Below are 54,491 nucleotides of genomic sequence, written 5' to 3' on the forward strand. Positions count from 1 at the left end.
TCGTCTTCGACGTCCCCCTCGCCGCCCGCTCGCCGCGATGCAGCTGTTCCGCTCCGGCGCCGTCGTGTCGCACGGGAGCCGAGAAAGTTCAGCTCTCGCAGTCGGTGCAGTACAGCAGCCCGTCGTGCTGGCGGGCGAGCTGGGAGCGGTGGTGGACCAGGAAGCAGGAGGCGCAGGTGAACTCGTCGGCCTGCTGCGGCACCACGGCCACGGTGAGCTCCTCGTGGGAGAGGTCAGCACCGGGCAGGTCGATGCCCTCGGCGGTGTCGGCGTCCTCGAGGTCGATCGAGGGGACCTGGGTCGTCGTACTGGTACGGGCCCGGATCGCCTCCAGGGACTCGTTGGCCGGCTCGTCCTCGGGGCGGGTGCGCGGGGTGTCGTAATCGGTGGCCATGCGCGGAAGCATGCTCCTTCACAAGGAATCAGCGGGGAGTGGACACCGACCAGAACTCCTCGAGCGCCGCCGGTATTCCAGAGGGTCATTGTCGGCGTTCGTCCTGCTGACAGTGCGCCAACCGACTCGACGTCCCCTGGCAGACCCGAGAACGAGTCCCGGTGCGGGCGGACTGAGGGCGGTCGAGGTGGTGAGGGCGTCGCGGTGCTGTCAGTCGGTGGCCTCGAGCTGGAGGCCACCCCAGGGGACGGCGACGAGCCGCCCCGAGGCGCCGTAGGGATGAGAGCTGACGGTGGCAGCACCCTCGTTGGCCGAAGTGGTCGTCGAGACGGACCAGTCGTTACGGATGCCCGTCAGAAGGCGGTGTACGAAGCTCATGATGGATCTCCTGGTGTTGTGATCTTTGGTGTCGTGCGGACAAGGACCGACGCCGCCCTGGTGCTGCCGAAGGTCCGCGCACCCGGAACCGAGTGGTACGCGAGGAGCGGTCGGCCATCAGCCGTGGACCGACTTCACTTGGAAACAGAAGGGCGGGAACAAGGGATCTGCGAATAATGCAACGTTACGCGTAATGCGCAACTCGAGTGCATGGGAAAAGTGTCCGCAGGAGCCCTGCCCCCTGTCAAGGGATTTCCGAGAGAGTTACGAGATCCAGGTCACATCCCCCCGGGATGACGCCCGGCGGCGTCCGGGCCACCGAGCACGCCATCACTGCTGAAGCTGCTTCGGCGCGGTGAGGATCTGGGGTCCGTCGTCGGTGATGGCGATCGTGTGCTCACTGTGCGCTGCCCGGCAGCCTGTCGCGCTGCGCAGCGTCCACCCGTCGGCATCGGTGATGAGCTCCGCGGTGTCGGCCATGACCCACGGTTCCAGTGCCAGCAGCAGTCCCGGGCGCAACATGTAGCCGCGGCCGGGGCGCCCGGTGTTCGCCACGTGCGGGTCCTGGTGCATCGTCGAGCCGATGCCGTGGCCTCCGAACTCGGTGTTGATCGGGTATCCCGCCGCTCCGAGGACGGAGCCGATGGCGTAGGAGATGTCGCCGATGCGGGCGCCGGGGACGGCCGCGGCGATTCCTGCGCTCAGCGCGCGTTCGGTCGTCTCGATCAGCGCGAGGCTCTCCGAGGGGCGTGAGTCGCCCACGAGGAAGCTGATGGCCGAGTCCGCGGCCACTCCGCTGTGGATGACTGCAAGATCCAGGGTCAGCAGGTCCCCGTCGGCCAGTGAGTAGTCGTGGGGGCGCCCGTGGAGCACCGCGTCGTTGACGCCTGTGCAGATGTGGTGGCCGAAGGGTCCGCGCCCGAAGGACGGTGCGTAGTCGACATAGCAGGACCGCGCTCCGGCTTCCCGGATCAGGGTCTTCGCCCACCGATCGATGTCGAGGAGGTTCGTCCCGACCGTGCTGCGGCTCTTGAGGGTCTCCAGGATGTCGGCGACCAGGGCGCCGGTGTCCCTCGCGCGGGCCACTTCGGTGGGGTGCAGGATCTCGATCATGGGGCGCCCTTCTCGTCCGACCAATAACTATCCCGGCCATATTATCCCGGTCATAGAATTGGGGGCATGGTCAGACTGCCGCTCACTCCCGCTGAGGTCGAACGCGGGCAACGCCTCGGTGCCCTGCTGCGTCGGGGCAGGGGGGAGCGGTCGATGCTCGAGACGGCGCTCGATGCTGGTGTCTCACCGGAGACCTTGCGGAAGATCGAGTCCGGTCGCGTCGCCACTCCTGCCTTTCCGACCATCGCCGCGATCGCCGGGGTCCTCGGTCTTTCTCTGGATGAGGTGTGGGTCGAGATCAACCGCCCCGCCGTCGAGGGCGGACCCGCCGGAACAGGTCGCACCACAGGGGCGCGACTGGCCTCGTGAGTCCCGGAGTCGCGGCTCCGTCGTCAGGTTCGACGGCAGGCGGCCCATCGGTGCGATGTCCGACCAAGCTCTCCATCAGTCGCCGGGATCGTCGCGGTGAACGCTCCTGCTCCTAGGGGACCTCTGCTTGGCGCGGTACGGGGGGTGCCAGCTGGGGGGGGGTCCACCGATCGACCGCCGACCAGTGGCAGGGGGCCACGCCGACGGCGATCGAGTTCGCCGGCCGCTGGCGGGAGATGCGGAAGGTGTCGTTCTCCACGGCGACCAGTGCGGCCGACGGGACCGCCCGTCCGGCCGCCGGCGACGCGGTCACCGCGATCGCGAGATGCACGGCCGAGGCCGGCGACTTCTCGCATATTGGTAACCGAGTGGTTACCATAAGTGTCGTGGACGTCTTCACGGCTCTGGGGGACCCGGTACGACGGGCCCTGCTGCGACGGCTGGCCGAAGGGCCGGCCCGGGTGGTGGACCTGGCGGCCGATCACGACATCAGCCGCCCGGCAGTCAGCAGGCACCTGAAGGTGCTCGGTGAGGCGGGCCTGGTCGCCGGGACCGATCAGGGTCGTGAACGCCACTACACCCTGGTCCCGTCCGCGCTGGAACCGGTCGCCGTCCTGCTCGCCGAGCTCAGCGGCCGGACGCCGCGGATCCCGGAGCACGTCCTGGATGCACTCGAGCTCGAGGTCCGCCGCACCCGCCGCGACCGGTCCGCCGACCGGCATGCCCGCACCGAGAGGAAGGACGCAGGATGACAACACCACAGGCCACCGGCCGGCCCGAGACCCGCCAGGACGGTGAGTGGATCGTGCTCACCCGCCACTTCGACGCCCCCATCGACGACGTGTGGGCCGCCGTCACGGACCCCGAACGCCTCGGCCGCTGGATCGGCACCTGGACCGGGAATCCGTCCTCCGGCAGCGTCGTCTTCCGGATGACCGCCGAGGACGGCATGCCGGAGGAGGTGCACCACATCGAGGTCTGCGAGCCTCCGCGGCTGCTGCGCACCCGCGCACGCAGTGAGGGCCTGGACGGGCAGGAGCACGATTGGCGCGTGGAGATCCGGCTCACCGAAGACGGTGGCGGCACCACGCTGCATTTCGGCCAGCTTCTGCCCGAACCGGAGTGGGCGCACAGCATCGGCCCCGGCTGGGACTACTACCTGGACCGGCTCACAGCGGCCGAGACGGGCCAGGATGTCGCCGCCATCGATTTCGAGCGCGACTACTACCCCGCCTTGGTCCCGGTCTACCAGCAACGTTTCCCGGTCACGCCCCAGCGGCCGTAATCGGCCCACCGTGCTCACGGGCCCAGTCATGGGTCAAGGAGGGGCCGGTGGAGCAGCGGATCCGTGAGCACCTCGTAGTGCGCCACTGTGCATGGGGCTGTCGCAAGAAGGGTGCAAGAGGCGGCGAGCGCACCTGTGCCGCTTTGTGCAAGATCCGTCAACGGCGAACGGTGCTGCGGTGGAGGCTCCTAATCGGTCGGTGTGGTGGTGAGGATCTGCAGGGCTGCCCGCAGCTGATCGGCCAGCGCACGCGCCTGCTCGTCACCGAGGCGATCGGCCACGAAGGCCTGGCCGTCCACCCCGGCGGCCACGGCCTGGTCGATGGTCTCGAGCCCTGCGTCGGTGAGCTCGGCGTAGAGACAGCGCTTGTCGCTGGGGTGGGGCACCCGGTGGATCAGCCCCGCGTCGGTGAGCCGGGTGAGCCGGCCGGTCATGCCCCCGGTGGTGATCATCAACGACCGCGCCAGGTCCTTGGGCGCCAGCCGGTACGGTGCCCCGGCCCGGCGCAGGGCCGCCAGCACGTCGAACTCCCCGCGGCTGATCCCGAACGGGGCGTAGACGGCTTCCATCCGCTCACCCATCAGCGCGGACAGTCGGTAGATCCGTCCGAAGATCTCCATCGCCCGGGTGTCCAGCTCCGGTCGCTGCTGGGCCCACTGAGCCACGATCGCATCGACGTCGTCGCGCTCGGGCGGTCTTGTGCTGGTCATGGAACCACTATACCTTTCAACTAACTTACTACTAAGCAATTGAGGGTTTGGGATGCCGTACGCGATGACCGACCGCGCCCGGGCCACCCTGCTCGGGGCGATCGCCCCCGTGGTGTGGGGCACGACCTACGCGGTCACCACCGAGCTGCTCCCGCCGGACCGGCCGATGACGGCGGCCCTGCTGCGGGCGGCACCGGCCGGGGTGCTCCTGCTGCTGCTGACCCGGCAGATCCCGCCCGCCGGGTGGTGGGGGAGGCTGGTGGTGCTGGCGGTGCTCAACATCGGGGCGTTCTTCCCGCTGCTGTTCCTCGGCGCCTACCGCCTTCCCGGCGGGCTGGCGGCGGTGGTGGGCTCGGCCCAGCCGCTGATCGTCGCGGCGGTGCTGCTGCTGGCCTTCCGGCAGTCCACCCCGGCCCGGCAGCTGCTCTGGGCGGTCCTGGCCGTGACCGGGGTGGGGTTGGCGGTGTTCGCCGGGCCGGTCACCGTGGACGCCCTCGGGATCACCGCCGCTCTTGCCGGCACGGCCTCCATGGCCACCGGGGTGGTGCTGACCCGCCGATGGGGCCTGCCCCCGCGGATGAGCGGGCTGGCGGTGACCGGTTGGCAGCTGGTGCTCGGGGCCGTGGTGATCGCCCCGCTGGTGCCCGTGCTGGACACCGGGCCCTTCGTGCTGGACGGCCCGGCGATCGCCGGCTACACCTGGCTGGCCGTGCCCGGGACCACGATCGCCTACGCGGTGTGGTTCTCCGCCGGGCGCCGTCTGCCGGCCACCAGCACGGCGATGCTGGGGGCGCTCAGCCCCGTGGTGGCCGCCCTCGTCGGTTGGGTCTGGTTGGGACAGGCCCTGTCCGGGGTGCAGAGCGCCGGCTTCGCCCTGGCCCTGGTGGCCGCCCTGCTCGGGCAGACCGCCGCGCACCGGCCCGCCGGCACGCCGCGGCGACCCGGCGGCGAGCCGGCTGGATGCCCCGGGCGCGTGCCTGCTGCACCGTAGCGGTGGGAGTGCGTCGTGGGCGTGCCGGGCCGCGGCGACGCAGAGGTCCCCGCCCGAGCGGTCAGGAGGCGTAGATCCGCGACAGGAAGTCCGACAGCTCGGCCGTGGCGGTCAACGGCAGCACGTGGGCCACGTACTGGTCGGGCCGGACGAGCACCACGACGCCGTCGCGGCTCAGGCCGCGGGCCTCGAAGATGTCGTTGCCGGGGTCCACGCCCCACACCTTGTTGAGGTTGGAGATCCGGAACGGGCCGACCTGCGGGCGGAAGATCGACGGCGTCTGCATCAGCTCGACCTCCTCGTGCGGCTGCTGGTAGACGACGTGGAGGTCGAACAGCGCGTCCAGGTCCTGGCCCTCGGGGGTGAACCGGCGCACGGGCGACCCGGCGGAGTCCATCTGCTCCGCCCACGCCCGCAGCGCCGAGTCCGGTGCGGAGGACACGGCGGAGTCGGCGAAGGCGTAGATCCGCCAGCGGCCGTCGGCGACGTGCTGGTGGCCCAGGTACTTCGGGTTGGTGTCGCAGACCCGCTTGACCGGGTGGGCCTTGAAGCGCTTGCCCAGCGGGAAGCCGGTGGCCAGGTCCTGGTGCACGGCCTCGCCCCGGAGCAGGCTCACCGGGTACTCGGTCATGAAGCCGGCCGGGAACTCGGCGGTCTTCACGTAGAAGTCCTCCAGCGCGGTCTCGCTCTCGAGCTCCTCCGGCTTGGCGGCCATCATGGAGGACCACTCGCGGTCGAAGTCGATGAGGTCCTGGGCGATCTGCTGGCGCTCGGCGGTGTAGGTGGCCAGGAGCTTCTCCGGGGCCACCCCGCTCAGCACCTGACCCAGCTTCCAGCCGAGGTTGAAGGCGTCCTGGATGGAGACGTTCATGCCCTGGCCCGCCTTGGCGGAGTGCGTGTGGCACGCGTCGCCGGCGATGAACACGCGCGGGCTGCGCTGTCCGGCCTCCTCGACGGGGACGTCGTCGAAGCGGTCGGTCACCCGGTGGCCGACCTCGTAGACGCTCCACCAGGCGACGTCCTTCACGTCGATGCTGTAGGGCGAGACGATCTCGTTGGCCTGGCGGATGATCTCCGTCAGCGGGGTCCTGCGGACGGCGCCGGCGTCGCTCTGGTCCACCTCCCCGAGGTCCACGTACATGCGGAACAGGAAGCCGCCCTCGCGCGGGATGAGCAGGATCGAGCCGTGCTTGGACTGGATGGCGCACTTGGTGCGGATGTCCGGGAAGTCGGTCTCGGCCAGGACGTCCATGACGCCCCAGGCGTGGTAGGACACGGCGCCGACGTGCTGCGCGCCGATGTCCCGCCGGACCCTGGAGTGGGCGCCGTCGGCGCCCAGCACGTACTTGGCGCGCACGACGCGCTCCTCGCCGGGGCCCACCCCCGCCTCGGCGCTCTCGCCGGTGCGCTTCAGGGTGACGGCGACGGGATGCTCCCCCTCGCCGACCTCCAGCCTCACGAACTCCCAGCCCCAGTACGGCTCGGTCCGGGACGGTGCGTTCTTCGCGAAGCGGGCGAAGTAGTCCAGCACGCGCGCCTGGTTCACGATCAGGTGCGGGAACTCGCTGACGCCGGCCGGGTCGTCGACGGTCCGGGCGGTGCGGACGATGTGCTCCGGGTTCTGCGGGTCCGGCTTCCAGAAGTTCATCTCGGTGAGGTCGTAGGCCTCGGCGGTGATCTCCTCGGCGAAGCCGAACGCCTGGAAGGTCTCGACGCTGCGCGCCTGGATGCCGTCGGCCTGGCCGATCTCGAGGCGCTGCGGGCGGCGGTCGACCAGACAGGTCATGACGTCCGGGAAGCTCGCCAGCTGGGCGGTGGCGGTCATGCCGGCGGGGCCGGAGCCGACCACCAGCACGTCCATGACCTCCGGCAGGTCGGGGGAGCGGTCGACGCCCACACCGGCGGCGGGCTGGATCCGGGGGTCCGTGGACACGTAGCCGTGGTGGTGGAACAGCATGGGGCCTCCTGGCCGGTGAGAGGAAGAAACTCACGGTGTGTTCTATAATGGAACACGTCGTTCTTTTATCGAACTCTTGCCGGTGATCATATATGGTCCGTGATCGCCCTCACAAGACCCTGCGACCCCGCTCACGCTCCGGTGCAGTGGGAGCATGGTCATCCCGGGGACGAGACCCGCCGGGCCTCTCGGGCCGGCTCCGCGGTCCCGACATGGCACTCCGGCAGACCGCCCACGGAAAGGGGCCACGGTGAACACTTCGGGACGTCCTCCCGCCCAGGTGCCGGCGAGCAGGGCACCGGCCGCGCAGGCGACCGGGAGCACGCAGGGCCGGGCGGCCTCGTCGGCACCGCTCTCCCAGACCCTCTCCCGGGGGCTGCGCATGCTGGAGCTGGTGGTCGCGGCGGACGAGGCACCGACGATCGCCGACGTGGCCGCGCAGCTCGGCGTCCACCGGTCGATCGCCTACCGGATCCTGCGCACCCTGGAGAGCCACGGCCTGCTGACCCGGGACTCCACGGGCCGCCTGATCGGCGCCCCCGGGCTGGCGGTGCTCGCGCTGGGGGTGCAGCAGGACCTCCGGACCGTTGCCCTGCCGGAGCTGACCGCGCTGGCCAACGAACTGCAGATGAGCGCGTTCGTGGCGGTCTGGGGCCAGGAGGAGTGCGTCACGCTGGTGACGGTGGAGCCCTCGCGCGGCCACGCGGTCACCCAGCGCCCGGGCACCCGCCACCCGCTGGACCGCGGCGCCCCCGGGCTCGCCGTGCAGGCGGGCATGGACCCGGACGAGCTCAGCGAGCTGACGGGCGGGGTCCGCCCCCGCGCGGAGGTGGAGCAGGCCCGGGAGCGCGGATTCGCCGTCAGCAGCAACGAGGTGCTGGACGGCGTCTCCTCCGTGGCCGTTCCCCTCCGCGTGCCCGGCCACCTGCCGGCGTCACTGGCCGTCGTCTACGCCACCCGCCGGCTCGACGTCGAGGCCCTGGGCCGGCGGCTGGCGCACAGCGCCGAGCTGGTCGCCACCCGCCTCGGGCAGCGACCGGCCCCGTCGGATCAGTAGGATCCGCGCGGCGCCGTACCCGGCCCCTGCTCCTCGCCCGCAGGAGCGCACCAGGCGTCCGCGAGCGCCTCGGTCCCGCGGGCCAGCAGCGCGACGTCGGCGCCCACGTTGACGAAGTCGGCCCCGGCGTCGAGGTAGTCCTGGGCCTGGGACTGCGCGAAGGCGTTGACCCCCACGAACTTCCCCGACTGCCGCACGGCGGCGACGACGTCCTTGACGGCGGCCACCACGTCCGGGTGGGTCTGCTGGCCGATCAGGCCCATGGAGGCGGCGAGGTCCGAGGGACCGACGAAGACGCCGTCCACCCCGTCCACCGCGGCGATCTGCGCGGCGGATCCGACCGCGGCCGCGCTCTCGACCTGCACCACCAGGGTGACCAGCTCGGCGGCGCGGGAGAGGTAGTCGGGGACCCTGTTCCACCGGGCCGAGCGGGCGAGCGCCGAGCCCACCCCGCGCACCCCGCGCGGCGGGTAGTGCACGGCGCGGACGGCGGCCTCGGCGTCGGCCGCGCTGTTCACCATGGGCACCACCAGGGACTGCGCGCCCAGGTCCAGGTACTGCTTGACCAGGACCTCGTCCAGACCGGGGAGGCGGACCACCGGGATCGAGCCGTAGCAGGCCATGGCCCGCAGCTGGGCCAGGATGGTCTCCAGACCCAGCGGCGAGTGCTCGGCGTCGATCAGCAGATAGTCCAGGCCCGCAGAGGCGCAGATCTCGGTCACCGTGGGATCTCCCGAGCTGACGAACATGCCGGCCGCCGGCCGCCCACCGCGCTCGGCGCGGGCGGCCTCGGTGAACAGGTCCTTGAGGCTCGGCTGGACCGCTAGACGAATCGGCATGTGATGGTCCCCAGTTCTCCGTAGTCGGCGTAGACGGTGTCCCCGGCGTGGACCCACATGGGCCGGGTGAACGAGCCGGCGAGGATGATCTCCCCGGCCTCCAGGCGATCCCCGTGTCCGGCGATGCGGTTGGCCAGCCAGTGCACCCCGTTGGCCGGGTGGTTCAGCACGCCGCAGGCCACCCCGGTCTCGATGACCTCCTCGTTGCGGAAGAGCGCACCGGCCACCCAGCGCAGGTCCACGGCGTCCGGGGCCACCGGGCGGCCGCCGATCACCATGGAGCCCAGGGCGGCGTTGTCCGAGATGGTGTCCGTGATGGTCCGGCCCTGCATCTCGATGCGGGAGTCGAGCACCTCCAGGGCCGGCACCACGTACTCGGTGGCGCGCAGCACGTCGAAGAGGCCCACCCCCGGTCCGGACAGGTCCTCCTTGAGCACGAAGGCCAGCTCCATCTCGATGCGCGGATGGGTGTACTTCGCCCACTCGTAGACGTGGCCGGACTCGACCACCTGGTCGTCGAAGACGATCCCGTAGTCGGGCTCGTCGATGCCGGTGGCGTCCTGCATGGCCTTGGAGGTCAGGCCGATCTTGTGGCCGACCTTGCGCCGGCCGGCCTCCTCCTGGCGCTGCGCCCAGATCCGCTGCACCGCGTAGGAGTCCTCGATCTCCATCTGCGGGTAGCGCTGGGTCAGCAGCGGCACCGGGGTGCGGTCCAGCCCGGCTTGGTGCAGCTCGTCGGCGATCGCCACGTGTGTGTCGTGGTCCAGCATGTGCTCTCCTGTCCTGTCCTGTCCTGTGCTCTGCGGGTGCTCCGCCCGGGGATCGACGACGGCCGGCGGGCTCCACCCAGGAGCCGACCGGCCGCCGTCGGCCCGGGGAGGCTCAGAGCTGGTTGCCGATCTTGAAGCCCTTGGCGGCCTCGCCCTTGTAGCTGCCCGAGTCGTCACCGGGGCGGGTGTAGGAGAAGCCGTCGGCGCCGATGGTGACCTCCATCTCGGAGTCGTCGGTGCGGGCGACGACATCCTTCGGGTTGCCGTCCAGGTCCAGCACCAGGGAGGCCTCGGTGTACCAGGACGGCACGACCGGGTTGCCCCACCAGTCGCGGCGCTGGTTGTCGTGCACGTCCCAGGTGATCACCGGGTTGTCCGGGTCGCCCGTGTAGTAGTCCTGGGTGTAGATCTCGATCCGGTGGCCGTCCGGGTCGAGGATGTACAGGTAGAACGCGTTGGAGACGCCGTGGCGGCCGGGCCCGCGCTCGATCAGGTCGGACATGCGCAGCGCGCCGAGCTTGTCGCAGATCGCCAGGATGTTGTGCTTCGCGTGCGTGGCGAAGGCGACGTGGTGCATGCGCGGCCCGTCGCCGCCGGTCATGGCGGTGTCGTGCACGGTCGGCTTGCGGCGCATCCAGGCCGCGTACACGGTGCCCTGCTCGTCCTGTATGTCCTCGGTGACGCGGAAGCCCAGGTCCTGCATGAACTTCGTGGCGCGCGGCACGTCCGGGGTGACCTGGTTGAAGTGGTCCAGCCGGACCAGGGCGCCCGGGGTGTAGAGGTCGTAGCGCCAGGCCAGGCGCTCGACGTGCTCGACGTCGTGGAAGAACTCGTACGGGAAGCCCAGCGGATCCTCCACGCGCACCGAGTCGCCGATGCCCTTGGTGAAGCCCTCCGGGCGCCGCTCCACGCGGCAGCCCAGCTCCTCGTAGAAGGCCACCGCCCGGTCCAGGTCCTCCGGGGTGCGCACGCGGTAGGAGAAGGCGGCGACGGCGGCCACCGGGCCCTGCCGCAGCACCAGGTTGTGGTGGATGAACTCCTCCAGGGACCGCAGGTAGACGGCGTTCTCGTCCTCCTCGGTCACGGTCAGCCCGAGCACGTCCACGTAGAAGTCCCGCGAGCGCTTCAGGTCGGTGACCACGAGCTCCATGTAGGCGCAGCGCAGGATGTCCGGCGCCGGGGCGGAGGGTGTCGGGATGGGGTTGTCGGCGGCGATCGGGGCCTCCTGCGAGACGTAGAAGCCCGAGGACGTCATCGTCCGGTCGTCGAGGTGGGTCATGGTGGTGTCCTTGCTGTGAGAGGGGTCGGTGTCGGAGAGCGCGGGAGTTCAGGCCTGCAGGTTCTCGGCGGCCTGCTCCTGGCGGCCGAAGACCGGGTTGTGGACCTCGCCCAGGTTGATGTGCACGGCCTGCTGATCGGTGTAGAAGTCGATCGAGCGGTAGCCGCCCTCGTGGCCCAGGCCCGATGCCTTGACGCCGCCGAACGGGGTGCGCAGGTCGCGGACGTTGTTGGAGTTCAGCCAGACCATGCCGGCCTCGACGTTCTGGGCGAAGTTGTGGGCCCGCTTGAGGTCGTTGGTCCAGATGTAGGCCGCCAGGCCGTACCTGGTGTTGTTTGCCAGCGCCAGCGCCTCCTCGTCCGTGTCGAACGGGGTGATGGCCACGACCGGGCCGAAGATCTCCTCCTGGAAGATCCGGGCGTCCGGGGCCACGTCGGCGAAGACGGTCGGCCGGATGAAGTTGCCCTCCGGGTACTCCTCGGGACGGCCGCCGCCGGCGGTCAGGCGGGCCTCCTGCTTGCCGATCTCCACGTAGGACATGACCTTCTCGAAGTGCTCCGGGTGCACCAGGGCGCCCACCTCGGTGCTCTCGTCGTGCGGCAGGCCGACCCGCACGCGCTGGGCCTGGGCGGAGTAGCGCTCCACGAACTCGTCGTAGATGCCGCGCTGGACCAGGATGCGCGAGCCGGCGGTGCAGCGCTCGCCGTTGAGGGAGAAGACGCCGAAGATCGTCGCGTCGATGGCGGCGTCCAGGTCGGCGTCCTCGAAGACGACGGCCGGGGACTTGCCGCCCAGCTCCATGGACAGGCCCTTCAGGAACGGCGCGGCGTTGCCGAAGATGATCTGGCCGGTGCGGGACTCGCCGGTGAAGGAGATCAGCGGGACGTCCGGGTGCTTGACCAGGGAGTCGCCGGCGAAGCCCTCCTCGCCGTAGCCGTGCACGATGTTGAACACACCGGCCGGCAGGCCGGCCTCCTCGAAGATGCCCGGCCACAGGGACGCGGACAGCGGGGTGAACTCGGCCGGCTTGAGCACCACGGTGTTGCCGGTGGCCAGCGCCGGGCCCAGCTTCCAGGACTCCAGCATGAACGGCGTGTTCCACGGGGTGATGAGCCCGGCCACGCCGATCGGCTTGCGGTTGACGTAGTTCACCTGGCGGCCGGGCACCTTGTACGTGTCGTCGGCCTGGGCGACGATCAGGTCCGCGAAGAAGCGGAAGTTCTCGGCGGCGCGGCGGGCCTGGCCGAGGGCCTGCTTGATCGGCAGGCCGGTGTCGAAGCACTCCAGCTCGGCGAGATCCTGACCGCGGGACTCCACGATGTCGGCGATCCTGTGCAGCACCCGGGAGCGCTCGCGCGGGAGCATGCCCGGCCACGGGCCGTTCTCGAAGGCGTCCTTGGCGGCGGCGACGGCGGCGTCGACGTCGGCGACCTTGCCGGAGGCGGCCTGGATGTAGGTCTGGTTGGTGACCGGGTCCAGCACGTCGAAGGTGTCGCCGTCGATCGAGTCGACGTGCTCACCGTTGATGTAGTGCTGGATCTTCTCCGGCAGGTGGGCCGGAACCCAGCGCTGTGCGGTGTCGGTGGTGGTCTCGGGGCTCATGGTGTGTCCTTTCGGCGTGCAGTGTCCTGGGGCGTGGTGCGTGAGGCCAGGTAGGCGTCGAGCGTGTTGAGGCGGTGTGTCCGGGCGGCGGCCTCGATGGTCTCGAAGGGGGCGCCTTCGGCGATGAGGTCCAGCAGGTGGTCGTGCTCGTCCACGGAGGCACGGGCCCGGCCGGGGACGTACGCGAAGGTGGACGAGCGCAGGGCGGCCAGCCGGTTCCACCCCCGGTGCACCAGGTCGAGGATGTGGGCGTTCTGGTGGTGCTCGTAGAGCGTGGAGTGGAACTGCTTGTTCAGCGTGGTGAACTGCACCGGGTCGAACTCGTCCAGGACCCGGCGCATCTGCTCGTTGATCCCCCGGGCCCGTTCCAGCTCGGCGTCGGTGATCAGCGGCGCGCACTGGGCGGTGGAGAATCCCTCGACCAGGGCGAGGGTCTCCATGGTGTTCCGGTACTCCACGGGGTCGATGCCCACCACGGTGGCGCCGACGTTGCGCTGATAGGCCACCAGGCCGTCCTGCTGGAGCATGCGCACGGCCTCGCGGACCGGCACCACGGACATCCCGAGCTCGGCGGCCAGCTGCGCCAGCACGAGGCGGCTGCCCGGTGCGAAGCGGGCCTGCTGGATCCCCTCGAGGATGGCCTGGTAGGCCAGCTCCGACTTGGAGTGGAGGGCCTCGGTGCTCACGGGGCGTCCTGGCCGGCGCGCGACTGCCGGTGCTCCTGGTACCTGCGCTTCCACTCGGCGTTGGGCGGGAACAGCCCGTCCACCGGGTGGCCCTCGGCCACGCGGTCGTACACCCAGGCGTCCTGCTGCTCCTGCTCCCAGGCGTCGGCGATCACCTCGGTCAGCAGCTGCGGGGGGACGACCACGACGCCGTCGTCGTCGCCGATGACGATGTCGCCCGGCTGGACGGTGGTCCCGCCGCAGGCCACCGTCCCGCCGACCTCCCAGGGGATGTGGCGGCGGCCGAGCACGGCCGGGTGGACGCCGCTGGAGTAGACCTGGATGCCGACCTCGGCGACCGCGGCGGAGTCGCGGACGCCGCCGTCGGTGATCACGGCACTGGCGCCGCGCACCTGGGCGCGCAGGGCGAGGACGTCGCCGAGGGTGCCGGTGCCCTTCTCGCCGCGCGCCTCCATGACCACCACGTCGTCCGGCTGCACCGTGTCCATGGCGCGCTTCTGGGCGTTGAACCCGCCGCCGAAGGCCGTGAAGAGATCCTCCCGGTTGGGCACGTAGCGCAGCGTCTTGGCGTAGCCGAGGATGCGCCGGCCGGGGTGGGTGGGCCGCACGCCATCGATCGTGGCGTTGTCGATGCCCCTCTTCCGCAGCTGTGCGGTGATGGTGGCCACCGCCGTCGCATTGATCGTGGCCTTCAGCTCATCGGTGAGCAGGGCGCGGTCCGGCCGCGGCTGGGACGGCACGTAGTGGTCGGACTCCTCCGCGCCGCCCCGATCGTCCCGGGCCTCCTGCGCCTCGGCCGGCGGCAGCCCGGCGGCCTCGCGCGAGCCCCACGCCTCCTCCCGCTGGGTGTCGTCCACCTGCGGCTGCGCCCCGTACGGGGCCATGGCGTGCTCGCCGGCCACCACGTGCGTGACCAGGCGGCCGCTGGAGGGCTGGCCGGGTGCCGCGGGCGCGTCCACCTCGACCTCGACGACGTCGCCCGGCTGGGCCACGGAGGAGCCGGCCGGGGTGCCGGTCAGGATGACGTCGCCCTCCTCCAGCGTCATCAGCTGGGACAGGTCCGCCACGAGCTGACCGAAGGAGAAGGCCAGCGCCTCGGTGGTGTCGTCCTGGACCAGCTCCCCGTTGACCCAGGTGCGGAGGCGGAGCGCGGCCGGGTCGAGCCCATCGGCCGGGATGACGTCCGGGCCCAGCGGGGTGTAGCCGTCCCCGGACTTGTTCTTGACGTTGGAGCCCTTGTCGGCATGACGCAGGTCGTACAGGCCCCAGTCGTTGGCGGCGGTGATGCCGGAGACCTTGGACCAGCCCTCCTCCGGGCGCACGCGGCGGCACGCCTGCCCGATGATCAGGGCGATCTCGCCCTCGTAGGCCAGCAGCTCGGTGCCGGCCGGGCGCTCGATCGTGTCGCCGGTCCGGGCGATGGAGGTGCCGGCCTTGAGGAAGTAGCCGGGGAACTTCGGGGAGCGGCCCCGCTGGGCGATGCGGGAGGGGTAGTTCAGGTGCAGGGCGATGACCTTCCCGGGGCGGTGCGCCCTGTCGGTGAAGTCAACGGGCCCGGTGGCCCCGCGAGGAGCCGGTGTCGTCTCTGCCATGCCGTCCTGCCTTCGTGGTCTTCGGAGTCGGTCCGGGTCCAGCACGTCCAGCGGTGTGTCCCAGGTCTCGTGACTCTGATCGTATATGATACGAAGTGTCAGGCGCTAGCCCCTCCGTGGAATTCCCCCGGGCTGCGTCGGCAAGCTTCTCCAGGGTCCGGGCCGTCGGCCGGCTGCAGCCTCGCCGGCGCGTCCAGGGAGGCGTCGAGGTCATCCAGCAGGAGGTCGGCGTGCTCGCGGGTGAAGAGCGGCGCCATCGGCTGAGGGCGGAGTGCCGGGTTGCGGCGCCGGCATCCGGTCGACGATGTCGGACGGTCACGCACCGCTCGGTCCGCCGCATCCGGTGACCCTGGGCCGCCCGGCCGCACCTGCCCGGCGCTCAGGGGCGTTGCCCGTGGGCCGGCCCGTGCAGGGTCCTCGCCAGGTCCACCATCGCCTCGGCCCGCCGCGACGGGCGGACGTTGGAGTCCCACGCGAGGCAGACCCCCACCGGATGCGGACGTGGTTCCAGGGGGCGGGTCGTGAGGGGCCGGCCTCCCCAGGTGAGGCTGCTCGAGGGATGCTGGACGAGGATCGAGTACCCCAGGCCCCTGCCGACCAGGGACCGGGTGAGTTCGTAGTCGGTGGTGCGGAAGCGCACCTGTGGCGTGATGCCGGCGTGGTCGAAGAGCGTCATGGTGTTCTCCCGGCTCGGAGGCAGGTCCAGGAGGATGAAGGGCTCGGAGGCCAGGAGGTCCAAGGGCAGGGGCTGGTCCTCGTCCTGGGCCAGGCGGTGGTCGGCGGGGAGCACGACCTGCGGGGCGGCCTGGTACAGGCGGTGCACCTGGATGGTCGGTGGCAGGGCCACGTCGTAGACCACGGCCAGGTCGAGCTCGCCGCCGGCGAGCCGGTCCACGAGGTCGGCCTGGCTGCCGCTGACGAAGTCCAGGTCCACGCCGGGGTGCCGCTCGGTGTAGGCGGCCAGCAGCTCGGCCAGCACGGTGGGCGCCAAGGTGTGGTAGCTGCCCACCATGAGGGGGCCACGCAGGTCGTCTCCGGTGTCCCGCGCGCGCGACTCCAGGTCCTCGGCCTCGTCCAGGAGGCTCCGGGCCCGGCGCAGCACGTCGTGCCCGCTGGTGGTGAGGGTGACGCCGTGCGCCCGCCGCCGGACCGTGAGCTGGGTGCGCAGCACGCGCTCCAGCTCGTCCACGGCGCCCGAGACCGCTGAGGGGGAGACGCGCAGCTGCTCTGCCGCAGCGGTGATGCTGCCGTGCTCGGCCACGGCGACGAAGCAGAGCAGCTGGCGCAAGGTGTAACCGACGAGCCGCACCCTCATCCCTTCCACGGTTTTTCTGAGGAATATAGACCGATCTTTGTCCTTTTCCCATGTTGTGCGCCGAGTCACACTGGGACAAGTCCAGGTCCGGCCCGTTGTCGGTCCCAGCCTTCCGCGAAGGAGACCATCACGATGACGAGCACCGCCCCTGAAGCCGTTGACTGTCCCTCGGCGGACTGGGTCACCATCCCCGACCTCTACCGTGATCCGTTCCCGATCTACCGGCGGATGCGCGCGGAGGCTCCGGTGCACTGGGTGCCGGCGGTCAACCGGTACATGGTGACCGACTACGCCGCCTGCCACACGATCGAGCAGGACGCCGAACGCTTCAGCGCCGACGAGACCGATTCGCTGATGAAGCGCTCGATGGGGCACTCGATGCTGCGCAAGGACGACCCCGAGCACAAGGTGGACCGGGACTCCTACGGCGCCACCCTGCGGCCGAAGACCATCAAGCAGCACTGGAACGCGATCTTCGCCACCAACAACCGCACCTACCTGGACGAGCTGAAGGCCAAGGGCCCCGGGGCGGACTTCGTGTGGGACTACGCCGCCCCCTACGCGGCGGAGAACCTGCGGCTGATCTGCGGGTTCCACAACGCCACGCAGCAGGACCTGCAGCGCTGGAGCCAGACCATGATCGACGGCACCGGCAACTACGCCGACGACCCGGAGGTCTGGGCCAGGAGCGAGACGTCCTCCGCGGAGGTCGACGCGGCCATCGACGAGATGCTGCCCCACCTGGCGCAGAACCCCGATCACAGCCTGCTCTCCGGGCTGTCCTCGATGCCGATCCCGCTGGAGGCGATCCGCGCCAACCTGAAGATGACCATCGGCGGGGGCCTCAACGAACCGCGCGACGTGCTCTCGACCACCGTCTGGGCGCTGCTGACCCACCCCGAGCAGCTGCACAAGGTCCGGCAGGATCCTGCCCTGCACCTGGCCGCGTTCGAGGAGTCCGTGCGCTGGGTCGCCCCGATCGGCATGTACCCCCGCCAGGTCGTGGCCGACACCGTCCTGGAAGGGGTCCGGCTGCCCGCCGGGGCCCGTCTGGGCGTGGTCATCGGGGCGGCCAACCGCGACCCGAGGATCTGGGACGATCCCGAGGCCTTCGACGTCTTCCGCCCCAAGCGCCCGCACCTGGCCTTCGGCGGCGGCGCCCACTTCTGCGCCGGCACCTGGGTCGCCCGGGCCTCCGTCGCCCAGATCGCCATGCCCGCCGTGCTCGCCGAGCTGCCCGGCCTGCGCCTGGACCCCCAGGACCCGCCGGTGGACGCCGGCTGGGTCTTCCGCGGCATGGTCCACATGCCCGTCCACTGGGACTGAGCCCACCCCCGCGCTGCCGCGCACACCCCCCTGATCCGCTCACCTTGTGATCCGTTCACCGATCGATCCGCACCAGGAGTTCCCATGCCCACGATCACCTATCACCAGCCCAGCGGGGCGGCCCGCACCCTCACCGTCGAGGAGGGCACCTCGGTCATGCGCGCCGCAGTCGTCGCGGGCGTGCCCGGCATCGTCGGGGAGTGCGGCGGCCAGGCCATGTGCGCCACCTGCCACGTCTACCTCCGCCCCGGCGCCGAGGAGCTTCCGCCGATCGGTGAGGACGAGGACGAGATGCTCGACTGCACGGTGGCCGAGCGCACCGACCGGTCCCGGCTGGGCTGCCAGGTCACGGTCACCGGAGACCTGCAGGACCTCGAGGTCGACGTTCCCGCCGAGCAGGTGTGACCATGAACGCCGAGCACAGCCGGCCCGGGGTCGTCGTCGTCGGCGGCGGCCACGCCGGCCTGCAGGCCGCCGAGTCCCTGCGTACCGAGGGCTACGAGGGCCCCGTCACGGTGGTCGTCGACGATCCCCACCCGCCCTATCAGCGGCCGCCTCTGTCCAAGGACTACCTCGGCGGCCAGGACGCGGCACCCCTGCCCCTGCGCGGCCCCCGCTTCGCCGAGGAGCACCGAATCTGCCTGCGCACCGGCGTGAGCGCCACCGGGATCGACCGGCAGCGGCGCACCGTCCACCTCGACACCGGCGAGGAGGTGCCCTACACGCACCTGGTCCTGGCCACCGGTGCCGCCAACCGGCGGCTCACCTGCCCGGGTGCGGAGCTGGACGGTGTCCACGGCCTGCGCACCCTGGCCGACGCCCAGCGGCTGAACGCCGAGCTGGCCGCAGCCCGCCGGGTCGTGGTCGTCGGGGCCGGGTTCATCGGCCTCGAGTTCGCCGCCGGCGCCCGGGCCCGCGGACTGACGGTCACCGTCCTGGAGTTCGCGCCACGGCCGATGGGCCGGGCCGTCAGCCCCGTCACCGGGGACTGGTTCGCCCAGGCCCACATGGCCTCGGGCGTCGACCTGCGCCTGGGCGAGGGCATCGACCGGTGCGAGGGCACCGGCCGCGTCGAAGCCGTCGTGTCGAGCACCGGGGACCGGTATCCCGCCGACCTGGTGGTGGTCGGCATCGGCGTGGTGCCCAACACCGCACTGGCCGACGACGCGGGGCTGGAGGTCGACAACGGCGTCGTCGTCGACGCGTCGCTGCGCACCTCCGACCCGGCGGTGCTCGCCGTCGGGGACTGCGCCAGCTTCCCCAGCGTGCACGCCGGCATCCGCAGCCGGCTGGAGTCGGTGCAGAACGCCACCGATCAAGCCCGCCACGCCGCCCGCACCATCCTGGGCCGCAGCGCCGACTACACCGACCTGCCGTGGTTCTGGAGCCAGCAGGGACCGTGGAAGCTGCAGATCGCCGGGCTGTACCGGGCCGGTGACCACACCGTGGTGCGCGGAGACCCCACCGCCGGGAAGTTCTCCGTCTACTGCTTCCGCGACCGCGCCCTGGTCGCCGTGGAGTCGATCAACCGCCCCGCCGACCACATGGCGGCGCGCAAGCTCATCAATGGGCAGGTGCCGCTGACGCCCGCACAGGCCGCCGATCCCGCCCTTGATCTCAAAGCCGTCGCCCACGCCGCCACGATCGCGGCCTAGAACCGGCCCGGCCAGCCCAGAAACGAGACCCGCACCATGCCCGAGAACCCCAGCCGTGACCCCGGCGCCAACCAGCGGCGCGTCGTCGCCGCCACCATCGTGGGCACCACGATCGAGTGGTACGACTTCTTCATCTACGCCACGGCCGCCGGACTGGTCTTCGCCCAGCTGTTCTTCGAACCGGCCGGGGCCCAGATCGCGCTGCTCCTGGCCTTCGCCTCCGTCGGCATCTCCTTCCTCTTCCGCCCCCTCGGGGCCTTCCTGGCCGGCCATTTCGGCGACAGGATCGGCCGCCGGGCCATCCTGGTCATCACCCTGCTCCTGATGGGCGGGGCCACCTCGGCCATCGGGCTCCTGCCCACCTACGAGACCGCCGGTGTGGCCGCCCCGATCATCCTGCTGCTGCTGCGGATCCTCCAGGGTGTGTCGGCCGGCGGCGAATGGGGAAGCGCCGTGCTGATGGCCGTCGAGCACGCCCCGGCCCGCCGGCGCGGACTCATGGGGGCCTGTCCCCAGATCGGCGTGCCGCTGGGGATGCTGCTCGCCTCCGGCGTCATGGCCCTGATGACGGGGTGGATCGCACCGGGCGAAGCATTCCTCGCCTGGGGCTGGCGGGTGCCGTTCCTGCTGAGCATCGTGATGATCGCCGTCGGCTACTTCGTCCGCCGCTCCGTGGACGAGTCCCCCGTCTTCGAGCAGATCGCCGCCCGCAAGCAGCAGACCAGAGTGCCGATCGCCGAGCTGTTCCGCAAGCACTGGATCCTGGTCCTCCTCGCCGCCCTGGTCTTCGCCGGCAACAACGCCGCCGGCTACATGACCACCGGCGGGTTCATCACCAGCTACGCCACCGACCCGAGCGGACCGGTGGGGCTGGATCGCACCCCGGTGCTGCTGGCGGTGACCGCCAGCGCGGCGCTGTGGCTGGTCTTCACCCTGCTCGGAGGGTGGCTGTCCGACCGGATCGGACGCCGCAGCACCTACTTCGTCGGCTACGGATGCCTGATCCTGGCGACGTTCCCGCTGTTCGCCCTGGTCGACACGGGCCGGATCGAGACGCTCTTCCTCGGGCTGGCGCTCTTCACCGTCGGGCTGGGCCTGACCTACGGCCCCCAGGCCGCGTGGTACTCGGAGATCTTCCCCGCCCCGGTCCGCTTCTCCGGGGTGTCGATCTCCTACGCCCTGGGCGCGATCCTCGGTGGGGCCTTCTCTTCGCTCATCGCCCAGGCGCTGGTCCAGGCCACCGGCGGGACCACCGCGGTCGCCGTCTACCTCGTCGGCATGGCCGCCCTCGGCATCCTGGCCACCAGCCTGCTCCGCGATCGCAAGGGCATCGACCTGGGCATCGACAACCAGGCAGCCCAGGAGCAGGGAGCCACGATCCTGGAGCGTGCGCGACCCTCCGCGGACCGGGCGGACGTGCCGGCCGTCCCGTGAGGCCGCGGGCCACGGTGGGGCGGTTCGGGGCACCCGGTGCGTCCCGCCGCCGTCGGCCGCCGTCGACGCCACGGACCGAGGGCCCCGCCATTCCGCGGTGCAGGAACATCCCGGGTGCCGCATCCGGGAGGCCGCCCGGGGTCAGGCTGTGCCGGTGCTGTCCCGCCGCCGGTGGCGCAGGTCGACGACGCCCACGGCGAGAGCGCAGAGGATGATGAGCCCGATCAGCCCGAAACCGGCGGTGATGGCCTGGGCCCAGTCCGAGCGGGGCAGCACGGTGAAGGACACCGCGGTGATGACGGCGATGCCGATGGAGGTGCCGATGCGCTGACCCGTCTGCATGATGCCGCCGGAGCTGCCGGCGTACTCCAGGGGGACCTCGGCCAGGGTGAGGGTCTGGTTGGGGCTCACCACCGCGCCCTGTCCCAGCCCGACGAAGGCAAGGGTGGCCAGCAGCCACCACTCACTGCCGATCCCGTGGTCCTGCAGCTCGATGACGAGCACGCTCAGCGCGAGGCCGAGCAGCACGCTGAGCATCCCGCCCACCACGACCTTCCGGCCGAGCCGGAGCACGTGACGGCCGGCCCAGTTCGCCGCCAGGGCGCTGGCGAGGGCGTTGGGCAGCCCGATCAGCCCGCTCTCCAGCGCGGTGTGCCCCAGCCCCTGCTGCATGTACAGGGCCAGGAGCACCCACACACTGGTGACGCCGAGGAAGTAGAGGCCGATCAGGGTCGAGCCGGAGGAGAAGCTGCGGACCCGGAAGATCGCCAGATCGACCATCGGACTGTGCCCGCCGGCCTTGTACCGGCGCTCCCAGCGCACCCACACCAGCAGGAGCGCGGCACCGACCGGCAGCAGCGCCCACCACCAGGCCGAGACCGCGGCCCTCGCCTCGATGAACGGCAGCAGCAGGGCCAGGACCGCCAGCCCCAGCAGGAGGGCCCCCACGGGGTCCAGCTCGGACAGCGCCTTTCCCGCCGTGCGTCCGCGGGGAGGCTTCAGCAGCGGCCGCGGGAACCACGCCAACGCCAGGGCCAGGGCGAGCAGGCCCACCGGCACGTTGACGAAGAACATCCAGCGCCATCCGTCGGCAGTCCCGCCCAGGTGGATGAGCAGGCCGCCGAGCAGCGGCCCGACTCCCACGGAGATGCCCACCATGCTGCCGAACATGCCGAAGGCCCTGCCCCGCTCCGGCCCGCGGAAGTACTGCTGGATCATCCCCACACCCTGCGGATTGAGCAACCCCGAGCCGAGGCCCTGGACGAACCGGGCGACGGTGAGCACCACCGGGTCGCCGGCGAACCCGGCCGCCAGCGAGGCGAGGGTGAAGATGACGACACCGAGGATGAACAGGAATCCGCGGCCGAAGATGTCCCCGGCTCGACCTGCTGCCACCAGCACCACCCCGAAGGTGAGCGCGTACCCGGAGAGCACCCACTGGATCTGGGCCTGACTGGCTCCCAGACCCTGTTGGATCGACGGCAGGCCGACATTGACGATGCTCACCCCCACCAATGACATGAAGACGGCCACGAGCAGCACCGCCAGGACGCGCCACCGATCCGGACCGGGCTCGGCCGCGCCCCGCGCCTCGTGCCCTGAGCGCATGCGCTGGGTCGACGTTCCCTGGGCCGATGTTTTCTGGGCCGATGTTCCCTGGGTGGCAGTCCCTGCCGGCCTGTCGGCAGGACACCCGATCGCGTCGGCAGCAGCGTCCGCATCGGAGCGCGAGCGAGGGTCCATGCCGCAACCACAGTCCTTCCGGGGGTACTCCACTCAGCAGGGGGTCTGCCCAGCGTAGACCCGCGGCCGGAACCTGCAGGCCGGCGTACCGCGCCACGGCAGCACCCGAGCGACCCGGTGGACCACGCATCGGCGCATTCCCGCGGTCTCGCACCGGACGGTGGATGCCGGAGCGCCGTCCTCGGGGGCGTCGCGCGTTCGCCACCCGGGCGCTGCGGGGCTCGCAGAATCTTAGGGAATCTTGAGGATTGCGCAACGCGAGCGAAAGGTGCAGCAGAGATCCTGAGCGGAGGCAGGACATCGGATGCGGCTCGGGGCGGGGCCCTGGGGCGTACCGGGGAGATCGGGGGAGCCCATGAGTTGGACGGCCAGAGCGGAAGGTTCCGCCCCGGTGGGTGCCGCGGGTGGCGCCCCCCGGCCCCCGGGGTGGGTGGCGGGTCTCGACGCGACCCGCGGGCTGGTGCTCATCGGACTGATCTGCGTCGACGTCCTGCCCCAGGCCGTCCGCGGGGCCCACGGGGCGAGCTGGGTGTCCCTTGTCCTCCCGGGGTCTGCGGCGGCGCTGGTCGCCCTGCTGGCCGGGGTGGGGCTGGCGCTCGGCTGCGGGGGCCGGTTCCCGCACGAGGGCCGGTGGCTGGCCGCCGACCGGTTGGGGACGGCTGTGCGGGCCGTGCTGGTCGGCGGGGTGGGCCTGGGGGCCGGGGCGCTGCTGCCCGAGGACGTCCCGGCGGGCGAGGTCCTGGTCTGCTACGGGCTGCTCTGTCTGCTGGCGATCCCGTTCCTGCACCTGTCGGCGAGGGCCCTGTTCCTCGGCGCGGCGGTCTGCTGGGTCGTGGGTCCGCTGCTGGTGGCGGCCCTGCGGGCGCTGCTGCCCGCAGCCACCTCCTCCACTGCGGTCGCCGGCGTGCTGGAGGAGCCCGCGGGGGCCGTCGCACCGCTGCTGCTGACCGGTACCTCCCCGGCTCTGCCGTATCTGGCCTGTCTGCTGGCCGGGCTGGGCCTGGGGCGGGTGCGCCTGCGCGACAGGGGGATCCAGCTGCGGCTGCTGGCGGTGGGCGCGGGACTGGTCGTCACCGCCCCGCACGTCGGCCGCCCGCTGGGGACGGTCGCTGCCGGTCTGGGGGCGGGTCTGCTGGTGCTGGGAGGCTGTCTGCTGCTCTCGAGGGTGTCCGGGGCATGGGCGCTGCCGCTGTCGGCGATGGGCGCGATGGGTCTGACCCTGTACACCACCCACCTGGTGATGCTGTCCGTGGGGCTCCGCACCGACCCGTCCTTCCCCTGGTACCTCCTCCACCTGGTGGTCGCAGCGCTGCTCGCCCTGCACTGGCGCCGGGCACTGGGGCGAGGACCGCTGGAGCGGGCGGTCGAGGCGAGCGTGCACGCGACCCGCCGCGCCGTGCTCCGCCGCTCCCACCAAACATAAGCACGGGAGATGAGCACCGGGCAGGAGCACCGGGCAGGAGCACCGGGCAGGAGGGGCCGCCCCCGGCCGTGCTCACCACCGAGGGGCCCACCCTGACGGCTCCGGAGACCACCCCGACATATTTCAAGCGGCGCTTCCGGCCCGGCCTCCCGTTCACTAGGGTCGGCTGCGGGCGAACGCATAGACCCCGCCAGTGCGCCGTCCGCCCCTCCCGAGGTCCTCGCCGTGCAGTAGCACGGCCGGTTCCCCTCGGGTCCCCGTGCTTCCACGGACTCCGTGACGGAGTCGGGAGACCGGGAAACGGAGCACTCCACCGGACCTCTCACGCCTGCGTGGGGGCAACGGCCCAGCACACCACTACAACGACGTAGGGAAGCGCCATGACCACAGCACCCAGCATCCACTCCGGAACGACACCACCGGCACGGCCGGCTCCGCAGGAGATCGACGGCACCAGCCGGGCGACCCGGACCAGGCCCGCCGACCTCGGGGTCGAGAACCTCCGGCGTTCCCCGTACCGGTGGAGCGTCGAGCGGGAACGTCCCGAGGACGACGAGGCGGTCATCACCGCGGTGCTGGCCACCGTCACCCACCGGTCCTTCCGGGAGCGTCCCGAGGACGACGAGGTGATCCTCACCTACACGAGCGAGCCCGCCTGCCGGCACATGAGGTGAGGCCCGCGTGCGCGCTGCTCGGGCCACGCCGTCGCTCGAGCGGCGTGCACCGGCCGGGTGCTCGACCAGCGCGTCGCCGCAGTCCTCGCCCAGCCCGTCGACGAGAGTGAAGAACCCCTAGGACGGGCCCGCACCTGCGACGACGCCCGCCCGCCGGGACCCTGAGATCGGCGTGGGCCCGGCCGGAGCCGTCCGCCGAGCACCCTGCGCGGGGCCGGCGGGCGGCTCCGGCGGTGCCTCAGCACCGTCATGGCTGCGCCAGGTGGGTGTGCATGCGCACGCCTTCACCGTTGAAGATGCTGAGCGCCTGTGCGGGGTGCCTGCCCGCGGCGCTCATCGCATGGGGCACGTGGGTGTCGAACTCGGCGGCTTCGCCGCGGACGAGGACCAGGTCCTGCTCGCCCAGCCGGAGCCGGAGCCTGCCCGTGAGCACGTAGAGCCACTCGTACCCGTCGTGCACCCGCAGCTCCGGCAGCGTGTCGACGGGCCGGTAGGTGATCTTGTAGGTGTGGATGGCGGCCCCTTCGGGGGCGAGGGGGGCAATGGTGAGCCCGTCGCGACGAACGACCGGGCGGCGCACCCTGGGATCGCGGGCCTCGGGCTGCAGGAGGTCGTCGATGCGGATCCCGAGCTGCCGGGTCAGGGGCACCAGCAGCTCCAGCGAGGCCTGGCGCTTCCCCGACTCCAGCCTCGACAGGGTGCTCGTGGACATGCCGGCCTGTGCCGCCAGGTCCTCCAAGGTCAGGCCCCGGGCGCGGCGTGCCGCCCGCAGCCGCGGCCCGACCTGCTCCAGTTCCCCGCTCACCATGTCTCCTCACGTCCTACCGGCTTGCCACCATTTTGCCATTTCTGCAAGAAGCTTTGCCACAGATCGGGCCTGTTGCGCAGACTCGGTCCATGGACGAGATGCAGTGGGATGTCATGGTGATCGGTGGCGGTGCGGCGGGACTGAGCGCCGCCCTGCTCCTGGGGCGGGCGCGCCGGCGCACGCTGGTGGTCGACGCGGGGAGTCCCCGCAATCGGTTCGCCGAGCACATGCACGGGGTGCTCGGCATGGAGGGGGTGTCGCCGGCCGAGCTGCTCGAGCGCGGACGGGCCGAGGCCTCGGCCTACGGAGTGCAGATCGTCCCCGGGGCGGTGCAGCGGGTGGATCCGACCGGGACCGGGGTCGAGGTGACGCTGGACGACGGTGAGTCGGTGCAGGCCCGGATGGTGATCGTGGCGACCGGGATGACCGACGAGCTGCCCGTGATCCCGGGGCTGGCGGAGCGGTGGGGCAGCACCGTGCTGCACTGCCCCTACTGCCACGGCTGGGAGGTCGCCGATCAGCACCTCGGTGTGCTCACGACCTCACCGCTGGGGCTGCACCAGGCCCAGCTCGTGCGGCAGTGGAGCGACACGGTGACCGTGTTCACGGCGGGACTCGGGCCCCTGGACGCGGCCGCCGAGAACCGGCTGCGGTCCCGTGGCATCGGCCTCGTGGCCTCCCCGGTCGTCGAGATCCTCGGTGGCTCCGAGGCCGTCGACGCGGTGCGCACCGCCGACGGCGCGCTGATCGCGGTCGACGCCCTCTTCACGGCCGGCGCCCCGCGGCCGCACACCGCGTTCCTCGACCATCTCGGCCTCGCCACGACGGACACGCCGATGGGCCGGTTCCTGGCCGTGGACGGGACGGGCCGGACCAGCAACGAGCGCATCTGGGCGGTCGGCAACGTCACCGATCCGGTCCTGACCGTCCCCATGTCCATCGGCGCGGGCGCCCGCACCGGCGGAGCTGTGAACGCGGCCCTGGTCACCGAGGACTTCGACCGCTCCGCCGCCCCCGACCGGGCGGCGGAGCCGGCCCCGGGTGAGTACTGGGAGCACCGCTACAGCTCCGCCGAGCGGATGTGGTCGGGGCGCGTCAACCAGGTCCTCGCCGAGATAACCGCGGACCTGGTGCCGGGCCGTGCCCTGGACCTGGGGTGCGGCGAGGGCGCGGACGCGATCTGGCTTGCCCAGCACGGCTGGACGGCCACCGGCATCGACATCTCCGGCACCGCGATCCGGCGGGCCACCGAGGCCGCCCGTGCCGCGGGGGTCCCCGCCGAGCGCATCTCGTTCGTCGCCGCCGATCTCTCGACCCTGGGCGAGGGCGGCAGGTACGACCTGGTCACGGCCAGCTTCCTGCACTCGCCGGTCGCCCTGCCGCGCACCGAGATCCTGCGGGCCGCGGCACGCCACGTCGCACCGGGCGGGCACCTGCTGATCACCGGCCACGCCGCCGCTCCCGCCTGGGCGGACCTGCCTCCGGGGCACGAGCCGCGGTTCCGCACGCCTGCCGAGGAGATCGAGGACCTGGGCCTCGACCCGGAGCGGTGGGCGGTCCGCGTCGCCGAGACCCGCCCTCGGCAGGTCACGGATCCGCAGGGCAGGCCGGCGAGCCTCGACGACGCGGTCGTGCTCCTCCAGCACCACCAGCACCACCCAGCGGGTGTGGCTGCGGGATCCGGTGAGCGGCGCCGCTGACACAGGGCGGAGCTCGAGCGCGTCGTCGTGTCCGGGCCCGCGGACACCGATACCCGCACGCACCGCCGCGCCCCCGGCCACGGGCCGGGGGCGCCGTGACCTGGGCGTTTCTCTGTGTCCGTCGGTGAACACGCTTTTGCATGCACAGTTGAGAACCGCACGCCCGGAGTGCTCAGGTGGGGAGGACAGGGCCGAGATCGGGTGGGGACGCCGGCCGGCGGGGGGCTCTGCAGGCGGAGCGGGTACGCCAAAAGATGTGGGCGGGACGCAGTGCGCCGCCCACGGCGCCTCGTCGGGGGCCGGGAAGCAGTCCCCGGGACCGTGGGACCCGCCCGGGCGGCGAGCGGAGAGGAGCCACAGGGACATGGTCTTCGCCGGGATGCTGCTGCTGCTGACGGCGGCCCTGCTGCTCGTCCTCCTCCTGGCCCGTGCCACCGTGCTCGAGACGGTCCGCTTCCAGCGGCTCACCGCGATGGCGGTGCTGGGTCTGATCGTGGTCGCCGCGGCGATGTTCGCGGCCGGCCTCCTCGTGACCGGTGGTGCGGTCCTCGGGCTGCTCTGAGCGTGTCTCCGACGGCCGCGGTCAGGAGGCGTTCCCGGCAGGCCGGGGCCTTGGCCGGAGCGAACCCGGAGGGCGCCCAGGTGCTCTCCGGGCCGTCGCGGTCTCCCGGCACGGAATCACCTCGATCGGGTGATGCCGGCCGACCGGGGGAGGCGGACAGTGGTGGTGATGGTCAACCCGTCCTGCGGGGAGCCTGCAGGACACCTACCGGAGGGAACAGTCATGGCGACCACCACGTTCGACCGGGACACCGGCCGACAGGACCACAGCCGCGGCGCGGTGGCCGGGACGGCCGCTGCCGGCGTCTTCCTGGCCCTGGTCGGGATCCTGCACGTGCTCCAGGGTCTCGTGGCGCTCTTCAACGACGAGTTCTACGTGTACGGCGAGGAGTACATCTTCACCTTCGACATGACCGGGTGGGGCTGGACCCACCTCATCGCCGGCGTCGTGCTCGCCGTGACCGGCTTCGCCCTGATCCAGGGAGCGCTGTGGGCGCACACGCTCGCGGTCGTCCTCGCGGGTCTGAGCATCGTCGTCAGCTTCCTGTGGATGCCCTTCTACCCGCTGTGGAACATCGTCGTCATCGCCTTCGACGCCTTCGTGATCTGGGCGGTCACCACGCGCAGACGGGAACTCACCCGCTCCTGAGCAGCGTCACGGGCCGGCGGCCTCTCCTGGGCCGCCGTTCCGCGCGGGGGCGGTCAGGGGCTGAGCGAGGTGAGCACTCCGGTGAGCACCAGGACGAACAGCAGCAGGGCTCCTTCGGTGTGCAGCGCCGAGCGCAGGTCGTCCCGGGCCGCCGGATCGGAGCGGGCGCGCACCCGGGGGAGGAGCCTCCAGCGGTTCCAGGCGGCGACACCGACCACGCCGGCGACGACGAGGACCTTGAGCAGCAGCAACCGGCCGTAGCCGGTGGTCACCAGGGCCTCGGCGTCGCCCAGGATCCGCCACCCCAGGATCACACCGGCGACCGTGAGGGCCAGCACCGTCCCGGCGGCCACGGTGGAGAACCGCACCAGGGTGGCCGTGGCCTGGTGGACCGGGAGGTCCCGGGCCTGTCCCAGCACGGCGAGCAGCCCCAGGATCCCACCGATCCAGACGACCCCGGTGGCCACGTGCACCGCGTCGGCGGTGACCACCAGCCAGCTCGGCGCGACGGCGCGGCTGTGGCCCACGACCACCAGCGAGGCGACGGCCAGGGCCACCCCGCCCAGCGCCAGCCGGCCGGCCGGAGCGGCCCGGTCGCCCGCGGCACGGGGGAGGGCGCCCACGGCCACGACCGTGCCGACGCCGGTCATGGCCGCGGCCACCGCGGCGTCGGAGCCGATCGCGGTGCGCCACAGGCCCGGGTCGGCCAGGGCTGTCAGGGTGGCTCCGCTCTGCCACATCACCGTGGCCGGGACGGAGGACACGGCCCCGGCCGCCGCCGCGGCGGCCCCCAGGCCGGCCAGGGCGCGGACCCGCCGGCGGCTGCCCGGCGCCGTGCCGGGCGGGGCGGCCAGCAGCAGGAGGTCGAAGACGACCAGACCGGCCGCGGCGAAGATCCCGAGGTAGACCAGCGTCTGGGCGGCGTGGTGGGCCACCAGCGCGCCGTGCGCGGCCGCCGGGGCGCCGTGCCCGGTGGGCGGCGTCGCCGGGGCGCCGATCGAGAAGGTGAAGGACCCGGAGATCGGGTGCCCGTCGGCCGAGGGCACCCGCCAGGTCACCCGGTGGGTGCCCTCGGCCGCGAGGGGCGCGGCCGGGGTGACGGCCACGGTGGAGTCGAGGGCCTGGACGTCCACCGGGAGGGGCTCGCCGGAGGGGCCCGCCGCCTCGATGCCCTCGGCCGTGGCGCCGACGGGCTCGGTGAAGGACATCGTGACCGTGCGCGGCGGCTTCTCGAGGACCCGGGCGTCGGCCGGATCGGTGTCCGGCTGCTCCGTGTGGGCCGCGGCGGCCGGTGCGGCCAGGAGCGTCAGCAGCATCGCGGTCAGGGCGGTGAGGAGGGCCAGGACCATCCGGGGGGCCCTCCGCTCCTCGCTGCGAGGGCCCGGTGTGGCCCGGCCCGTCCTGGTCGACTGCATGGGTCGAACCCTAGTCGGCCGGACGGGCGCGGGGACGCCGCACCGGTTTTCCGCCGCGGCGTCACCCCCGGTAGGTTTCGGACCAGGGGCTCAGGCGGTGTGCCGGCCCGGGGCAGGGGGCAGCAGTGGAGGACAACCGATGAGCCGGCGCGCGGCAGCGTGCTGGCTCCGGTCGCTGCTGGTCACCGCCGTCGTCGTCTCCCTGGCCGCCGCCGGACACCTGGCTGCCGGCGGCGCTCTTCCCCCCGCCCTGCCGATGCTGGGGCTGGGCGTGGGCCTGCTGGGCCCCGTGGCCTGGGTGGCCAGGCGGACGCTGAGCCTGCCCCGCGTGCTCGTGCTCCTGGGAGTCACTCAGATCGGGCTGCACGAGGTCTTCACCGCCTGGTCGACCCCCGCGGACTGCCCTGCCGGTGGCCACGGCCACCACATGCCCCCCGCACCCGGCCAGTCCTGCCTGCCCGGGGGCGTCCCCGGGATGGGCCACCACGGCCTGGACGAGTTCGGCGCGGCCATGCCGGCCGGTCACCTGGCGGCGGTGGTGCTCACCGCCGTGGCGATCTCGACGGCGGAGAACGCCCTGGAGTGGGCGCTCGCCTGGCTGCGGCCCCTGGTCGCTGTGCCGCACCCACCCCGTCTGCCCCTGGGGTTCCGGCCGGGGGACCTTCCCCCGGCGGAGCGCCCCGTGCTGAGACGGCGAGGGCTGCGGCGGGATCGGGTGCGCGGGCCGCCCGTGCCGCGGGCGCCGGGGGGAACCTGCTGGGGATGACCCCGGCGGGGCGGTCCCGGGCGCCCGCCTGCCGTTGACCCCACGACTCCTCCTGCGCCGCCGTGTCCCGGCGGCGCGCACGAAAGGCCCATCGTCATGACGAACACCACTGCCCCGCGCCTGATCACCAGCACGTCCGTCCTGGCCGTCGCCGCCGGGCTGACGGCCCTGGGACTGTCTCCCGCCGCCGCCCACGTCTCGGCCACCTCCACCTCCACCGCCGCGGAGGGCTACGCCCAGGTCACGTGCTCCGTGCCCAACGAGTCCGACACCGCCTCCACGAACAAGCTGGAGCTCACCCTGCCCGAGGACACCCCGTTCGCCTCGGTGCGGACCAAGCCCGTGGAGGGCTGGAGCGCCGAGGTCACCGAGGAGCAGCTGCCGGAACCGGTGCAGATCGGGGAGGGCGCCATCACCGAGGCGCCCGCCACCATCACCTGGACGGCGGACAAGGAGCACGCGATCGAGCCGGGCCAGTTCCAGACCTTCACCATCTCGGTCGGCCCGCTCCCCGAGGAGGGGACCACCCTGCTGCTGCCGGTGACCCAGTCCTACACCGACGGCCGCTCCGTGGCCTGGGACCAGCCCATGGCCGAGGGGGAGGCCGAGCCCGAGCACCCGGCACCGTCCCTGACCACCACCGCCGCCGAGGCCGACGGCCACGGGCACGGCACCGACGACAACGCCGGGGCTGCCACCGCGGCCGAGGAGGCCTCCACCCAGGGGTCCGTCGGCACGGGGCTGGGCTGGGCCGGACTGGTCGCCGGGCTGCTGGGGCTGCTCGCCGGGGTCGTCGCCCTGGTGCGCACCCGCCGCCGCGGCTGACCCGCGCCCGGCGCGGTCCGGGACGGCACCCCGCGAGGCGCGGAAGCGCCCCGCAGGGGTGCCGTCCCGGTCGGGTCCGCTGCGCCGGCCGGTCCCGGGGCACCGCTCCGGGACCGGGCGGCGCGGCCCCCAGGTGCGCTCAGAGCGTGCCCTGCTCCTCCGACCCGGCCGGCAGCGGTGCCATGGTGGTGACGACGACGGGCTGGGCGGTCAGGCCCTCGATCAGCGTGTTCAGGCGTGCGACCGCCGGCCCGGCGGCGTGGGCCGCGAGGTCGCGCTCGGACGCCCACTTCTCGAGCATCACGATCGATCCGTCCGCGGCGTCGTGGAGCGCGTAGAGCAGGCATCCCGGTTCGTCGTGGACCGCGGGAACGGCCGTCCGCAGGGCCTCGACGAGACGGTCCCGGGAGCCGGGGGCGGGGGTGAAGACTGCGGTGACGACAACGGTCATGATGCTGTCCTTCCGGACGACGGTGGATGGCCGAGCTGGCTGGAGCGCCCACGGTAGCGCATCGGACGGGAAGCCCCGTCCGCCCGCACGCGCCGCCGGGCCCGGACGTGCCGCCGGGCCCCGACGTGCCGTCCTTCCCGGGTGCCCCGTCGACCTGGCGCGGACAGCAGGGCAGACTGCTGTCCGGGAGCACTGCGCTGTTGTGCCACGACCGGGGAGGACACCCATGGACCACCGCCACCTCGTCGTCGGTGCCGGGCCCGTCGGCCGGGCACTGGCGCACCAGCTCGTCGACCGCGGTCACGAGGTGACCGTCGTGACCCGATCGGGCTCGGCCGCCGTGCCCGGCGCCCGGTCGCCGGCGCTCGACGCCTCCGACGAGGACGCCCTGACCCGGGCGGCGGAGGGCGCCGGGGTGCTCTACAACTGCGCCAACCCCGGCGACTACACCCGGTGGGGAAAGGTCTGGCCGCCGCTGGCGTCCGCGCTGCTCGCCGCCGCCGAGCGCACGGGAGCCGTCTACGCGATGACGGGCAACCTGTACCCCTACGGCCCGGTCGACGGGCCGATGCACGAGGGGCTGCCGGACGCCGCGACGGATGCCAAGGGCCGGCTGCGGGCGGCGATGTGGCGCGCCGCCCGCACCGCCCACGACGAGGGGCGGGTACGGGTGGTCGAGGTCCGGGGATCCGACTACATCGGCCCGGGGGTCGGCTCGAACGGGCACATCACGCGCGTGCTGCCCGCGGCGCTGCGGGGCCGGCCGGTCACGGTGCTGTTCGCCAAGGACCAGCCGCACACCTTCACCAGCCCCGCCGACGTGGCGCGGCTGCTCGTCGCGGCGGCCGAGGACGACACCGCGCACGGGCGGGTGTGGCACGTGCCCAGCAATCCTCCCCGCACGCAGGAGCAGGCGCTGACCGATGTCCTGCGCGCTGCGGGCAGGCCGCCGGTCAAGGTGCGGGTGCTGCGCGATCCCGCGCTGGCCGGCATCTCCCTGGTCGTCCCCGTGCTGCGGGAGATGCGCGCCCTGTCCTACCAGTGGGACCGGCCCTACGTGCTCGACGACGCGGCCGCCCGCCGGCACTTCGACCTCGAGCCCACGCCGTGGGACGAGGTGTGCCGCAGCACCGCGCACGGCGTGCCGGACGGGCGCTGAGACCTCCGGACCGCCCCTGGGGCCCGTCACGCAGCCGTGCGGTGCCGTGCCCGCGTCCCGTGGGCGGGGGACCTCGGCCGCTGCTCCGGGGCCGTGGGCGGGGCGGAGCGGACGTGGCGGTGTCCGGCTCCGGGCGCGGGGCGTCGAGGTGCCCGGTGCCGGGCGGCCCCGTTGGGGAGGTCTGCGCCGCGCGAACGCGGCCCCGGCCGCAGCTCGCCGGCGGGAGCGCGCCGGGCGGGCGCGGCGGACCTCCCTTGTGGGGACACTCGCCGGTTTCCCCTCTCCGTGTGCCTTCGCACATGATGAAGTGGGTGTGCGACGCCGTCCCACACCGGTTGCTCCTGATCTTGTCCCCGGGATGGCCACGGGTGGTTGCGCGGACAGGGGAAGGACGCCACGGATGAATCCTGCGGTGCTGCAGACCGAGGACCTGGTGAAGACCTACGGCCACGGCCCCCACGCCTTCACGGCCCTCCGCTCGGTGAGCCTGGCGATCGAGGCGGGGGAGTCGGTGGCGATCGTGGGCAAGTCCGGGTCGGGCAAGTCCACCCTGATGCACCTGCTGGCCCTGCTGGACGCGCCGACCTCCGGGTCGGTGGCGGTGCGGGGCCAGGACGCCGGGTCCCTCTCGGTCCGGGAGCTCAACGCCCTGCGCAACACGATGTTCGGGTTCGTGTTCCAGCAGTTCTTCCTCACCCCGGGGCAGACGGTGCTGGAGAACGCGGTGCTGCCCCTGAAGATCGCCGGGGTGCCCCGGGCGGAGCGGCGCCGCCGCGGACTGGCGGTGCTGGAGCGGCTGGAGATGGCGGAGAAGGCGGCCAGCCGGGCCACCGACCTGTCCGGGGGCCAGAAGCAGCGGGTGGCGATCGCCCGGGCACTGGTCAACGACCCGTCCGTGATCTTCGCCGACGAGCCCACGGGAAACCTCGACTCGGCCACCGGTGCCGTGGTCCAGGACATCCTCTTCGAGCTCTACCGCGAGCGGGGCATCACCGCGGTGATCGTCACCCACGACGCGGAGCTGGCTGCACGCTGCGACCGCCAGGTGCACCTGCGCGACGGGCTGATCGTGGAGGCCCCGGCTTCCGTGCCGGCGGACCCGCTCGAGGCCGTCGTTCCCGCCGACCGGGACGAGGTCGCCCTCGGGGTCTCCGGAGGCGCCCGGTGACGTGGACCGACATGGTCGGCTCGGCCGTGGCCAGCACCTTCCGGGGCCGGACCCGCACGCTGCTGACCGTGGTGGCGGTCTTCATCGGCGCGCTGACCCTGACGCTGACCTCGGGCATGGGCACCGGGGTGAACCGCTACATCGACCAGACCGTGGCCGCCTTCGGCGACACGGACGCGCTGTACGTGCAGAAGTCCCAGCCGCTGCTGGAGCTCTCCACCGGCACCGGCCCACGGGCCTACGACCCGGAGGACACCCAGGTCGCCACGGGCTTCGGGGTCTCCTTCGCAGGGCTCACCGAGGAGGACGTCACCACCGTGGAGGACACCCCCGGTGTCACCGAGGTGCACCCGGTGTACAACGTGGTCCCCACCTATCTGCGCGCCGACGGGGCGAGGTTCCAGCTCGCGCTCGGCATCCCGGTCGACGGCGAGGGCCTGCAGGTGGTCGCCGGAGCCACTGCCGCGGACGGGGCGGACGAGCTCGCGATCCCCGACAGCTGGGTCGCCGACCTGGGGTTCGCCTCGGCGGAGGACGCGGTCGGGGAGGTCCTGGAGGTGGTCATGACGAACATGGCCGGGACGGAGCAGGCCTTCGAGGCCACGGTCTCGGGGGTGACCCAGGCCAACCTGGCCGGGGTCGCGATGAATCCGCTGCCCTCGACCTCCTTCAACGAACGTCTCTACGCCTACCAGATCAGCGGGGGGCCGGAGGAGGTGGCGGCCAGCTACATCATGGCGCGCGCCGTCATGGACGATCCCGCGCAGGCTCCCGCGGTGCAGGAGCGGCTGGAGGAGGCCGGCATGGTCGCCTCCACGGTCGAGGACCAGCTCGGGATGTTCCGCACCGTGATCGACGCCGTGATCTGGATCCTCAACACGTGCGCGGTGATCGCCCTGCTGGCGGCGAGCCTGGGCATCGTCAACACGCTGCTGATGTCCGTGCAGGAGCGCATCCGCGAGATCGGGCTGATGAAGGCCCTGGGCACCAGCGGGGCGAAGGTCTTCGGGCTGTTCTCCCTGGAGGCGGTGTTCATCGGCCTCCTCGGCGCGGTCCTCGGCGTGACCACCGCGGTGGTGGCCGGGTCCTGGGTGGCCCGGTGGCTGGCCGAGGGGTTCCTGGCGGGGCTGCCGGGGCTGTCCCTGTTCGTCTTCCGGGCTCCGGAGATCGCACTGATCGCCGTGGCCGTGCTCACGATCGCCTTCGCGGCCGGCACGATCCCGGCCGTCCGGGCCGCGGGCAAGGACCCCATCACCGCCCTGCGCCACGAGTGACCGCACCCACCGTCCGGCCGGCACCGTCCCGGAACTCCTCGCCGCGGGCCGAGCGTGCGGGTCAGGTGCGGTAGCAGTAGGAGTCGGAGGAGGCGTCCCCGCCCTGCAGCCGGATCTGGTGGACGCGCAGGCCGCGGAAGTCCTCCTGGTCCAGGAAGAAGTCCTTGTCGATCGACAGGCCGCCGGTGTCGGTGTCGGCGTCGATCTTGGCCATCCAGGCGCCGATCCCGTGCGGGTAGAGCTGGTCGTCCCAGGCCCCGTAGAGCGAGTTGGTCACGTAGACCCGGGTGCCGTCGCGGCTGGTCTCCACCATCTGCGGGCCGCCGCCGAGCCAGGTGTCCGGGGCGGAGGGGTGGGCGGCGCGGTCCCCGATCCCGCCCAGGCGCACGGACCCGGTCTCCCGCGGGTGGGCCGGGTCGGAGACGTCGTACTGCTTGAGCTCCCCGGTGCCCCAGCAGGAGACGTAGAGCCACCGGTCGTCCACGGACAGCGAGATGTCGGTGACCAGCGGCGGCACCGCGCCGAAGGGGCGCAGGAACTCCGGCAGCTTCTCCGCGTCGAGGGGCTCGGCCGGGATGGAGATGACCTTCTCCGCGGTCCAGTCCCCGGCCTCGGTGCGGTGCCAGTGGAAGATCGAGGCCGAGAGGTCCTCGGTGGAGATCACCGCGTCCACCAGCCCCCAGGTCGCCTCCGGGTCGTGGGCCGGACGCAACTCGAGGGCCATCTGGTGCTCGGGCCCCAGCTCCACCCGCTGCAGGTGCCGGCCTTCGGCGAGGTCCCAGAAGTGCAGGGCGTGGCCGTACTCCTGGTTCAGCAGCTGCTCGCCCACGATGCCGTGCTCCACCATCGCCGGGGTGCCCCACTCGCTGGTCACGAGGGTGTTGTGCATCAGGTGCCACCACGCGTCGTAGGCCAGGTGCTGGGGGCCGCGATCGGTCTCCCACCTGCCGATCACGTCGAAGGTGTTGTGGTCGAGCACCGCGATGCCTCCCGGGCCGCCGTCCCCGGAGGCGGCGCCCAGGCAGGAGAGGTACACCCCGTCGGGGCCACAGTGCAGGGTGTGCGGGCGGGAGTAGCCGGCCTTCTCGGCCAGCTCCTCGGCGGTGATCGTCTTGACCACCTTCGGGTTGCGCGGATCGGGGTGGGTGTCGGCGACGTGCACGTCGGAGGACCGCAGCCCGGGCAGCAGCAGGTACCGGCGGGACAGGCCGGTCATGTCGTGGCCCTCGTGCATGAAGGCGCTGCTGCAGGCGTTCCATCCGAAGTGGTGCAGCTCGTCCCCGGTGCCGGGCATGTCCTCCCAGCCGACCACGGTGCCGTAGGACGGCGAGTCCGGGTCGAGGTCGACGACGGTCAGCGCGTCGGGGCGCTGCGCGGTGCGGTCGAAGGCGACCACATAGGCCAGTGTCTCCCGCGGGGCCGCGATGGCCTGGGCCGGGGAGCGGTAGAACGTGGGGTCGGTGGCCGGGGACGTGGCGCCGGTCCCGTCACCGCCGCCGGTGGAGTGGTGGTCGTGGCCGGAGGGGTTCATCGGACTTCCCATGCTGGAGGGCAGGCGGGTGGATGCCGGGTGCTCCGTCCCGGGTCTCCCGAGGAGGGGCGTCCGGCACGGCTCCAGTCTTGCACCCCGGCGGCGAGCAGGCCAGGTCACACGTCGTCCTTCCAGGCCTCGGCTCCGACGTCCAGCCACACGGCGTGGTCGGGCGGCAGCTGCCCGTCGCCGAGCGGGCCGCTGGCCAGCAGCACCTCGGCACCGGCGGGCAGAGGGACCTCGGCGCCGGAGAGGTTGACCAGGCAGCGGAACCCGGCGCCCCGGCCGTAGGCCAGGCACCCGGACGGGGCCTCCGCCCAGGCGAAGTCGGTGGTGGCCAGTCCGGGGTGGGCCCGCCGGATCCGCAGCGCACGCCGGTACAGCTCGAGGGTCGAGCCGTCCACCCCGTCCTGGGCCTCGACCGACAGCTCCCCGAAGTGCTCCGGCTGGGGCAGCCACGCGCCGCCCTCGCCGAAGCCGAAGGAGCCGCCGGACCGGGTCCAGGGCAGCGGGACGCGGGCGCCGTCGCGGCCCTTGAGCCTGTGGCCGGTGCGGTGCCAGACGGGGTCCTGCAGGTGCTCGTGGGGGATGTCGGGCACCTCGGGCAGGCCGAGCTCCTCGCCCTGGTACAGGTAGGGCGAGCCCGGCAGGGCCAGCATCATGAGGGTGGCCGCCCGCGCCCGGTCCAGTCCCAGCCGGGAGTCGAGCACGGGGTGGCGCCCGTCGGCGAGCAGCCACGCGTCCGGGTCGGTGTCCTCGGGCAGGGCCAGGCGGGAGGCGTGACGGGGGACGTCGTGGTTGGACAGCACCCAGGTGAGGCCGCCGCCGGCTCCCGTGTGGCCGGCGAAGGCCTGGTCGATCACGTCCACGAACTGATCCCGGTCCCACCGGGACTTCAGCAGGGAGAAGTCGAAGACCTGCCCGAGCTCGGTGGGGCGGGCGTAGAGCCAGGTCCGCTCGTTGGCCGGGTGCCACGTCTCGGCCACCGCCATCCGCGGGGGGTCGTACTCGTCGAAGACCTGGCGCCACTCCTGGTAGATCGTGTGCACCTCCTCCCGGTCGTAGAGCGGGTCGGTGCCGTCCAGCGGGAGCATGCGGTCCAGGGTGGGCTGGTCGCGCAGCGGGTGGGAGAGGTCCTTCGCCAGGGAGTGGGCCACGTCGACGCGGAACCCGTCCACCCCGCGGTCGGCCCAGAACCGCAGGGTGTCCTCGAAGTACCGGCGCACCTCGGGGTGGTCCCAGTTCAGGTCCGGCTGCTCCTTGGCGAAGAGGTGGCAGTACCACTGACCGTCGTCCACCCGCTCCCAGGCGGGCCCGCCGAAGTGCGAGACCCAGTTCGCGGGCGGGCAGGCGCCGTCGTCGCCGGTGCCGTCCCGGAAGATGTAGCGCCCGCGGGCGGGGGAGCCCGCCGGTGCGGCGAGGGCCTCCTGGAACCAGGGGTGCTGGTCGGAGGTGTGGTTGGGGACGATGTCGACGATGATCCTGATGCCCAGCCCGTGGGCGCCGGCCACCACCCGGTCGAAGTCGTCGAGGGTGCCCAGCCGCGGGTCGACGTCGCGGTAGTCGCTGATGTCGTAGCCGCCGTCGGCCAGCGGGGAGGGGTAGAAGGGGCTGAGCCAGATCGCGTCCACCCCCAGCTCGGCGAGGTACGGCAGGCGGGAGAGCAGCCCGCCCAGGTCCCCGAGACCGTCACCGTCGGAGTCGGCGAAGGACCGGGGGTAGACCTGGTAGACGACCGCCGTCCGCCACCAGTCCGGATCGGGGGCGGCCGGGAGCGGGGCGAGGGAAGAGGACATCGGGACTCCGTCCGTGGAAGAGGGGGAAGGTGCGGCGGCGGGCAGGTGCGGGTGCGGACCGGCCGCGGTGGTCGCCGGCGGTCCGCACCGGCTCAGCCCTTGACCGAGCCGGCGAGCATGGCCTTGACGATGTGGCGCTGGAAGAAGAGGAACACCAGGATCATCGGGGCCATGATGAGCAGGGACCCGGCGTTGAGCAGGACCACGTCGGTGGAGTACTGGCCGACGAAGTTCTGCAGGGCACCGGCCATGGTGCGCTTGGCCGGGTCGTCCATCAGCACGATGGCCAGCAGGAACTGGTTCCAGGTGGAGATGAACATCAGCAGCCCCAGGGAGGCGATCGCGGGCAGGGCCAAGGGCAGGTGGATGGCCCGGAAGGACTGCCAGGTGCTGGCCCCGTCCATGCTGGCGGCCTCGGAGAGCTCGGCGGGTGCGTTGAGGAAGTGGGCGCGCATCCAGAACACGGCGAAGGGCATGTTCAGCCCGATCAGCGGCAGGATCAGCCCCAGGCGGGTGTTGAGCAGGCCCATCTCGCGGATCTGGTAGTACAGCGGGACGATCGTGACCTCGAACGGCAGGGTCAGCCCCAGCAGCAGCAGCACGAAGAGGATCGACCCACCGGGGATGCGCAGCTGGCCCAAGGCGTAGCCGGCCATGGTCGCCAGCAGCACCCCGAGGGGCACCACGCCCAGCACGAGCAGGAAGCTGGAACCGGCCAGGGTGGTGATGTCGGCGACGTTCCAGGCGTCGATGAAGTTGTGCCACTGCGGGTCCGCCGGCCAGCTCAGCCCCAGCGGCACGGACCCCTGGGGCTGCAGGGCGGTGAAGAACATGCTCAGCAGCGGGAAGACGGAGAAGGCCATGGCCAGCAGCAGCAGGGCCACTCCGGGGATCTGGGTGCTTTTGGAGGTTCTCATGCTCACTTCTCCCGGAAGAGCTTCTGGAGGGGCAGGATCACGGCCAGCACCAGGGCGCTGAGGACCAGCGCCAGGGCGGAGGCGAGGCCGATGCGGGACTCGGTGAAGCCCAGCTGGTACACCTGCACACCGGGCACCATGGTGGAGTACCCGGGTCCGCCCTGGGTGGACATGAACACGATGTCGAAGCTGGCCAGGGCGGCGATGATGGTGATGGTCACGCACACCCCGATCTCCTGGCGCAGCCCGGGCAGGGTGATCGCCCGGAAGGTCTGGAAGAACCCGGCCCCGTCGAGCTTGGCCGCCTCGTAGAGGGAGGTGTCGATCTTGCCGATGCCCGACATCAGCAGGATGGTGCAGAACCCGAGGTTGATCCAGGTCCCGATCAGACCCACCGCAGGCAGCGCCCAGGCCGGGTCCCCGAACCAGGCGCGGGTCACAGCTTCGAGCCCGACGACCGACAGCAGCTGGTTGACCGCACCGGTGGTGGCGTACATCCAGCTCCAGGCGATCGCCGCGGCCGCGGCCGGGATGACGTAGGGGATGAACAGCAGCGTCTGGGCCAGTCTGCCCAGGCCCTTGCTGCGCAGCTCCCGGATCAGCCCGGCCACCAGCAGCGCCACCGTGACGGGAACAACGGTGAAGAAGATGATCAGGAAGAAGGCGTGCCAGATCGAGGACAGCAGCTGCGGGTCGGTGAAGACCCGCACATAGTTCTCCAGCCCCACGAACGTGGCCGGTGTGATGCCGTCCCAGTCGTAGAAGGAGTACTGGATCGAGGCGGCCAGCGGCCGCAGCACGAACACCGCGTACATCAGTGCTGCCGGGGCCGCGAACAGCCATCCGGCCCAGTTCTTCCTCCGCCGCCGGGGGCGCGGTGCCCGCTCGGGGGTCCGCTCCTGGCCGGCGGGCGCCGCCGGGGCGGGCCGGGTCAGGCCCTGCAGGAGGCCGCTGGAACCGTCGAGGGAGCTCATCGTCCCAGCTCGTCCTCGTACTTGGACTGGACCGCGTCCAGCATGTCCTCCGGGGTGGTGGCCCCGTCGACGAGGCGCTGGGCCTCGGAGTTCCAGGTGGTGGTCAGCCCGTTGGTGGCGTTCTGCACGAACTGCACCTGCCCGTCGGCCTCCACCAGCTGGGCGAAGGCCTCCTGGATCTGGGCCCTGACCGAGCCCTCCTCCGTGGCCGGGACCTCCCCTTCGCCGGAGGGGGCGAAACCGGCATCGGCGACCACCTGACGGGCCTCCTCGGAACGCAGGAAGTCCAGGAACGCCGCGGCGGCGTCCTTGGCGTCCGAACCGGCCGGGATGGCGAAGTTCGAGGCCGGGTCCGACATCGTCGCCGGCTCCTGGCCCTCGGGGGCGGGAGGCAGGAAGAACCCGACGTTGTCGCCCATCTGCTCGTCCAGGGCGGCGGCGTCCCAGTTGCCGGAGGCGTAGAACAGGGCCTCACCGTTGGCGAAGCGCCCCAACGCCGCGGTGGCGTCGGTGCCGTTGGTGTCCTCCGGGTAGTACCCGGCCTCGGCCCAGTCCTGGATCGTGGCCAGGGCCTCGGCGGCCTCCGGGGTGTCGATGGTGGCCTCGGGGGCGTGGAAGATCCACTCGTTGACCGACTCCGCGCCCAGGGCGTGGTTGAGCATCATCTGCGTGCTGGTCATGACCTGGCCGGTCTGGTTGCCGGCCATGATCGGCACCATGCCGGCCTCCTCGGCCTGAGCCAGAAGTTCCTCCAGCTCCTCCATGGTCTGCGGCGGGGTGGACATGCCCAGCTGCTCGGCCAGCTCCTTGTTGTAGTAGAAGCCGGTGACGGTGAAGCCGTCGGCCATCGTGTACTGCGAGCCCTCCCCGCGCACCCCGTCCTCGTTCACCCGGTACTGGGCCAGCTGCCCCTCCGGCAGCTCGTCCCAGGTGTAGGCGTCGGCGTAGGCGTCCAGGTTGGTCAGCAGCCCGTCCCCGGCCACATCCGACAGGGCGATCACCCGGGCGATGTCCGGCGGGTCGTCCGAGGCCAGCACCCGCGGGGCGTTCTGGGCCTGCACGTCATCGGGGTCATAGCGGCCGGTGATGGTCACGTTCGGGTACTTCTGCTCGAACGCCGCGATCAGCGCCTCGTCCTTGGCCTTGAGCCCGGCACCGTCGTAGAGGGCCAGCTCGATGGGCTCCTCGCCCAGCTCGGTGGACACATCCGTAGGCGCCGCCTCGGAAGCCGCCGGAGCCGAGCCCCCACCGGGAGGCGCGCAAGCGGCCAGGGCGAACACTGCGCAAGCACCTGCTCCCAGCACACGCAGCCTCGTGCGTGTCAGACGGGCAGAATCCTGGGTGACCAGACGATCGGTCATGGAACTTCCTCCTCCGGAAAGGGTGTCGCTCCCTTTTCGGAAGCGCTTCCGAACATGATTCAGGTCATACGAAAACAATGTCAACCCCATAGGGCGCACAATTTTGCGTGGATTCTGGGCGGGGAGAGCATTGTTCGTCGTGATGTCGGAACGTTATTTGGGAAGCGTTTCCGAAGGATCTACACTGAGGCCATGACCTCCTCGAGAACCGTCGGCCTGGCGGACGTGGCCCGTGAGGCCGGCGTCTCCCTGGCCACCGCCTCACGGGCGCTCAACAGTGCCTACGGCGTGGCCGCGGCCACCAGGGAGCGTGTCACCGAGGTCGCCCGCCGCTTGGAGTACGTCGCCTCCCCGGAGGCCTCGCGCCTGGCCACCGGAGCCACCCGCAGCGTCGCCCTGGTCGTGCCCCACCTGGACCGCTGGTACTTCGGGGAGATGGTCGGCGGCCTCGAGGAGGTCCTGCGGGAGGCCGGTCACGACGTGCTGCTCTACCACGTCGGGGATCCCGAGGGCCGCCACGCGTTCTTCGAGCGCCTGCCCGCCCGCCGCAAGGTCGACGCGGTCGTGGTGGTCGCGGTGCCGGTCACCGACCACGAGCGGCGCCGCCTGGAGCTCATGGGCGTCACCATCGTCGCCGCCGGCGGCCAGGACGCGACCTATCCCTACGTCTCCATCGACGACGCCGCCGCCGTGCGGCAGGCCACCGACCACCTGCTGCGCCTGGGTCACCGGCGGATCGCCATGATCACCGCCGTCGACCCCGACCGCGCCGATCAGCCGGCCCACCGGGGGCGCACGCGGGGCTTCTACGCGGCCATGGCCCACGCCGGTGTCCCGGCCGACGAGGAGCTCGTCGTGACCACCGACTGGGGCGGGGTGCCGGCCGCCGAGGCCATGGAGAAGCTGCTCAGCGTCCGCGAGCTCCCCACCGCCGTGCTGGCCCACTCCGACGAGATGGCCCTGGGCGCGATGCGCACCGTCCGCCGCGCCGGACTGCGGGTGCCCGAGGACATCTCCGTCATCGGCATCGACGACCACCCTCTCGCGGAGCTTGTCGACCTCACCACCGTCCGCCAGCCGGTCCGGGACCAGGGGCTGCAGGCCGCACGGCTGCTGCTGGCGCTGCTGCGCGGGGAGGACCCCGACCCGGCGCAGAAACTGCCCACCCGCGTCGTCGTGCGCCGCAGCACCGCCCCGGTCCGCGACGCACCGTCCGGCTCCGCGGCGGAGACCCCCGCGCGCTGAACGAGGCCCGCGGCCCCGGGGCCGCACCCGGACGCGGGCGCCTACGCTGGACGGGTGAGCAGCACAGCACCCGCCCCGTGGGTCGAACGCCACCAGGTGGCCGTCTACCTGGGGGCCATCGCCGCCGCGGTCCTCGTCGGCTGGGCGGTGCCCGGTGCGCCCGCGCTCGCCCCGGCCGTCACCCCGGTGCTGGGACTGCTGCTCTTCGCCACGTTCCTGGCCGTCCCGTTCGCCGCGATCGGCCGGGCCTTCACCGACCTGCGCTTCCTGGCGGCCGTGCTGGTGGTGAACTTCGCCGTGGTGCCGGTCGTGGTGCTCCTCCTCTCCCGGGCGGTCGCCGACCACGAGGCCGTGCTGATCGGGGTGCTGCTGGTGCTGCTGGCTCCGTGCGTGGACTACGTCATCGTCTTCACCGGTCTCGCCGGCGGCGCCGCCGACCGGCTGCTGGCCGCCGCCCCGCTGCTGATGCTGGGCCAGATGCTCCTGCTGCCCGCCTGGCTGCTGGTCCTCGCCGGCCCCGAGGCGGTCGCCCTCGTGGAGCTGGGGCCCTTCGTGGAGGCGTTCGTGCTGCTCATCGTCCTGCCCCTCGCCGCGGCCGCGGCGGTGCAGCGGGCGGCGCCGGGCTCCGCCGCGGCGCGCCGGGTCGTCACGGCCACGGCCGCGGCGACGGTGCCGCTGATGGCGCTGACGCTGTTCATGGTGATCGCCTCGCAGGTGCGCGGGGTGGGGGAGCAGCTGGCCGAGCTCGTGAGCGTGGTGCCCCTCTACGTCGGCTTCCTCGTGGCCATGGTCCCGCTCGGGCTCCTGGCCGCCCGGATCGCGGGCCTGGACGTGGCGGCCTCCCGGGCGCTGGTGTTCGGCGGTGCCACCCGCAACTCCCTCGTGGTGCTCCCCCTGGCCCTGGCGCTGCCGGAGCGGCTGGCGCTGACACCGTTCGTCGTCGTGGCCCAGACCCTGGTGGAGCTGGTGGGGATGGTGGTCCTCGTCCGGCTGGTCCCCCGCCTGGTGCCGGGCCGCGATCCACGACACAGTGGGGGCACCACCCCGTCCGATCGAAAGGCACCCCGCCCATGACGCAGCGCCTCCGTCCCACCACCCAGGCCCTCCGACTGTGGGGGGTCCGCCAGTGGGGGGTCGCAGCGCTCGCAGGGCTCGTCGCCGCCGCGCTCCTGGGCCTGCTCTGCGCCCCCGTGCCCGGGCTCCTCCTCGGCCGGGAGGACCCGGCCGTGGGGTGGCGCCCCGCCTGGATCGGCGTCTCGCTGCTCACGGGCGCGCTCGTGGCCTCCTACGTGGTGCCGGTCGCCGGCGGCACCCCGCTCCCCGAGGACGACGACGTCGCCGCCGTCACCGTGGCCCGGGCCCTCGAGTCCGCGGAGCGCCGCAGCGCGCTGCTCGGCGCCGTCGGGGTGGTGCTGGTGGTGGCGGGCTCCGTCCTGCCGGGGGTCGGCGTCCTGGCGCTGGTGGTGGCCGCCCTGGCCGTGCTGCACCGCCTGTCCGGGCAGGCGGCCTGCCCCGTCAACGCGCCGGTGAGCGCCGCCAGGAACAGCGTGGTCCCGCCCGCGTCCGAGGTCCCGCCCGAGGACTGATCACCGCCGCGGATGGAGCGCGGCCCAGGTCTCCAGGCGGCTCACGGCCGTGCCCACACCGTCCTCCGCGCGGATCGCGGCGCCCAGCCGCCGCGCCCGCTCCCGCAGCGACCCGTCCCGCAGGCACCGGTCGAGCGCCTCGACCAGGCGCTCGGTCGTCAGCCGTCTCCGGGGGACGGGGGCGGCTCCCGCGCCGAGCTCGTGGACCCGTGCCGCCCAGAACGGCTGGTCGACCCCGTAGGGAACCGTGACGTGGGGGATGCCCGCGCGCAGTCCCGCCGCCGTGGTCCCGGCCCCCGCGTGGTGCACCACGACCGCCGCCCGCGGCAGCAGGAGGTCGTGCGGGACGGCGGTGCGCACCAGGATTCCCGGACCGGGGTCGCCGTCGGCGGCGAGTCCGCCCCACCCGGTCAGCAGCACCCCGCGGGAGCCCGTGGCGCGCAGGGCGGCCGTGACCGTCGCCGAGGTCCGGCGGGCATCGGCGCTGGACATGTTCCCGAAGCCGACCACCACCGGGGGCGGCCCGTCGGCCAGGAACGCCTCGAGCTCGGGGTCGAGGGCGGCCCCGGGATCGTCGAGGAACCAGTACCCGGTCAGCACGTGACCGGTCGGCCAGTCGGGGGGCTGGGGGAGCACCTGGGGGCTGATGCCGTACAGGGCGCCCGTCTCCGGCCGGGCGGCGGATCTCTCCGCGAGGCCGGCGGCCGTCCGTGCGGCGCGCTCGGCCGGGCGCGTGGGGGCGGCCGCCGCGAGGGCGGTGATCCGGTGGGCCAGGCGGTTGCCGGCCCGCCCCGACCACCGGGGCACGTGCGGGGCCAGAACTCCGGGGAACGCGCCGGTGACGGGACCCAGCGGATGCAGGTGCGCCGAGAGGAACCGTGCCCCGGTCCGTTCGGCTACCGCACGGGCGATGGGGGCGCCGCCGATGCCCGCCAGGACCACGTCGGCCTCCGGGGCGGCCTCCAGGAGCGCGGCGGTCCGCACGGCGGCCTGGCGGCTCACCTCCTCCTGCATCCCGCGCGGCACCAGACCGCGCATCCCCTCGCTGGAGGGCAGGCGCACGGCGGCCTCCTGCATGCTCCCGGGCAGGGCGAGGGCCGGGACGCCGTGCTGCTCCGGGAGCCAGGTGAGGTCCTCGGGCGCCGCGACGACGGTGGGGTGGCCCCGGGCCCGCAGGCCCGCGGCGAGCGCGGTGTAGGGCTGGACACCACCGCGGGTGTCGACGGCGACGATGAGCACGTCCATGAGCACCTCCCTTAATGCAACACATTGTTGCATTAAGGGAGGTGCTCACCCCAGATGTCTCGAGCCGACGGCGCGGGTTCCCGGGGCGGCCGGCGTCCGGCGGCGGGCGCGGCGGGCGACAATGGGGGCATGTCCGTCACCGGCTCCGCCCCCCGAGCCCCGCCCGGCACGGTCTCCCGGCCGGGCGGGACGTCCCGCCGTGCCCATCGACGGCGTGGTGCTGGCCGCCACGCTCGCGGAGCTGGCCGTGGCCGGACCGCACGCGCTGAGCGTCGACCGGGTCGCGCGGCGGGCGGGCGTCCACCGGACCTCCGTGTACCGGCGCTGGCCGGACCGCGGATCGCTCGTCGTCGCCGCCCTGGAGCACCAGCTGGACGCCCTCGGGGCGCCGGCGGACACGGGCCGGCTGCGCACCGACCTCGCCTCCGTGCTCGGGCCGCTGGCGCGGCACCTGGCCACCCCGGGCGGCCGGGCCCTGCTGCTCGTGGCCCTGGCGGACGGGCTCTCCGGCGAGGTGGAGGCGGTCGTCGCCCGGCGTCTGGCCGCCACGGAGCAGCCGCTGGACGCCCTGGTCCGCCGGGCCCGGGACCGCGGGGAGTGGGGGCCGGGCACCACCGCCGCCGAGGTGGCGGACGCCCTGGTGGGCGCCGCGCTGCACCGGGTCGTCATGCTCCGGCAGCCCGTGACGGACGAGTGGGTCGACGCCGTGTGCGGCCTGCTGGCGCGGGGGGCGGCGGCCGGGACCGGCCGCGGCTGAGGGCTACCGGCCGGACCGGCCGCTGCCGCTGTCGTCGGCCGGATAGGGCTCGGCGCGCAGCAGGCGCGCGAGGTGGGCGGCGTTGCGGGCGGCCCCGGCCGTGGTGGCCGCGACCTTCTCCGGCACCTCGTCCAGGTCCTGGTAGTCCACGGTGTGCATGGCCTCGCCCACCCAGTAGGTCCCGGCCTGGGCCGGGACGGTGAACCCGACGTCGCTGAGGGCCTGCGTCATGTCGGCGATCGTCTTGTGCGCGCCGTCCTCGTTGCCGACCACGGCCACGATCGCGGTCTTGTCGTACATGATCGGCCGGCCCTGGTCGTCGGTCTCGGCGAGGTCGGCGTCGAGGCGCTCGATCACCCGCTGGGCGACGCTGCAGGGGTGGCCCATCCAGATGGGGGTGGCGAGCACCAGGATGTCCGCGTCCAGGACCTGCTGCCGCAGGGCCGGCCACTCGTCCCCGGAACCCATGTCCACCTGGACCCCCGGCTTCACGTCGTGGTCGACCACCCGCACGGAGGAGGTGGTCACCCCGTGCTGCTCGAGCGCCTCCAGCACGTGGCGTGCCATCAGCTCGCTGCTGGACGGGGCCGGTGACGGGGTCAGGGTGCAGACGAGGGCGACGGCGGAGAGCTGGGGCATGGGAGGGTCCTTCCGGGCAGGTGCGGGCATCGGTGCGGTCTCCCTGCCCAACCTACTCCGTCGCTCCCCGCAGGGGCGGCCCCTCGTGCGATCCGCCCGGGGTTCGTAGACTGGCCGTTCGCGCCGCGGAACCGCGGTGGTCGACGAGAGAAGGGCATCCCCATGACCGATCAGCACGACGGCGCCGCCAAGGTGCGCGAGCTCATCCGGAAGACCCGCATCGCCATGCTCACCCACGCCGACGAGCACGGCAACCTCATCTCCAAGCCGATGGCCACGCAGGACGTGGACTTCGACGGCACCGTGTACTTCATCGCCGAGCGCACCTCGGACCAGGTGCAGGACCTCCAGCAGCGGCCCTCCGTCAACGTCGCCTACGCCGGCGAGGGCGCCTGGGTCTCGCTCACCGGGACCGCGCTGGTGCTCAACGACGTGGACAAGCTCAAGGAGCTGTGGGACAGCTTCACCGGCTCGTGGCTGGAGGGCGGGCCCGAGAACCCGGACAACGTCCTCATCGAGGTCACCGGCCGTTCCGCCGAGTACTGGGACACCCCCGGCGGGGGCAAGGTCACCCAGGTGGCCAACCTGGTCAAGGCCAAGGTCACCGGGGACACCGTCAAGGGCGACAAGGGCGTCGTCGACCTCTGACGCCTCCGCCGTCCGCTCCGCCGTCCGCTCCGCCGTCCGCTCCGCCGGCCGCTCGGCCGGAGCGGACGGCTCCGGCCCGGGCGTGTCCGGCGGTGCGAGCGTAGACTCCGGGCATGGCTACCACACTGGTCCGTCCCCGCAACGGCAAGCTCCTCGCCGGCGTCTGCGCGGCGCTGGCGAACCGCTTCGGTCTCCCGAAGTTCCTGGTGCGCCTCGGCTTCATCGTCTTCGGCCTCGTGGGCGTGGGGGAGCTGGTCTACATCGCGCTGTGGATCATCATTCCCAAGCAGACCTGAGACACCGCGGGCACCGCTCCGCGCGCCGTGGCGCCGCCACGGGGCGCCCCCGCGTCGCGGCCTCCGCACCTGCCCGCGCGCTCATTCCCGCGCGCTCACCGCGCCGCGGCCGGCACGCCGCCGAGCAGGCGGCGGTAGCTGCGGTGGACGTTGAGGGCCACGGCGGTGGCCACGACCGCCTTGAGCAGGTCGCCGGGGACGAACACGAGCGAGCCCAGCAGGGACGTGGACAGCGGCAGCCCGGCGACCACGGCCGTCCAGGGCACGCCGAAGGCGTAGACGACGCCGATCCCGCCCACGACCGTGCTGAGCAGGACGGCGGCGAAACGGGCCGCGGGCCGGGCCTGCCGCAGCGCCCAGTGCTGCACCAGGAGACCGATGACCAGGGCGGCCGGGATCCAGCCGAGCACGTAGCCGCCGGTCGGCCCCAGGAACACCCCGAGCCCGCCCCGGCCGCCGGCCAGCAGCGGCAGCCCGGCGAGCACGAGGACCTCCAGCACGACCACCGAGAGCATGCCGCGGACCGGGCCGAGCAGCGCGCCGGCGAGCATCACGCCGAGGGTCTGCAGGGTGATGGGCACGGGAACGATGCCCACGGTGATGGGCGGCACCAGGCCCAGGGCGGCGATCAGGGCGGCGAACACCGCCACGAGGACGGTGTTCTGGGTGGTCTGCGGGTTCTCGGCGGCCATGGGGATCCTTCGGGTGGGCGGGACGGGAGCTCAGTCGGACAGGGGAGGAGCGGGGCGCGGCTGCGGCGGGGCGGAGTCGTAGCACCGGGCGTCGATCGCGGCGGAGATCTCCTGGGCGGACTCCAGCGTGCGCACCAGCAGGGGCACCAGTACGGCCACCGGGCGGTGGTGCAGGCCGCGGGCGAACTGCGCTTCGCGGATCGCGAGGTACTGGGTGCGGATCTCGGGGATGAACCGGATCGTCATGGACAGGGCCAGACTGATCTGGGCCGGGTTCAGGCCCAGGCGCCGGGCCGGGCGCAGCAGCGCCTCGAACAGGGCCAGCATCTCGCTGAACGCGGTGCTCAGGGTGACGGCGTAGGCGAGGAAGCAGAGGCTGAGCAGCCGCAGGGCCGAGACCGCGGCGGCCTCCCAGCCGGTGGTCAGCACCAGGGTGACGGCGACGACCCCCACGACGAGGAACAGCCCGGCCAGCATGCGCGCCAGCCGCAGCAGCGGTGTGCGGGTCAGCAGCACCGCCGCCGCCGCGAGGACGAAGAAGCCGATCTGCGCCGCGAGCCCGGGCACCGCGTACAGGGCGATGCTGGCGAGGAAGAGCAGCGCGAACTTGGGCCCGGCCGGCACGGCGGCCAGCGGCCCGGCGGGGCGGGCGCCGGTCACGAGTCGCTGATCCGGCAGTAGAACTCGAGCGCCCGGCCGGGATCGCCGTCGAAGGCGATGCGGCCCTCGTGGACCACGAGGGCGCGGTCGTAGGCCTCGACCATGTCCAGGTCGTGGGTCACCACGATCGCCCGCTGGTCCAGGCCGTCGATCGTGGCCTGGAGCCGGCGGCGGTTGCGCCGGTCGAGCATGGTGGTGGGCTCGTCGAAGACGACGGTGGAGGGCTCCATCACCAGCACCGCGGCCAGGGCGACCATCTGCTTCTCCCCGCCGGAGAGCGTGTAGGACTCGCGGTCCCGCAGGTGGGCGATGTCCAGGCGATGCAGGACCGCGTCCACCCGGTCGGTGAGCTCGGTGCCGCGCAGCCCGAGGTTCTGCACGCCGAAGGCGATGTCCTCGGCCACCAGGGGCATCACGATCTGGTTCTCCGGGTGCTGGAACACGAACCCCACCTGGCGCCGGATCCGCTTGGCGTCCCGGGCGGTGCTCAGCCCGCCCACCCGCACCGTTCCGCGGGAGGGCAGCACCAGGGCGTTGAGCAGGCGCACGAGGGTGCTCTTGCCCGAGCCGTTGAGCCCGATCACGGCGATGCGGTGCTCGTCGAGGGTCAGGTCCACGTCCCGGAGGACGTCCCGGCCCTCCCGGGTGACGGTGACGTCCGTGAGCCGCAGCCCCGGGTGGGGGCCGGAGGGGCCCGGGGGCGCGGAGCGCTCTCCCCGGCGGCGCGGGCGGCCGGGGGCGGAGGGGGCGGGGCGGGGGATCGGCACGGTGCGGGTCAGTCCTCGAAGTACAGGGAGGCGTGCAGACGGCATCCCGGGTTGAAGCGCGCACCGCAGCGCGGGCAGCCGTCCGCGTCCCGGTACTCGCGCACGGTCAGCTCGTGGGCGCAGACCCCGCAGAGGACGGCCGCGGCGTCGCGCTCGGCGGCCGGCCACGGCACGGCCGGGTGCCCCGCGCTCTCCGCGTGGCACAGGTGGCAGGGATAGTACTCCTGGCAGCACCAGAACCGGATCGCGACGACGTCCAGCGCCGTGCGGTAGTGGATGCACCTCGTCTGGTCGTCGACCGTGCTCCCCAGGACTCTCGGCACGGTCACCTCTTCTGCTCGATCCTTGGTCCCTGACGCATCTGTGCTGCGCGCGTCCGGGCCGGGCCGGCTCGGACGCCGATGCCATTATCCCTGCTCGGGTTCGGCCTGCCCGTCCCGGCGCGTCCAGCCGGCACCCAGAGGGCTGTCCTACAGTTCGGGGCTGACGTCCTGTGCCCTCCTGGTGCGCCCCGACGCCATGCCCGAGCCGACGCAGGAGCCGCATGCCGACCTTTCCTCGTTCCCAGCCGTCCGCCCCGGCGCCGATGCACCGGTGGCGGCTGGTCGTGGCGCTCGCCGTCGCGCTCGTCCTGTTGGTGGCGGCCACGGTCTCGGCCACGGCCGTGCGCTTCGCCCGGCTGGCCGGGAACATCGACACGGTGGACCTGGTGCGGGAGGACGTCGCCGCGGTCGGCGGGGGCGGGGTCAACCTCCTCGTCGTCGGCTCGGACGCCCGGGACGACGACCCGGGGATGGGGGACCGTGCTGACTCCATGGTCCTGGTCCACCTGAGCGAGGACCGCTCCCGGATCGACGCCGTGCAGATCCCGCGCGACACCGTGCTGGACCTGCCCGCGTGCACCGAGGACCTCGGCTACGCGTTCTCCGGCTACTACGGCATGGTCAACGGTGCGCTGGGCGCCGGCCCGGGCTGCCTCGTGTCGGCGGTGGAGGCACTGAGCGGGGTGCGGCTCGACCACTTCCTCGAGCTGCGCTTCGAGGGCTTCGCCCGCGTCGTCGACGCGCTGGACGGTCTGCCCGTGGACCTGCCCGAGGCCATGTTCGACCCGAAGGCGGAGCTGGACCTGCCGGCCGGTGAGCAGGTGCTCGACGGGCAGCAGGCCCTGGCGTGGGCGCGGACGCGGGACAGCTTCCCGGAGGGCAGCGACATCGGGCGGATGGGCAACCAGCAGACGGTGATGTACACGATCGTGGACCGGGTCCGGGAGCGGAGGCTGGTCACGCATCCCGGCCGGGCGTACTCCTTCGCGGACGCCGTGACGTCCTCGGTGCGCGCCGACGCCGACCTCGCCGATCGCCGGACCCTCGTCCGGCTCGGGGCCGGCCTGGCGCGCGTTCCGCGGGAGAACATCAGCATCGCGACGATGCCGTGGGAACCGGACCTCTACGATCCCAACCGTGTGGTGCCCTCGGCGGCGGCGGAGGAGCTCTTCGCCGCCCTGGCCCGCGACGAGCCGGCTCCGGGTCCTGCTGATCCGGCCCCGCCGATCGGGGCGTCCGGCACGGTCTCGTGAGGCCGGCGGGTCTCAGCCGGTGGAACGGCCCAGCCGCTGCGCGTGGTGCAGGTCCCCGGGGACCGTGCCGGTCAGGGCGGTCTCGGCCAGCGCCTCGCCGAGGGCGGGGGCCTGCTTGAACAGGTTGTGCCCGGCCAGGGCGGTGAGCCCGTCCTCGGACCACACGCCCACGCCGTCGTCGCCCCAGGGCAGGCGGGTGACCCAGCAGTGCACGTGGTCCACCGGGGACGGGTCGAGCCCGGGCAGGGCCCGCCGCACATAGCCGACCGTGCGTTCGGCGAACGCGGCGAGCTGCCCGGGGTCGGCCAGGCTGCCGTCCGCGCGGGCGTCCGTGTCGGCGCTGAGGCCCACGGAGTAGTGCCGGCTGTCCGGGTACGGCGCGGCGTAGACCCCCGTCTCCCCGAACGCGCCGCTGCCGTCCTGGAACGTGGGCAGCCCGGCCGCCCCCGGCGGGTCCGGCACGGCGAAGGTCAGCCGGACGTGGGCGCCCAGGGCGACCGGCAGCCGGAGACCGGCCCCGTGCGCCAGCGGGGCGGTGCCCCGCCCGGCGCACAGGACCACGTGGTCGTGGTCCTCGCAGGTGGTGCCGGTGCGCACCTCCACCCGGCCGGGGCCGGTGCGCCGCACCGAGAGCACGTGCTCGTGCAGCATCGACTCCCGCAGCCGGTCCGTGAGGGCGCCCACGGCGGCCAGGGTGCGGATCGCCCCGCCCTCGGCGTCGAGCATGGCCGGCCCGGCCCAGGCGGCCAGCAGCGGCAGTCGCTCGCGCAGCTCCGCGGGCTCGAGCCGCCGGACGGGGATGTCCGGGAAGGCCTCCAGGGTGCGCAGCTTCTCGGCCACGCCGTCCCCGATGGCCACGGCCCCGTCCGGGGAGATCAGCTCCACGCCGAACTCCTGCTCCCAGGCCCGCCACAGAGCCCGGCTGCGGGCGACCAGCGCCACCAGTCGGGGGTCGTCGTGGGCGTGCCGGAAGATCCGGGACTGCCCGGCGGACTGGCCGCCGCCGGGCGGGCCGGACTCGTACAGGGTGACGTCGGCGCCCCGGGCGCGCAGGGCGTGGGCGGTGGCGAGGCCGACGATGCCCGCGCCCACCACGGCCACCCGGCTCATCGTGGTCCTCCGGAGGCTCTCAGGTGCCGTCGCGTGGGCTCAGCCGTCCTGCGCGGGATCGGTGCTCTCCCCGAGGATGTCGTCGAAGGCCTCGCGCACCGCCTGCCGGGTGGCCAGGCGCACGCTCGCGGCGCCCTGCTTGTCCGCGGTGTCCGCGTCGGCGATGTTCTGGCGTTCCTCGCGCTCCTGCTCCAGGGCGTGGTCGCGGGCGGAACGGATGCGGTCCATGATCTCGTTGGCTTCCATGGCCCCATCCCATCACGGGAACCCCCTGTTTGCACAGGGGGCTGATCATTCGGCGCGCGGCCGGGCCAGCTCGACGGGCCCGGTCACCGCGGGGGCCTCGGGTGTCCCGCTGCCCACCATGACCACGGCGCTGGCCGCCACGACCAGGCCCATGCCCAGCAGCTGCAGGGCGGTGAGCCCCTGGCCGAGCACCAGCAGCCCCGCCAGCGCCGCGACGGCGGGCTCCAGGCTGAGGAGGATCCCGAAGACCTTCGGCGGGATGGACCGCAGGGCCAGGAGCTCGAGCGAGTAGGGCACCACCGAGGACATCAGGGCGATCCCCACCCCGCCGGCGAGCACGCCCCACGTCAGGGCCGGGGCGTGGGCGGTGGCGACGCCCACGGGGGTGACCAGGACCGCGGCCACGACCAGCGCCACGGCGAGGCCGTCCAGCTGGTCGAAGTGCCGGCCCGCGGAGCGGCTGCCCAGGATGTAGGCCGCCCAGCCCACCCCTGCCAGCGCCGCCCAGGCGATGCCCACGAGGTCGAGCTCCGCCCACGGCACCGTGAGCGCCTGGGAGATCAGCACGACCCCGGCCAGCGCCGCGAGCACGGCGAGAACGTCCCGGCCGCGGCGGGAGAGCACCGCCGAGAGCGCGAGCGGGCCCAGGAACTCCACGGTCACCGCCACGCCCAGCGGCAGCGTGGCCAGGGACTGGTAGAACGCGAAGTTCATCCCGGCCAGCGCGGCCCCGAACAGCAGTCCGGCGCGCCAGGCCTCGCGGCTGCGTCCGCGCAGCCGCGGCCGGATGACGAGCAGCATGATCACGGCGCTGAGGAGCAGGCGCATCGTCACCGTGGCGGAGGCGCCGATCAGCGGGACGAGGACCGCGGCGAGGGCACCGCCGAACTGGACGGAGACGACGGCCGCCAGCACGTAGGCGGTCGGGCGCAGGCCGGGGCGGCGGGCAGGGGAGAGGGTGGTCACCCGTTCAGGGTAGGGCCCCGCCGCCGTCCCCGCTCACGGCCGGTCCGCCAGGCGCAGCGTGCCGTGCACGGGGGCGCGGTCGAGCACCCGCACCTCACCGAGCCCCCGCCG

57 protein-coding genes (1 of these 57 running past the window's edge) are annotated in these 54,491 nt (G+C 72.8%); 26 read left to right on the forward strand and 31 right to left on the reverse strand.

From position 1 onward, the window contains the following. Nucleotides 1-88: 88 nt before the first annotated feature. The 3 genes from ABL57_RS06130 to map all read right to left on the reverse strand — a co-directional run bounded on the left by ABL57_RS06130 (nt 89) and on the right by map (nt 1,885). Nucleotides 89-394 (reverse strand): DUF4193 domain-containing protein, encoded by a 306-nt coding sequence (locus ABL57_RS06130; RefSeq protein ID WP_047801700.1) that lies wholly within the window; start codon nt 392-394, stop codon nt 89-91. Between the two features lie 210 nt (nt 395-604). Continuing rightward, complete coding sequence (locus tag ABL57_RS22215) at nt 605-772, reverse strand: hypothetical protein (protein ID WP_158041307.1); 168 nt, start codon at nt 770-772, stop codon at nt 605-607. A gap of 330 nt (nt 773-1,102) precedes the next feature. Beyond that, a complete protein-coding gene (gene map / locus ABL57_RS06135; protein ID WP_047802573.1) occupies nt 1,103-1,885 on the reverse strand; it encodes a type I methionyl aminopeptidase in 783 nt (260 codons plus the stop codon). A gap of 66 nt (nt 1,886-1,951) precedes the next feature. Between map and ABL57_RS06140 the strand changes: the two genes are divergently transcribed. The 3 genes from ABL57_RS06140 (at nt 1,952) to ABL57_RS06155 (ending at nt 3,539) form a co-directional block, all read left to right on the forward strand. Beyond that, complete coding sequence (locus ABL57_RS06140) at nt 1,952-2,254, forward strand: helix-turn-helix domain-containing protein (RefSeq protein ID WP_047802574.1); 303 nt, start codon at nt 1,952-1,954, stop codon at nt 2,252-2,254. A 386-nt stretch (nt 2,255-2,640) separates the two neighbouring features. Continuing rightward, nucleotides 2,641-3,006 carry a helix-turn-helix transcriptional regulator gene (locus ABL57_RS06150; protein WP_047802576.1) on the forward strand — a complete coding sequence of 122 codons (366 nt, stop codon included), beginning with the start codon at nt 2,641-2,643 and terminating at the stop codon, nt 3,004-3,006. After that, nucleotides 3,003-3,539: an SRPBCC family protein gene (locus tag ABL57_RS06155; protein ID WP_047802577.1), complete on the forward strand. Its 537-nt coding sequence runs from the start codon at nt 3,003-3,005 to the stop codon at nt 3,537-3,539. The genes ABL57_RS06150 and ABL57_RS06155 overlap by 4 nt, the downstream gene beginning before the upstream one ends. A gap of 188 nt (nt 3,540-3,727) precedes the next feature. On the opposite strand, the gene ABL57_RS06160 is transcribed toward ABL57_RS06155, so the two are convergent. After that, nucleotides 3,728-4,249 carry a MarR family winged helix-turn-helix transcriptional regulator gene (locus tag ABL57_RS06160; protein WP_047802578.1) on the reverse strand — a complete coding sequence of 174 codons (522 nt, stop codon included), beginning with the start codon at nt 4,247-4,249 and terminating at the stop codon, nt 3,728-3,730. Nucleotides 4,250-4,313: 64 nt separating this feature from the next. Here ABL57_RS06160 and ABL57_RS06165 point away from each other — a divergent pair, with 64 nt between their 5' ends. Further along, nucleotides 4,314-5,240 carry an EamA family transporter gene (locus ABL57_RS06165; RefSeq protein WP_203225559.1) on the forward strand — a complete coding sequence of 309 codons (927 nt, stop codon included), beginning with the start codon at nt 4,314-4,316 and terminating at the stop codon, nt 5,238-5,240. Nucleotides 5,241-5,301: 61 nt separating this feature from the next. Here ABL57_RS06165 and ABL57_RS06170 read toward each other — a convergent pair whose 3' ends face one another. Beyond that, the gene (locus tag ABL57_RS06170; RefSeq protein ID WP_047802579.1) at nt 5,302-7,197 is read right to left on the reverse strand and encodes an FAD-dependent monooxygenase; all 1,896 of its coding nucleotides are present in this window, start codon (nt 7,195-7,197) and stop codon (nt 5,302-5,304) included. A 280-nt stretch (nt 7,198-7,477) separates the two neighbouring features. On the opposite strand from ABL57_RS06170, the gene ABL57_RS06175 reads away from it, so the two are divergent. Then, a complete protein-coding gene (locus tag ABL57_RS06175) occupies nt 7,478-8,254 on the forward strand; it encodes an IclR family transcriptional regulator (RefSeq protein WP_047802580.1) in 777 nt (258 codons plus the stop codon). On the opposite strand, the gene ABL57_RS06180 is transcribed toward ABL57_RS06175, so the two are convergent. From ABL57_RS06180 to ABL57_RS06210, 7 genes are all read right to left on the reverse strand, one after another. Then, nucleotides 8,248-9,093, reverse strand: coding sequence for an HpcH/HpaI aldolase/citrate lyase family protein (locus ABL57_RS06180; RefSeq protein ID WP_047802581.1), 846 nt, complete (start codon nt 9,091-9,093; stop codon nt 8,248-8,250). The two genes, ABL57_RS06175 and ABL57_RS06180, sit on opposite strands and share 7 nt — an antisense overlap. Continuing rightward, nucleotides 9,078-9,863 (reverse strand): fumarylacetoacetate hydrolase family protein, encoded by a 786-nt coding sequence (locus ABL57_RS06185; protein ID WP_047802582.1) that lies wholly within the window; start codon nt 9,861-9,863, stop codon nt 9,078-9,080. The genes ABL57_RS06180 and ABL57_RS06185 overlap by 16 nt, the downstream gene beginning before the upstream one ends. Nucleotides 9,864-9,975: 112 nt before the next feature. Beyond that, the gene (gene hpaD / locus ABL57_RS06190) at nt 9,976-11,142 is read right to left on the reverse strand and encodes a 3,4-dihydroxyphenylacetate 2,3-dioxygenase (RefSeq protein WP_047802583.1); all 1,167 of its coding nucleotides are present in this window, start codon (nt 11,140-11,142) and stop codon (nt 9,976-9,978) included. A gap of 48 nt (nt 11,143-11,190) precedes the next feature. Beyond that, on the reverse strand, nt 11,191-12,744 hold the full coding sequence (gene hpaE, locus ABL57_RS06195; protein ID WP_047802584.1) for a 5-carboxymethyl-2-hydroxymuconate semialdehyde dehydrogenase: 1,554 nt from the start codon (nt 12,742-12,744) through the stop codon (nt 11,191-11,193). Next, nucleotides 12,741-13,430 carry a GntR family transcriptional regulator gene (locus tag ABL57_RS06200; protein WP_047802585.1) on the reverse strand — a complete coding sequence of 230 codons (690 nt, stop codon included), beginning with the start codon at nt 13,428-13,430 and terminating at the stop codon, nt 12,741-12,743. Before ABL57_RS06200 ends, hpaE begins: the two co-directional genes overlap by 4 nt. Beyond that, nucleotides 13,427-15,022, reverse strand: coding sequence for a fumarylacetoacetate hydrolase family protein (locus ABL57_RS06205; RefSeq protein WP_047802586.1), 1,596 nt, complete (start codon nt 15,020-15,022; stop codon nt 13,427-13,429). Before ABL57_RS06205 ends, ABL57_RS06200 begins: the two co-directional genes overlap by 4 nt. Before the next feature lie 379 nt (nt 15,023-15,401). Then, complete coding sequence (locus ABL57_RS06210; protein WP_238985990.1) at nt 15,402-16,331, reverse strand: LysR substrate-binding domain-containing protein; 930 nt, start codon at nt 16,329-16,331, stop codon at nt 15,402-15,404. A 138-nt stretch (nt 16,332-16,469) separates the two neighbouring features. Here ABL57_RS06210 and ABL57_RS06215 point away from each other — a divergent pair, with 138 nt between their 5' ends. From ABL57_RS06215 to ABL57_RS06230, 4 genes are all read left to right on the forward strand, one after another. Continuing rightward, on the forward strand, nt 16,470-17,663 hold the full coding sequence (locus tag ABL57_RS06215) for a cytochrome P450 (protein WP_047802588.1): 1,194 nt from the start codon (nt 16,470-16,472) through the stop codon (nt 17,661-17,663). Nucleotides 17,664-17,747: 84 nt separating this feature from the next. After that, entirely contained in the window at nt 17,748-18,068 is a 321-nt protein-coding gene (locus ABL57_RS06220; RefSeq protein WP_047802589.1) for a 2Fe-2S iron-sulfur cluster-binding protein, read from the forward strand. A 2-nt stretch (nt 18,069-18,070) separates the two neighbouring features. After that, nucleotides 18,071-19,318: an NAD(P)/FAD-dependent oxidoreductase gene (locus ABL57_RS06225; protein ID WP_047802590.1), complete on the forward strand. Its 1,248-nt coding sequence runs from the start codon at nt 18,071-18,073 to the stop codon at nt 19,316-19,318. Nucleotides 19,319-19,354: 36 nt separating this feature from the next. Then, nucleotides 19,355-20,752 (forward strand): MFS transporter, encoded by a 1,398-nt coding sequence (locus ABL57_RS06230; protein WP_047802591.1) that lies wholly within the window; start codon nt 19,355-19,357, stop codon nt 20,750-20,752. A 141-nt stretch (nt 20,753-20,893) separates the two neighbouring features. Here ABL57_RS06230 and ABL57_RS06235 read toward each other — a convergent pair whose 3' ends face one another. After that, nucleotides 20,894-22,360, reverse strand: coding sequence for an MFS transporter (locus tag ABL57_RS06235; protein ID WP_047802592.1), 1,467 nt, complete (start codon nt 22,358-22,360; stop codon nt 20,894-20,896). 526 nt (nt 22,361-22,886) lie between these two features. Here ABL57_RS06235 and ABL57_RS06240 point away from each other — a divergent pair. Together ABL57_RS06240 and ABL57_RS06245 are read left to right on the forward strand one after the other, a co-directional pair. After that, nucleotides 22,887-23,918 carry a heparan-alpha-glucosaminide N-acetyltransferase domain-containing protein gene (locus ABL57_RS06240; protein ID WP_047802593.1) on the forward strand — a complete coding sequence of 344 codons (1,032 nt, stop codon included), beginning with the start codon at nt 22,887-22,889 and terminating at the stop codon, nt 23,916-23,918. A gap of 380 nt (nt 23,919-24,298) precedes the next feature. Then, nucleotides 24,299-24,592: a hypothetical protein gene (locus tag ABL57_RS06245; RefSeq protein WP_047802594.1), complete on the forward strand. Its 294-nt coding sequence runs from the start codon at nt 24,299-24,301 to the stop codon at nt 24,590-24,592. A gap of 247 nt (nt 24,593-24,839) precedes the next feature. Here ABL57_RS06245 and ABL57_RS06250 read toward each other — a convergent pair whose 3' ends face one another. After that, nucleotides 24,840-25,397: a helix-turn-helix domain-containing protein gene (locus tag ABL57_RS06250; protein WP_152683297.1), complete on the reverse strand. Its 558-nt coding sequence runs from the start codon at nt 25,395-25,397 to the stop codon at nt 24,840-24,842. Nucleotides 25,398-25,489: 92 nt separating this feature from the next. Here ABL57_RS06250 and ABL57_RS06255 point away from each other — a divergent pair, with 92 nt between their 5' ends. The 3 genes from ABL57_RS06255 (at nt 25,490) to ABL57_RS06265 (ending at nt 28,310) form a co-directional block, all read left to right on the forward strand. Beyond that, nucleotides 25,490-27,100, forward strand: a complete 1,611-nt coding sequence (locus ABL57_RS06255; protein ID WP_047802596.1) for an FAD-dependent oxidoreductase — start codon at nt 25,490-25,492, stop codon at nt 27,098-27,100. A 364-nt stretch (nt 27,101-27,464) separates the two neighbouring features. Next, the gene (locus ABL57_RS06260; RefSeq protein ID WP_047802597.1) at nt 27,465-27,662 is read left to right on the forward strand and encodes a hypothetical protein; all 198 of its coding nucleotides are present in this window, start codon (nt 27,465-27,467) and stop codon (nt 27,660-27,662) included. A gap of 222 nt (nt 27,663-27,884) precedes the next feature. Continuing rightward, on the forward strand, nt 27,885-28,310 hold the full coding sequence (locus ABL57_RS06265) for a hypothetical protein (protein WP_047802598.1): 426 nt from the start codon (nt 27,885-27,887) through the stop codon (nt 28,308-28,310). 53 nt (nt 28,311-28,363) lie between these two features. Here ABL57_RS06265 and ABL57_RS06270 read toward each other — a convergent pair whose 3' ends face one another. Continuing rightward, nucleotides 28,364-29,725, reverse strand: a complete 1,362-nt coding sequence (locus tag ABL57_RS06270) for a CopD family protein (protein WP_082157262.1) — start codon at nt 29,723-29,725, stop codon at nt 28,364-28,366. A 139-nt stretch (nt 29,726-29,864) separates the two neighbouring features. Here ABL57_RS06270 and ABL57_RS06275 point away from each other — a divergent pair, with 139 nt between their 5' ends. Both ABL57_RS06275 and ABL57_RS06280 read left to right on the forward strand, forming a co-directional pair. Then, nucleotides 29,865-30,491 (forward strand): hypothetical protein, encoded by a 627-nt coding sequence (locus ABL57_RS06275; RefSeq protein WP_047802600.1) that lies wholly within the window; start codon nt 29,865-29,867, stop codon nt 30,489-30,491. A 96-nt stretch (nt 30,492-30,587) separates the two neighbouring features. Next, complete coding sequence (locus ABL57_RS06280) at nt 30,588-31,316, forward strand: YcnI family protein (RefSeq protein WP_047802601.1); 729 nt, start codon at nt 30,588-30,590, stop codon at nt 31,314-31,316. A gap of 139 nt (nt 31,317-31,455) precedes the next feature. Here ABL57_RS06280 and ABL57_RS06285 read toward each other — a convergent pair whose 3' ends face one another. Further along, a complete protein-coding gene (locus ABL57_RS06285; RefSeq protein WP_047802602.1) occupies nt 31,456-31,767 on the reverse strand; it encodes a putative quinol monooxygenase in 312 nt (103 codons plus the stop codon). Nucleotides 31,768-31,993: 226 nt separating this feature from the next. On the opposite strand from ABL57_RS06285, the gene ABL57_RS06290 reads away from it, so the two are divergent. The 3 genes from ABL57_RS06290 (at nt 31,994) to ABL57_RS06300 (ending at nt 35,368) form a co-directional block, all read left to right on the forward strand. Next, entirely contained in the window at nt 31,994-32,926 is a 933-nt protein-coding gene (locus tag ABL57_RS06290) for an NAD-dependent epimerase/dehydratase family protein (protein WP_047802603.1), read from the forward strand. A gap of 400 nt (nt 32,927-33,326) precedes the next feature. After that, a complete protein-coding gene (locus ABL57_RS06295; protein WP_082157264.1) occupies nt 33,327-34,094 on the forward strand; it encodes an ABC transporter ATP-binding protein in 768 nt (255 codons plus the stop codon). Then, nucleotides 34,091-35,368: an ABC transporter permease gene (locus tag ABL57_RS06300; RefSeq protein ID WP_047802604.1), complete on the forward strand. Its 1,278-nt coding sequence runs from the start codon at nt 34,091-34,093 to the stop codon at nt 35,366-35,368. Before ABL57_RS06295 ends, ABL57_RS06300 begins: the two co-directional genes overlap by 4 nt. A gap of 61 nt (nt 35,369-35,429) precedes the next feature. Here the strand turns inward: ABL57_RS06300 and ABL57_RS06305 are convergent, their stop codons facing one another. The 5 genes from ABL57_RS06305 to ABL57_RS06325 all read right to left on the reverse strand — a co-directional run bounded on the left by ABL57_RS06305 (nt 35,430) and on the right by ABL57_RS06325 (nt 41,791). Then, the gene (locus tag ABL57_RS06305) at nt 35,430-36,899 is read right to left on the reverse strand and encodes a selenium-binding protein SBP56-related protein (RefSeq protein WP_082157265.1); all 1,470 of its coding nucleotides are present in this window, start codon (nt 36,897-36,899) and stop codon (nt 35,430-35,432) included. 116 nt (nt 36,900-37,015) lie between these two features. After that, the gene (locus ABL57_RS06310; RefSeq protein ID WP_047802605.1) at nt 37,016-38,695 is read right to left on the reverse strand and encodes a glycoside hydrolase family 13 protein; all 1,680 of its coding nucleotides are present in this window, start codon (nt 38,693-38,695) and stop codon (nt 37,016-37,018) included. A gap of 92 nt (nt 38,696-38,787) precedes the next feature. After that, on the reverse strand, nt 38,788-39,612 hold the full coding sequence (locus ABL57_RS06315) for a carbohydrate ABC transporter permease (protein WP_047802606.1): 825 nt from the start codon (nt 39,610-39,612) through the stop codon (nt 38,788-38,790). 2 nt (nt 39,613-39,614) lie between these two features. Continuing rightward, a complete protein-coding gene (locus tag ABL57_RS06320) occupies nt 39,615-40,586 on the reverse strand; it encodes a carbohydrate ABC transporter permease (protein ID WP_082157266.1) in 972 nt (323 codons plus the stop codon). After that, a complete protein-coding gene (locus ABL57_RS06325; protein WP_203225560.1) occupies nt 40,583-41,791 on the reverse strand; it encodes an extracellular solute-binding protein in 1,209 nt (402 codons plus the stop codon). Before ABL57_RS06325 ends, ABL57_RS06320 begins: the two co-directional genes overlap by 4 nt. A 348-nt stretch (nt 41,792-42,139) precedes the next feature. On the opposite strand from ABL57_RS06325, the gene ABL57_RS06330 reads away from it, so the two are divergent. Genes ABL57_RS06330 through ABL57_RS06340 form a run of 3 tightly spaced genes read left to right on the forward strand, consistent with a single transcriptional unit; the run spans nt 42,140 to nt 44,778 of the window. Continuing rightward, the gene (locus tag ABL57_RS06330) at nt 42,140-43,192 is read left to right on the forward strand and encodes a LacI family DNA-binding transcriptional regulator (protein ID WP_047802608.1); all 1,053 of its coding nucleotides are present in this window, start codon (nt 42,140-42,142) and stop codon (nt 43,190-43,192) included. 54 nt (nt 43,193-43,246) lie between these two features. Next, a complete protein-coding gene (locus ABL57_RS06335) occupies nt 43,247-44,266 on the forward strand; it encodes a bile acid:sodium symporter (protein WP_047802609.1) in 1,020 nt (339 codons plus the stop codon). Then, nucleotides 44,263-44,778, forward strand: a complete 516-nt coding sequence (locus ABL57_RS06340; RefSeq protein WP_047802610.1) for a hypothetical protein — start codon at nt 44,263-44,265, stop codon at nt 44,776-44,778. The genes ABL57_RS06335 and ABL57_RS06340 overlap by 4 nt, the downstream gene beginning before the upstream one ends. On the opposite strand, the gene ABL57_RS06345 is transcribed toward ABL57_RS06340, so the two are convergent. Next, on the reverse strand, nt 44,779-46,023 hold the full coding sequence (locus ABL57_RS06345) for a glycosyltransferase (RefSeq protein WP_047802611.1): 1,245 nt from the start codon (nt 46,021-46,023) through the stop codon (nt 44,779-44,781). Between the two features lie 199 nt (nt 46,024-46,222). On the opposite strand from ABL57_RS06345, the gene ABL57_RS22220 reads away from it, so the two are divergent. Next, nucleotides 46,223-46,780 (forward strand): TetR/AcrR family transcriptional regulator, encoded by a 558-nt coding sequence (locus tag ABL57_RS22220; protein WP_053004787.1) that lies wholly within the window; start codon nt 46,223-46,225, stop codon nt 46,778-46,780. Nucleotides 46,781-46,783: 3 nt separating this feature from the next. On the opposite strand, the gene ABL57_RS06355 is transcribed toward ABL57_RS22220, so the two are convergent. Then, nucleotides 46,784-47,419, reverse strand: coding sequence for a flavodoxin family protein (locus ABL57_RS06355; protein ID WP_047802612.1), 636 nt, complete (start codon nt 47,417-47,419; stop codon nt 46,784-46,786). Between the two features lie 162 nt (nt 47,420-47,581). Here ABL57_RS06355 and ABL57_RS06360 point away from each other — a divergent pair, with 162 nt between their 5' ends. Both ABL57_RS06360 and ABL57_RS06365 read left to right on the forward strand, forming a co-directional pair. Beyond that, nucleotides 47,582-48,067, forward strand: a complete 486-nt coding sequence (locus ABL57_RS06360) for a pyridoxamine 5'-phosphate oxidase family protein (protein ID WP_047802613.1) — start codon at nt 47,582-47,584, stop codon at nt 48,065-48,067. 113 nt (nt 48,068-48,180) lie between these two features. Further along, on the forward strand, nt 48,181-48,363 hold the full coding sequence (locus tag ABL57_RS06365; RefSeq protein WP_047802614.1) for a PspC domain-containing protein: 183 nt from the start codon (nt 48,181-48,183) through the stop codon (nt 48,361-48,363). 95 nt (nt 48,364-48,458) lie between these two features. On the opposite strand, the gene ABL57_RS06370 is transcribed toward ABL57_RS06365, so the two are convergent. From ABL57_RS06370 to ABL57_RS06385, 4 genes are read right to left on the reverse strand one after another with little or no spacing between them, the layout of a single operon-like run. Beyond that, nucleotides 48,459-49,055 (reverse strand): biotin transporter BioY, encoded by a 597-nt coding sequence (locus tag ABL57_RS06370; protein WP_047802615.1) that lies wholly within the window; start codon nt 49,053-49,055, stop codon nt 48,459-48,461. Between the two features lie 30 nt (nt 49,056-49,085). Further along, a complete protein-coding gene (locus ABL57_RS06375; RefSeq protein ID WP_047802616.1) occupies nt 49,086-49,715 on the reverse strand; it encodes an energy-coupling factor transporter transmembrane protein EcfT in 630 nt (209 codons plus the stop codon). Next, complete coding sequence (locus tag ABL57_RS06380) at nt 49,712-50,482, reverse strand: energy-coupling factor ABC transporter ATP-binding protein (protein WP_238985991.1); 771 nt, start codon at nt 50,480-50,482, stop codon at nt 49,712-49,714. The genes ABL57_RS06375 and ABL57_RS06380 overlap by 4 nt, the downstream gene beginning before the upstream one ends. Nucleotides 50,483-50,490: 8 nt before the next feature. Next, complete coding sequence (locus tag ABL57_RS06385; RefSeq protein ID WP_047802617.1) at nt 50,491-50,811, reverse strand: CHY zinc finger protein; 321 nt, start codon at nt 50,809-50,811, stop codon at nt 50,491-50,493. Nucleotides 50,812-51,026: 215 nt separating this feature from the next. Between ABL57_RS06385 and ABL57_RS06390 the strand changes: the two genes are divergently transcribed. Beyond that, the gene (locus ABL57_RS06390) at nt 51,027-52,058 is read left to right on the forward strand and encodes an LCP family protein (RefSeq protein ID WP_053004788.1); all 1,032 of its coding nucleotides are present in this window, start codon (nt 51,027-51,029) and stop codon (nt 52,056-52,058) included. 12 nt (nt 52,059-52,070) lie between these two features. Here ABL57_RS06390 and ABL57_RS06395 read toward each other — a convergent pair whose 3' ends face one another. The 4 genes in view from ABL57_RS06395 to ABL57_RS06410 are tightly spaced (at most 45 nt apart) and all read right to left on the reverse strand, a layout consistent with a single transcriptional unit that may run on beyond the window. Next, nucleotides 52,071-53,168 (reverse strand): FAD-binding oxidoreductase, encoded by a 1,098-nt coding sequence (locus ABL57_RS06395; protein WP_082157270.1) that lies wholly within the window; start codon nt 53,166-53,168, stop codon nt 52,071-52,073. Nucleotides 53,169-53,207: 39 nt separating this feature from the next. Next, on the reverse strand, nt 53,208-53,414 hold the full coding sequence (locus tag ABL57_RS06400; RefSeq protein ID WP_047802618.1) for a hypothetical protein: 207 nt from the start codon (nt 53,412-53,414) through the stop codon (nt 53,208-53,210). 45 nt (nt 53,415-53,459) lie between these two features. After that, on the reverse strand, nt 53,460-54,380 hold the full coding sequence (locus ABL57_RS06405; RefSeq protein ID WP_047802619.1) for a DMT family transporter: 921 nt from the start codon (nt 54,378-54,380) through the stop codon (nt 53,460-53,462). 33 nt (nt 54,381-54,413) lie between these two features. After that, on the reverse strand, nt 54,414-54,491 hold the 3' end of the coding sequence (locus tag ABL57_RS06410) for an N-acetylglucosamine kinase (RefSeq protein ID WP_047802620.1). 795 nt of this gene lie beyond the right edge of the window; 78 of the gene's 873 nt are visible here — the last part of the coding sequence; the start codon falls outside the window, past its right edge — the gene reads right to left on this strand; the stop codon is at nt 54,414-54,416.

Origin of the sequence: Kocuria sp. SM24M-10, from assembly GCF_001027955.1 — a bacterium.
Classification (GTDB): domain Bacteria; phylum Actinomycetota; class Actinomycetes; order Actinomycetales; family Micrococcaceae; genus Kocuria; species Kocuria oceani.

Bases quoted from the DNA above. Each gene is read 5' to 3' on its own strand.
- ABL57_RS06130 (WP_047801700.1), bottom strand. From the start codon at position 394: ATGGCCACCGATTACGACACCCCGCGCACCCGCCCCGAGGACGAGCCG.
- ABL57_RS22215 (WP_158041307.1), bottom strand. From the start codon at position 772: ATGAGCTTCGTACACCGCCTTCTGACGGGCATCCGTAACGACTGGTCC.
- map (WP_047802573.1), bottom strand. From the start codon at position 1,885: ATGATCGAGATCCTGCACCCCACCGAAGTGGCCCGCGCGAGGGACACC.
- ABL57_RS06140 (WP_047802574.1), top strand. From the start codon at position 1,952: ATGGTCAGACTGCCGCTCACTCCCGCTGAGGTCGAACGCGGGCAACGC.
- ABL57_RS06155 (WP_047802577.1), top strand. From the start codon at position 3,003: ATGACAACACCACAGGCCACCGGCCGGCCCGAGACCCGCCAGGACGGT.
- ABL57_RS06160 (WP_047802578.1), bottom strand. From the start codon at position 4,249: ATGACCAGCACAAGACCGCCCGAGCGCGACGACGTCGATGCGATCGTG.
- ABL57_RS06165 (WP_203225559.1), top strand. From the start codon at position 4,314: ATGACCGACCGCGCCCGGGCCACCCTGCTCGGGGCGATCGCCCCCGTG.
- ABL57_RS06170 (WP_047802579.1), bottom strand. From the start codon at position 7,197: ATGCTGTTCCACCACCACGGCTACGTGTCCACGGACCCCCGGATCCAG.
- ABL57_RS06180 (WP_047802581.1), bottom strand. From the start codon at position 9,093: ATGCCGATTCGTCTAGCGGTCCAGCCGAGCCTCAAGGACCTGTTCACC.
- ABL57_RS06185 (WP_047802582.1), bottom strand. From the start codon at position 9,863: ATGCTGGACCACGACACACACGTGGCGATCGCCGACGAGCTGCACCAA.
- hpaD (WP_047802583.1), bottom strand. From the start codon at position 11,142: ATGACCCACCTCGACGACCGGACGATGACGTCCTCGGGCTTCTACGTC.
- hpaE (WP_047802584.1), bottom strand. From the start codon at position 12,744: ATGAGCCCCGAGACCACCACCGACACCGCACAGCGCTGGGTTCCGGCC.
- ABL57_RS06205 (WP_047802586.1), bottom strand. From the start codon at position 15,022: ATGGCAGAGACGACACCGGCTCCTCGCGGGGCCACCGGGCCCGTTGAC.
- ABL57_RS06215 (WP_047802588.1), top strand. From the start codon at position 16,470: ATGACGAGCACCGCCCCTGAAGCCGTTGACTGTCCCTCGGCGGACTGG.
- ABL57_RS06220 (WP_047802589.1), top strand. From the start codon at position 17,748: ATGCCCACGATCACCTATCACCAGCCCAGCGGGGCGGCCCGCACCCTC.
- ABL57_RS06225 (WP_047802590.1), top strand. From the start codon at position 18,071: ATGAACGCCGAGCACAGCCGGCCCGGGGTCGTCGTCGTCGGCGGCGGC.
- ABL57_RS06230 (WP_047802591.1), top strand. From the start codon at position 19,355: ATGCCCGAGAACCCCAGCCGTGACCCCGGCGCCAACCAGCGGCGCGTC.
- ABL57_RS06235 (WP_047802592.1), bottom strand. From the start codon at position 22,360: ATGCGCTCAGGGCACGAGGCGCGGGGCGCGGCCGAGCCCGGTCCGGAT.
- ABL57_RS06245 (WP_047802594.1), top strand. From the start codon at position 24,299: ATGACCACAGCACCCAGCATCCACTCCGGAACGACACCACCGGCACGG.
- ABL57_RS06255 (WP_047802596.1), top strand. From the start codon at position 25,490: ATGGACGAGATGCAGTGGGATGTCATGGTGATCGGTGGCGGTGCGGCG.
- ABL57_RS06260 (WP_047802597.1), top strand. From the start codon at position 27,465: ATGGTCTTCGCCGGGATGCTGCTGCTGCTGACGGCGGCCCTGCTGCTC.
- ABL57_RS06265 (WP_047802598.1), top strand. From the start codon at position 27,885: ATGGCGACCACCACGTTCGACCGGGACACCGGCCGACAGGACCACAGC.
- ABL57_RS06270 (WP_082157262.1), bottom strand. From the start codon at position 29,725: ATGCAGTCGACCAGGACGGGCCGGGCCACACCGGGCCCTCGCAGCGAG.
- ABL57_RS06275 (WP_047802600.1), top strand. From the start codon at position 29,865: ATGAGCCGGCGCGCGGCAGCGTGCTGGCTCCGGTCGCTGCTGGTCACC.
- ABL57_RS06280 (WP_047802601.1), top strand. From the start codon at position 30,588: ATGACGAACACCACTGCCCCGCGCCTGATCACCAGCACGTCCGTCCTG.
- ABL57_RS06285 (WP_047802602.1), bottom strand. From the start codon at position 31,767: ATGACCGTTGTCGTCACCGCAGTCTTCACCCCCGCCCCCGGCTCCCGG.
- ABL57_RS06290 (WP_047802603.1), top strand. From the start codon at position 31,994: ATGGACCACCGCCACCTCGTCGTCGGTGCCGGGCCCGTCGGCCGGGCA.
- ABL57_RS06295 (WP_082157264.1), top strand. From the start codon at position 33,327: ATGAATCCTGCGGTGCTGCAGACCGAGGACCTGGTGAAGACCTACGGC.
- ABL57_RS06305 (WP_082157265.1), bottom strand. From the start codon at position 36,899: ATGAACCCCTCCGGCCACGACCACCACTCCACCGGCGGCGGTGACGGG.
- ABL57_RS06310 (WP_047802605.1), bottom strand. From the start codon at position 38,695: ATGTCCTCTTCCCTCGCCCCGCTCCCGGCCGCCCCCGATCCGGACTGG.
- ABL57_RS06315 (WP_047802606.1), bottom strand. From the start codon at position 39,612: ATGAGAACCTCCAAAAGCACCCAGATCCCCGGAGTGGCCCTGCTGCTG.
- ABL57_RS06320 (WP_082157266.1), bottom strand. From the start codon at position 40,586: ATGAGCTCCCTCGACGGTTCCAGCGGCCTCCTGCAGGGCCTGACCCGG.
- ABL57_RS06330 (WP_047802608.1), top strand. From the start codon at position 42,140: ATGACCTCCTCGAGAACCGTCGGCCTGGCGGACGTGGCCCGTGAGGCC.
- ABL57_RS06340 (WP_047802610.1), top strand. From the start codon at position 44,263: ATGACGCAGCGCCTCCGTCCCACCACCCAGGCCCTCCGACTGTGGGGG.
- ABL57_RS06345 (WP_047802611.1), bottom strand. From the start codon at position 46,023: ATGGACGTGCTCATCGTCGCCGTCGACACCCGCGGTGGTGTCCAGCCC.
- ABL57_RS06355 (WP_047802612.1), bottom strand. From the start codon at position 47,419: ATGCCCCAGCTCTCCGCCGTCGCCCTCGTCTGCACCCTGACCCCGTCA.
- ABL57_RS06360 (WP_047802613.1), top strand. From the start codon at position 47,582: ATGACCGATCAGCACGACGGCGCCGCCAAGGTGCGCGAGCTCATCCGG.
- ABL57_RS06365 (WP_047802614.1), top strand. From the start codon at position 48,181: ATGGCTACCACACTGGTCCGTCCCCGCAACGGCAAGCTCCTCGCCGGC.
- ABL57_RS06370 (WP_047802615.1), bottom strand. From the start codon at position 49,055: ATGGCCGCCGAGAACCCGCAGACCACCCAGAACACCGTCCTCGTGGCG.
- ABL57_RS06390 (WP_053004788.1), top strand. From the start codon at position 51,027: ATGCCGACCTTTCCTCGTTCCCAGCCGTCCGCCCCGGCGCCGATGCAC.
- ABL57_RS06395 (WP_082157270.1), bottom strand. From the start codon at position 53,168: ATGAGCCGGGTGGCCGTGGTGGGCGCGGGCATCGTCGGCCTCGCCACC.
- ABL57_RS06400 (WP_047802618.1), bottom strand. From the start codon at position 53,414: ATGGAAGCCAACGAGATCATGGACCGCATCCGTTCCGCCCGCGACCAC.